Below are 57,554 nucleotides of genomic sequence, written 5' to 3'. Positions count from 1 at the left end.
TCGCGAGCGAGGAGAACATGACGTCGAACAGGAGCCGCTTGCCCTTGAACTCGTACTTGGCGAAGCCGAATCCGGCCAGCGAGCACAGGAGCACGGTGGCGACGGTGCTGATGAGCGCGACGGAGGTGCTCATGAGCATCCACCGCCAGAACGGCTGCTCGGCGAGGAGCGTCGCGTAGTTGAAGAGCGTGGCGGGGTCGGGCCACAGCTGCGGCGGGAAAGCGAAGATCTCGCTGCGGTCCTTGAAGGACGAGGACACGGCCCAGGCCAGGGGCGCGAGGTAGACGAGCGCCAGCAGGACGAGAGTGGCGTACAGGCCCGCGCGGGCGGGACGGAGCCGGCGTCGGCGGGGGGTCGTGGCGTTCATCGGGTCCTCCCCACGCCGAGGGCGCTGGAGCCGATGCGGCCGAGCGCGAAGACGATGGCGAACATGACCACGCCAGCGGCGGCGGCGTAGCCGAGCTCCTGGCGTTGGAATGCGGCCCGGTAGACGAACATCGACACCGACAGGGTCGATTCGCCGGGTCCGCCCTGGGTGAGCAGGAACGGCTCCTCGAAGATCTGCGCGGTGTTGACGAGCATGGTCACGGCGATGAACGCGGTGACCGGCCGCAGCTGCGGCAGCGTGACGGAGAAGAACCGGCGCACGGGGCCGGCGCCGTCGACCTCGGCGGCCTCGTGGAGTTCGCGCGGGATGGCCTGCATTCCGGCGAGGAAGAAGATGGTGAGGTAGCCGGTCCAGCGCCACAGCACCAGGACGACCACGACGATCCTGGCCCACCACGGGTCGGTGAGCCATGAGACGCCGCCGAAGCCGAACAGCGCCTCCATGACCGCGTTGACGAGTCCGTACTCGCCGTCGAAGATCAGTCCGAAGATGAGCGCGATGATGATGGGCGACAGGACGACCGGCAGGAAGTAGACGAGCCGGAACAGGTCGCGCAGCTTGAGGCCGCGGGCGTCGAGCGCCTGGGCGATCAGCAGCGAGGCGGGCAGGACGACGGCGAGCGCGAACGCGGTGTAGAACGCGGTGTTCGCCAGGGAGGCGCCGAAGCTCTGGTCGCCGAAGAGGCGCACGTAGTTGTCGAGGCCGATGTACTCGGGCGAGCCGAGCCCGGCCCACCTGGTGAGGCTCAGGTAGACGCCCGCGCCGATGGGCACGACCATGAAGCAGGTGAAGAGGATGAAGAACGGGGAGATGAACAGGTAAGGGGCCCATCGCCGTTGGCGGATCTGCGCGCGGTGGCGCCGCGTCGCGGCGGTGTCGGTGGTGGCGGTCATGGGGACACCTGCCTTTCGTAGGCGTCGACGCCTTCGCGGAGCGCGTCCTCGGCGCCGGTCTGGCCGTTGAGGGCGCGCAGGATCGGCCCGCCGAGGCTGTCGCGCAGGACCGCGAGGTCAGCGGCCTGGTAGAAGACGGGCAGTTCGGCGGCGGCGGCGCCGTAGACCTCGAAGATCCGCTGGTCGCCGAGGTAGGGGTCGGTGAGGTTCTGGAAGTCGGGGGTGTCGTAGAGGTCGGCGAGGGTCGGCAGGTAGGCGCCCGCGGCGTAGCGGGCGAGCTGGCCTTCGGGGGTGAGGTAGCAGCGCTGGAGGAAGTCCAGTGCGGCGTCGGTGAGGACCTGGTCCTTGACGACGCCGAACGCGGTGCCGCCCAGGGTGGAGGCGATGCCGCCGCCGTTCGCGTAGCGCGGGATGGTGCGTGCGCGCCACAGTCCGGCCTGGTCGGGGACGTTGGCTTCGAGGCCGTAGACCTTGTACCAGTTCGGCATGACGGTGGCGATGAGCCGGCTCTCCTTGAGGGCGGCGGCGGTGGCGCTGCCGTAGGGGTCGGCGAGGGGCAGCAGCGCGCCGGTGCTGACGCCTCGGGCCATGAGTTCGAGGACTTCGATGTTCTCCTCGGAGAGGACGATGAGGTCGCCGTCGGCGTCGTAGAGGCCGCCGCCGCGCTGGAACAGCGCCTGCATGTAACCCTGGACGATCTCGGTGTTGCCGCCGTTGGAGACCATGCCGATGGCCTGGCCGGTGTCGGCGGCGACCTGCGCGCCGATGTCGAGCAGTTCTTCCCAGGTCGCGACGTCGGCGGGGATGCCGAGCCGCTCGAACTCGTCGGCGCGGTAGAACAGGACCGAGACCGAGTTGTCGGATTCGAGCGCGTAGACCTTGCCGTCGACGGTGTACGGCTGGGTCTTGAGCAGGCCGTCGCCGAGGGCGTCGGTCAGGGGCGTGAGGTCGGCGAGGAGGTTCTCGGCGATGCCGTCGCGCATCATGCGCGGGAACTGGCCGAGTTCGAGTCCGGCCATGTTCGGCAGCGGTCGCTGGGCGACGGCCTGGTTGATCAGGCGCGAGATGATGTCCGGCGGCGCGACCGAGGTGACGGCGACCGAGTAGGTCCAGGCGCTGTCGCCGACGAGCCCGGCGTCGGCCGCGGCGTCGGTGAAGAACGTCGCGTAGCCGGGGTCGTGCGTCCACAGTGTCAGGTCGGCCCGGCCGGAGCGGAGCGGTTCGCCCGCGGTGGGCGAGGAGCACGCTGCGAGCGCGCCGAGCCCGGCGGCACCGATTCCCGTGGCACCGGCGAGCAGGCCTCTGCGGTTGAGGGTCATGACGGGTCCTCCTCGGCGTGGAGCCGGACGCGGCCGACGCGGACGAGTGTCGCCGCGTCGAGGGTGGTGCCGTCGGCGACGTCGCGGACGGCGGGGTCGACCCACACGCCGGTCTCGCGCCGCCACGGCAGCAGTTCGAGGCGCACGCCGTGCTCGGCGACCGCGTCGCGGTGCGGCGTGAGGTCGACGTCCCAGACCCGGCCGTGCCAGAAGTGGTCGCCGATGAGGCGGTCGCCGGCGTACGCGCGGCCGGTGTCGCCGGTCCAGGCGAGGCGCAGGAGCGCCCGGTCGGCGCCGCCGAAGTCGGGGACGTCGATGCGGATCTCGGCGGCGCTGCTGTAGTCGTCGGGGGCGGACAGGCGGTCCATCGGGCCGCCGCGGCGCGGCTCGGGCGCGGGGCCGCCCGGTTTCAGTTCGGCGGAGAGCGGGACCGGGCCGGTGTCGTGTGCGGTGAGGGTCCAAGTGCGCCATGGGCTCTCGTCGCGGGGCGGTTCGAGGTCGGCGCCTTCGGCGACGAAGGCGGGCGGCGCGGGCAGGACCGCGACGGTCACGCGTGCGGTCTCGGGGTGGACGACGAGGTCGCCGCGGTCGGCGTGGACGGGGGCGTCGGCGAGGACGAGGCGTTCGCGCCCGGCCAGGTCGAGCTGGTAGAGGCGGTTCGCGCTCGCTTCGTCGAGGACGAGGAGGCGCACGCCGGGGAGGTCCGCGATGCAGTTCGGGCCGGGCGGCGAGGGCAGGTGGACCGGCGTGCCGTCGCCGAGGACCAGTTCGGCGGGGATGCCGTCGGTGGCCGCGAAGACGACGAGGTCGTCCAGGCGGGTCAGGAGCTGCGCGGTGGCGCTGCGGAGGGTCAGGTCGGGCGTGAGCGGATAGCGCAGGGGCCAGACCAGGGAGTGCCCGGCGGGGACGTCGACCGGTTCGCTCGGGACGGTGACCGGGCCGTCGTCGAAGTGGACGGTGAACTGGACGCCGGGCTGGGAGGCCAAGGGCCGCTTGGGCGGCTGGTAGGTGGTGAGGAACAGGTAGCCGCTGCGCCCGTCGGAGCGGACGGACCAGCGCAGTTCCTCGGGGTCCTCGCCGCCGCCGCCGATCTGGACGCCCATCGCGGCGATCCGGTGCCCGTCCTCGCGCAGCCACAGGTGCTGGCGGCGCAGAAAGTGGTGGTGGGGCCGGATCTGGCCGTGCTCGCCGATCGGCGCGTTGAAGTCGTAGGTCAGCGCCGGGACGTCGTTGGGGTAGCCGCTCTCGTGCGATTCCTGTTCGGGGCCTTGGGATCCGGAGCGCTGGGTGCCGCCGGCGTACATGTAGTAGCCCTGCCAGGCCGAGCCGCTGCCGATCTTGGCGAGGGCCAGCGCGGCGACGTCTTCGCCGGTGACGAGGGGTCGGCGGTGGTAGGCGACGTGCATGCCGCCGCCGAGTTCGCAGGTGGCGAAGGGGGTGGCGGGAGCGGCGGTCGCGTCCTCGGGGTTCGCGGCGGCGACGCCGTCGAGGGCTTCGCGGAGGTCGGCGCCGACGCTGAGGTCGTCGCGGACCTCGCTGTAGCGGAAGTGGATCGGCGCGAACGCGGGCCATTCGACGTCCGCGTCCTCCCAGAAGCCCTCGGCGTAGGCGCCGTAGACGGGCAGGAGGGTGTCGGGGACCTGCGCGCCGCCCCAGCCGGTGGCGGTCCAGATCGGGACGCGCAGGCCCAGCTCCTCGGCGAGGGCGCGGAGCGTGGCGAGGTGGCCGGGCTGGTCGTAAAGCTCGTTGTCGACCTGGGCGGCGATGACGGGGCCGCCTTCGGCGTGGGTGAGGCCGCGCAGCTGCGCGACGGCGGCGGCGTAGAGCGGGCGCACGAGCGCGAGGTAGTCGGGGTCGTCGGTGCGGGCCTTCAGGTCCCGTGCGACGAGCCAGTCGGGGAATCCGCCGTGGCGGGCCTCGCCGTGGGCCCAGGGGCCGAGGCGGACGACGACGTCGAGGCCGTGTTCGGCGGCGAGCCGGACGAACGCGCGCAGGTCGAGGTCGCCGCTCCAGTCGAAGCGGCCGGGTTCGGGTTCGTGCGCGCGCCAGAACACGTAGGTGGCGATGGAGTCGAGGCCGCCGGCGCGGGCGTGGCCGAGGACGTCGTTCCAGCGGTTCCGGGGGATGCGGGAGTAGTGGATCTCGCCGGTGGTCGGGAACCAGGGGCGGCCCGCGCGTTCGATCCAGCGGGCGTTGACGTCGATGCGGTCGGGCGCGCCTTCGGGTTCGCCGAGCGGGAGGTGGCCGCGTCGCGGCCCCGGCGGTGCGGTGGCCCGCAGTTCGCGCGGGGCGGGGTTCGGGTCGTTCATGTCTCTCCTTTGAGCACGATGGCGTGGAGGTTCATCCGGGTGCGATGCAGTTGCGGGCGAAGCTGTTGAGCGGGTCGCGGGCGAGGGCGGCGCGGGCGAGTTCGGCGGCCTGGTCGGGGTCGCCGTCGAGGTGCGCGAGCTGGGCGCGCAGGACGAGGACGCGGGTGTCGTGGGCGGCTTGGACGTCGGCGGTGAACAGGAGCATCGTCGGCAGTGACGTCGCGAAGTAGTCGATGCGGGCGCGGGCCTGTGCCTGGTCGGCGCTGTAGCGGGCGAGGCCGTCGCGAAGCGCTCGGGCCGCTTCGGTGTCGCCGAGCCGGCGCAGGGCGGTGACGGCGGCGGCGGTGTGCTCGGAGTGGGCGCGCAGCTCCATGGACTGGAAGTCGCCCTGCTGTGTGGCGGCGGTCTCCCAGGCGGCGCGGGCGTTCTCGTGGTCGCCCGCGGCGGCGAGGGCGTCGCCGAGCGCGAGGTGCAGGTCGGCGGTGTTGGCGAGGAGGTGGCGGGCCTCGCCGAGGCTCGGGACGGGTGCGAGCGCGGCGGCGGCGTGGTCGACCGCGCGGTGCGGGTCCCCTGCGGCGAGGGCCCGGGCCGACAGGGCGAGGTGGGCGTCCTCCCAGGCGGCGAGCACGCGGCCCTCGCCGCCTTCCCAGGGCTGGAACGCGCGGGAGGCGAGGAGGCCGAGCGCTTCGCCGGGGCGGCCGGTGGCGGTGAGGAGTTCGGCGAACTGGACGGCGAGGTCGTCGCGGGTCTCGACCAGGTCGCGATGTGCTTCGAGGACGGCGAGTCGGGCGGCGGGGTCGACGCCGCGGCGCCCGTCGAGCTGGTCGGCTTCGAACAGGAGCCGGGCGTCGTCGGGTGCGGCCTTGCGGGCGCGGCGGTAGTGCTCGGCGGCGGCCTCGGGGTCGCCTTGGACGTTGTGGGCGGCGACGCCGAGGTTGCGCAGGACCACCGGGTCGCCGGTGGCGGCGGCGACGGTCCACGCGGCGATCGCCTCGTCGCGTCGGCCCGCGGCGTAGAGCCAGTGCCCGGCGAGGCCCGCGAGGACGGGGTCGTCCGGTCGGCGTTCCCGAAGGCGCGCCAGGGCGTCGTTGTCGGCGGCGGAGGGGAAGCACCAGGTGCGGTCGAGATCGCGGGCTCGGCGCAGGCAGGCGGCGACGGCGTCCTCGTCGCCGCGTTCGCGTTCGAGGTCGGCGCGGTGGATCCATGCGAGCGGGGCGGTGTTGACCTGGCCGGGCGCCGGAGGGAGTCGGGCGGCGGCCTGGAAGCAGTCGAGTGCGGCCCCGTCCTCGCGGATCGCGCGGTATTCGAGGGCGACGTCGAGCGCGATCGTGGGGTCGGCGGTGGGGTCGGCGTCGAGGTCGAGTCGCCCGGCGAGGTCGCGGGCCCAGGCGTCGAGCGGGTTGCCGCGCAGGGTGCCTCGGACGATCGCGGCCGCGCGGTCCCGGTCGCCGCACCGGAGCGCGGCGACGGCGCGGAGGTTGCGGGCCTGCGTGTGGTGCGGGTCGCGCTCCAGGAGCGCGTCGAGTTCGGCGGTCGCGTCGTCGTCGCGTCCGGCGGCGAGGTCGATGCGGGCGGCGGCGAGGGCGGCGGCGTCGGCCCAGGCCGCGTCCCAGGACGCGGTGCCGAAGGCGGCCTTGGCTTCCGCGTCGCGGCCCTGCCGGGCGAGGACGAGGCCGAGCCGGTAGTGGGCCTCGCCGTCGCGCGGGTTGGGGTTGCGGCTGGTCAGTCGGGCGACGGCGGCCCGCAGGTGGCGTTCGGCCTCGTCGAGGAGTCCGGACTGCTGGCGGCGGGCCGCGAGCGCGGTGTGGCAGCGGGCGTCGCCGGGGTCGCGGCGCAGGGCCTCTTCCCAGTACGGCTCGGGCGAGCGGGTCGCGTGCCGGTACTGGGCGAGGTGGAGGCCGGTGAGGTACAGCTCGTCGGCGGAGGCGATGTCGGCGGGAGCGGGCGGTTCGCTCGCGGGTTCGACCGGGGCCGGGGCGGGTTCGGCGCGGGGACGCCAGGTGACGAGGCGGTCGCCGCCGTGATCGACGGCGAGTTCGCAGGCGGTCGGGTCGACCGGGCCGGGGACGCGCAGTTCGTGGAGGTAGGGCGTGCCGGGTGCGAGGTCGGCGGCGGCCTCGTGGAGGACGCGCCCTTCGGCGCGCAGCACGATGCGGGCGCCCGGCCGCGGGGCCGTGACGACGGCGGCGATGCGGATGCGCGTCTCGCCTTGGGCCGCTTCGAGGTCGAGGCGCACGGCGGCCTCGCGGGTGGCCTGGTGGACCGGGCCGGTGTCCTGGATCGGATACCAGTACTGCGAGAACGTCTTGGTCTCACCGGGTCCGAGGAACGCGAAGTCGGGCTGGTTGTCGGTGAAGACCCCGGCCATGAGCTCCACATAGGGCCCGTTGTCGTCGGTGAGGTGCGCGTCCCAGGCCCACCCGAAGGGGGCGTTGCCCCAGGTCCACTGCTTCTTGCCGGGGGCGGTGCGGTGGTCGGCCCAGTGGACGAACCCGGCGCGGGCGCCGTGGTCGTAGCCGCCGAAGAAGTCGTCCTCGGAGCCCAGGCACATGTACGAGGTGGGGACGGGGATGTTGCGGTACCAGTCGAGGCGGTCGCCGTCAGGGCGGTCGGCGGTGCGGTTCGCGGGGTAGTCGACGCCGTAGTAGCGGCCTTGGGCCGCAGGGAAGGTGCTGGTGGCGCGCTTGGCGTGGTCGGCGACGGTGCGCACGTCGGTGGGAAAGAACGACTGGTAGTCCTCCCCCGCCTTCGCGGCGACGTTGGCCCACCACAGGAAGGTCTGCACGTCGTCGGTGCGGTTGACGAGGTGGCCGCGCAGCTCGACGAGGGCGCTGCCGGGACGCAGGCGGATGCCGTGCATGCCCTGCATGCGCGCGAACGGGTCGTGGTCGGAGCACCAGACGGTGACCGCGCCGTCGTCGTCGTGTTCGATCGCGGTCTCGGTCGGCAGGTGGGTCGCGGGCCGGTGGTGCTGGGGCCAGTTGAACTCGACGCCGCCGGAGACCCACGGCCCGGCGAGGCCGACGAGCGCGGGCTTGATGACGTCGTTGCGGTAGAAGAAGTCGTGACCGCGGGTCTTGTCGAGTCCGATGTGGATTCTGCCGCCGAGTTCGGGGAGGATCATCAGCCGCACGTACTCGTTGTCGAGGTGGATCGCGTCCCATTGCCGCGGGGCCTTCTCGCGGGCGACCGCGTCGATGAACGGCAGCGGGTACACCGCGCCCGAGGAGCCCTGGTAGACGCGCTGGTCCAGGTAGGCCGGGTACCGGTCGGGGGCGGCGGGCTCGTAGGCGTCGATCGCGACCGGTTCGCGCCAGGCCCGCACGGGCCGGTCGGCGAGCGCGTCAGGCACCTGCGGTAGGACGATCCTCGACTCATCACTGGACATGGTCTCGACCGTACGGCGCCTTGACGTCGCCTGTCGATGGGCGTTTCAATGGAGGACATGGACGAAACGACGGCCGAGCCGGATGCGGACGCGATCCGCGACGGCTTCGCGGGGCAGCGGATGCTCGTGGTGCCGCGCACCGACGTCGCCAGGGCCCTGCGGCACCCGGTCACCGGGAAGCTCCTCGTCACCGACGCCGGGTGCTTCCCGCACGCGGCCCGGCACGGACGCTCGCGCCCGCGCGGCGCCCGCGAGCACCTGCTGCTGGTGTGCACCGGCGGCGCCGGGTGGTGCCGCGTCGGCGACGTGCGCACGGCGGTGTCGCGCGGCGGCGCGGTCCTGCTCCCGGCCGACCGCGCCCACGCCTACGGTGCGGCCCAGGACGATCCGTGGACGGTGTGGTGGTTCCACTTCACCGGCGCGGACGCGGACGACCTCGCGAGGGCGGCACTCGACGCGGCGGGCGGTCCGGTGACCCACCTGCGCGATCCCGCGCCCGTGGCGAGCCTGGTCTCGCAGGTCATCGACGCCCTCGACTCCGGTCTCACGGTCGCGGGCTTCACGAGGGCGGCGGGCGCGGCGTGGCACGCGCTGGCGCAGGTGATCGCGACGGGCCGCCGCGGGCCCGGCCCGAGCCTGAGCCCGCTCGAACGGGCGGTCGAGCACCTGCGCGCGACCGCGCCCCAGCGCACGGCCGTGAGCGCGCTCGCGGCGATGTGCGGGCTCAGCGCGTCCCAGCTCAGCGCCCTGTTCCGCGAGCACCTGGGGGTCTCGCCGCTCCAGTTCCAGGTGCAGCTGCGGATGGCGCAGGCCCGGGAGCTGCTGGACGGGACCGCGATGCCGGTGGCGGCGGTCGCGCGCCGCATCGGCTACGAGGACCCGATGTACTTCTCGCGCCAGTTCACGCGCCGGCACGGCATGACGCCCTCGGCGTACCGCGGGCGCTGAGCGGGTCAGATGGCGCGGTCGGCCTCGGGGCGCCAGTTCCGCTCCCCCGTCAGCCGCACCGCCAGAGCGGTCGTGATGAGCACGAGCACGCCGATCACCGCGAGCGGCGGCGTCCACGGCGCGGCGACGGCCGCGGCGGCGAGGAGCAGCCCGCCGAAAGCCCTGGGGCGCCAGTCGGTGTCGGCCGTGAGCCGGAAGTAGACCGCCTGCGCGAGCAGGTACAGGGCCGGACCGCCCAGGAGGAGCACGCCGCCCACCCCCGCGCGGGACTCGGCGGCGTGCACGATGAGCAGCTCGCTGCCGGCGGCGAAGGCGATCAGTCCGGCGAGCACGACATACGTCATGTTGATGCCCAGGTGGACGGCCCGGATCGGGTCGTCGGTCGCCGCGGCGTGGCCCACCGCGATCCGCTCGCCGCGCCCGAAGTACGCGAACCACAGGCCGACCAGCGCGATGAACGTCCCGAGGGCGGCGATGAGCGTGACCGGCTCGTTCGGCTGCTCGGCGATCACCGAACCGAGCGACAGGACGGTCTCGCCCATCAGGATGATCAGGAACAGCCGCAGGCGTTCCAGGAAGTGGGCGGAGTCGAACGGCATCCGCTCGGAGTCCAGGGCGTCGCCCGGGAGCGGGTGCGCGGTCCACGCGCCGGTGACGTTGATCGCCGCCGCCGCCGCCCACAGCCACAGGCGCGGCTCCGAGGGCACGGCCGCGCCGATCAGCCACAGCGGCGCGCTGGCGGCGAGCCACAGGAGCTGGCGCACGAAGTGCTTGCGCATCGGCGCCGAGGGCCCGTGCAGTGCGGCGATGACCGCCGGTCCCGCGAGGGCGGCGAGCATGGCGGCGGTGAACAGCCACGAGCCGTCGCCGAAGGCGCTGCCGATCGCCGAGTTCATGAACAGGCTCAGGCCCATGGCCCCGACCGCGATGAGGCGGGTCCAGGAGGCCTGGATGTCCATGAGGGACACGTTGAAGCCGGTGGACGCCCAGACCCCGCACACGGCGACCGTGAGCACGAGGGTCTCGGCGGCGCCCCTCCAGGTCAGGTAGGCGACCAGGTGGTGGGTCAGCTGGGCCATGGCCAGCACGAACACGAGGTCGTAGAACAGTTCGAGCGGTGACACCCGGCGGTGGCCGTTCACGGAGGCCTCCGACTTCGAGTCCGCCAGGGGTGTTTCGGGTTCGCTGCGGTCGGCGCCGGTCGCCTCGGCGGGCATGGGGCCTCCTCGGAGGGCTCGTCTGCATTCGGCCCGTCGGGGTTACCCGGGGAACAGCCGTTTCAAGCACCTGCCTGGCGGTGTCAGCGGTCGCACCAGGCCTCGGAGGCGCGGCTCCACAGGAAAACGATGATCGCGAGCGAGACGGCGAGGCCCGCGGTGGCGCCGAACCACATGGTGATCTCGGCCGGGAGCGTGTGGTCGCCGAGCCGGGGACCGTCGTATCCGGGGCCGCCGTGCCAGGACAGGAGGCCGAGGGCGATGGCGGCGGCTTCGAGGAGCCCGGCGAGCGTGCGGGCGAGGCGGCTGCGCCGCATGATCATCGCGGCGAACGCGCCGCGGCAGAGCGCGAACGCCGCCGAACCGGCCGCGAAGCGGAACAGGGCCGCGCCGGCGCCGTCGGGCACGCCCGCGCCGGAGGCCCTGAGCTGGGCGAGGCCGATCATGCCGAAGGCGAGTGCGGAGGACCCGAGCAGGCCGAGGCCGCACAGTCCCGCGAGGGTGAGCACGGCGGCCCTGGTCGAGGCGGGGAGGTCGGCGAGGGCGGGCTCGTGAACGTCGTCGTTCATGGGGTCCTTCGGGCAGGCGTGAAGGGGCCCAGGGCGAGTCCCACTTCAGGTATAGCGCGCGAAAGGAACGTCAGGGAATGATCGAGTCGACGTAGCCGCCGTCGACGCGGACGGCCGCGCCCGTGGTGGCCGAGGCCAGCGGCGAGCTGAGGTAGGTCACGAGGTTCGCGATCTCCTCGGGCTCGATGAGGCGGTGCAGCAGCGACTGCGGCCGGTGCTCGCGCATGAACTCGCGCTGCGCCTCGTCCCACGGCAGGGAGCGGTCGACGAGCTGGTAGACGAACTCCTCGACGCCGCCGGTGTGGGTCGGTCCGGCGATCACGGCGTTGACGGTGACGCCGGTGCCGGCGGCCTGCTTGGCGAAGCCGCGCGAGACCGCCAGGAGCGCGGTCTTGCTGGTGCCGTAGTGGATCATCTCCTCGGGGATCACGATCGCCGAGTCGCTGGCGATGTTGAGGACCCGGCCCCAGCCCCGGTCGGTCATGCCCGGCAGGTGGCGGCGGATGAGGCGCACCGCGGCGAGGACGTTGACCTCGAAGTAGCGGCGCCACTGGTCGTCGGTGATCTCCAGGGCGGGCTGGGCGCCGAAGATCCCGAGGTTGTTGACGAGGATGTCGACGGCGGGGAGGGCCTCGGCCAGGCGCGCCTCGCCCTCCTCGGCGGCGAGGTCGCCGGGGGCGGCGAAGAACCGGTCCGCGCCGGTCTCGGCGGTGAACTGCGCGACGGCGGCGTCGACCTTGTCGGGGCTGCGGCCGTTGACGCCGACCCTGGCGCCCGCGAGCGCGAGCTGTCTGGCGATGGCGGCGCCGATCCCCTGGGTCGAGCCGGTGACGAGTGCGGTCCTGCCGTCGAGGTCGATCGCGATCATGGGTTCACGCTACCCGGGAGGTCCGGCTCATAGACCGAGATCGCGGCGGGGGTCGCCGACCATGGTGGCGGGGTCGACGATCCGGTCGAAGTCGGCGGCCTCGACGCCGAGGGCGATCGCGGCCTCCCTGAGGGTGGTGCCCTCGTGGTCGGCCTTGTGGGCGATCGCGGCGGCCCGGTCGTAGCCGATGTGCGGGCTGAGCGCGGTCACGAGCATGAGCGAGCGGTCCACGTGCGAGGCGATGCGGTCGCGGTCGAGCTCGATGCCCTCGACGCTGTGGACGCGCAGATGCCCGGCGGCGTCGCCGAGGAGCCGCGCGGAGTGGAGCACGTTGGCGATGACGATGGGCCGCATGGTGTTGAGCTGGAAGGTGCCCTGGGAGCCGGCGGCGGCCACGATCGCGTCCTCGCCGATGACCTGGAGGCAGACCATGACGGTCGCCTCCTGCTGGGTCGGGTTCACCTTGCCGGGCATGATCGAGGAGCCCGGCTCGTTCTCGGGCAGGCGCAACTCGTGCAGGCCCGCGCGCGGACCGGAGGCGAGCCAGCGCATGTCGTTGGCGGCCTTCATGAGCGCCACGGCGACGCCGCGGAGGCCGGCGCTGACGGCGACCATGCCGTCGAGCGAGCCGAGTGCGGCGAACTTGTTGGGGGCGCTGATGAGCGCCGTCCCGGTGAGTTCGGTGAGCTTGAGGGCGACGGCGTCGCCGAAGCCGTCGGGGGCGTTGATGCCGGTGCCGACGGCGGTGCCGCCCACGGCGAGCGCGCCGACGGCCTGGAGGGACTGGTCGAGCCGGGCGAGGGCGTCGCGGAGCTGGGACTCCCAGCCGGACCATTCCTGGCCGACGGTGAGCGGGGTGGCGTCCTGGAGGTGGGTGCGGCCGATCTTGACCACGTCGACCCATTCGCGGGCCTTGCGGCCGATGGTGTCGGCGAGGGCTTCGACCTGCGGGACGGTGCGCTCGCGGACGGCGAGGAGGGTCGCGAGGTGCATGGCGGTGGGGAAGCCGTCGTTGGTGGACTGGCCGAGGTTGACGTGGTCGTTGGGGTGGACGAGGCGGCCGGTGCCGAGTTCGCCGCCGAGGAGCTGGCTGGCGCGGTTGGCGATGACCTCATTGACGTTCATGTTGGACTGGGTGCCCGAGCCGGACTGCCAGACGTGGAGCGGGAATTCGGCGTCGAGGGCGCCCGAGGCGACTTCGTCGGCGGCCCGGACGACGGCGTCGGCCAGGTCGGGCTCGAGGCGTCCGGCCTCGGCGTTGACGAGCGCGGCGGCCTTCTTGACCAGGCCGTAGGCGTGGTAGAGGGCGCGCGGCATGAGGTCGTCGCCGATGTCGAAGTGGACGATGGAGCGCTGGGTCTGGGCGCCCCAGTAGTGATCGGCGGGGACGTCGATCGCGCCGATCGCGTCGGTCTCGGTCCGCGTCCCGGTCGCTCCGGTGCCGATCGGGATGTCCTTGTGCCCCAATGCCGTCTCCGCCCGTTGCGCGGCCCTGGGGTCGCTGGTCGATCACCGCCCGGGGGCGGCCTGCCGTCCGCGCGGGCCGGTCCGCGCGCGGTGACGATCGTATCTCGCGGGGCCCGAACTCGGCATTGCGTATCGATATTGGTCAATGTATTCTGTTGACTACCCTCACGGAAGTTTCATTGGAAGTTTCGGCATGAGTGGTCTCAACGTTGACGCCGGCCCCGCCGGGACTTCCCGAGCGGGCGCCGCCCCACACCGTCGATGATGGACTCACCTGGTCAGACAAGGAATCTGCCATGGCATCATCCATCGCGCCCGAACCCGCCTCCGGGCGCTCCCGACATCGTCATCGACTGCGGTTCGCACTCGTCGCCCTCGCGTCGGTGGCCGTCGCCGCGGCGCTGGCGCTCTCGCCCCGGATCCACAGCGCCGAGGCGCAGGTCCAGGCGTCCTCGGAGTGGGACGGCGCGGACTGCAATGTCACCGTCCCCGGGAGCTGGGCCTCGAGTTCGCTGCTCCCCGACCCGTTCACGAAGATCAACGGCTCCCGCATCACCACGCAGGACGAGTGGGAGTGCCGGCGCTCGGAGATCAAGGAGCTGGCCGAGCGGACCGTCTACGGCGACAAGCCCGGTGCGCCCACGAGCGTCTCGGGCACCGTGACCTCCTCGCGGATCACGGTGAACGTCTCGGCGAACGGGCGCTCCACGAGCTTCTCCGCGACGGTGCAGCTCCCGAGCGGCAGCGGGCCGTTCCCGGCCGTGATCGTCTACGGCGGCTTCGGCGCCGACACGAGCACGATCCTGGGCACCGGCACCGCGGTCATCAACTACGACCCGGGCGCGGTCGGCGCCGAGGGCACGGGGCGCGGCAACAAGCAGGGGGCGTTCTACACCCTCTACGGCGCGACCAGCACGACCGGCATCCTCATGGCCCAGGCCTGGGGCGTCAGCCGCATCATCGACGTCATCGAGCAGTCGGGCGGCAGCGTCCTGAACAACTCGACCGGCGTCACCGGGTGCTCCCGGTACGGCAAGGGCGCCTTCGTCGCGGGCGCGTTCGACCAGCGCGTCGACCTGACGATGCCGATCGAATCGGGCACGGGCGGTGCCCCGGCACTCCGCTCGATCGCGCAGGAGAGCGGTTCCCAGCCGCTGAGCAGCGCTTACGGCGAGCAGCCGTGGCTGGGCGACGCGTTCAGCGCGTACACCTCGAACCCGGCCGGACTGCCGGTCGACACCCACGAGATGGTCGGGATGGTCGCGCCGCGCGGCCTGTTCATCATGGAGAACCCGCACGTCGAATGGCTCGGCGCGCGCTCGGGCGCGGTCGCGGCGCTCGGCGGCGCGGAGGTCTACAAGGCGCTCGGTGCGGCAGGCAACATCTCGTATCACTCGAACGTGTCCGACGGGACGCACTGCGCCACCCGCAGCGAATGGCGGACGCCGCTCCAGCAGAGCATCAACACGTTCCTGAAGGGCAGCGGCAACCCGCCCGCCGTGATCAGCATGCACCCGAACAAGTCGGCGAACCTGTCGCAGTGGCGCAACTGGACGACGCCGGTGCTCGGCGCGGGCGAGCCGGAGGAGACCACCACGCCGCCGGAGGAGACCACCGATCCGGAGGAGACGACCTCGCCGCCGCCGGGCGGCTCGGGCTGCACGGCCCGGGTCGAGGCGGTGAGCACCTGGAACGGCGGCTGGCAGGGGAACGTGCACGTCACCGCCGGCAGCGCCGCGATCAGCGGCTGGCGGCTCACCTGGACGTGGTCGGGCAGTCAGCGGATCACCAGTTCCTGGAACGCCGCGGTGACGAGTTCGGGCGCGTCGGTGACCGCCGACGACGTGGGCTGGAACGGGGCCGTCGCCTCGGGCGAGACCAGGAGCGCCTGGGGCTTCGTCGCCAGCGGCAGCAGCACGGCACCGACGGTGACCTGCACGGTTACTTAACACCCGCGCGGCGGCGGGCCGGTTCGGAGCCCCGGCCCACCGCCGCGCACCCGCATTTGCACTCGCCTCGCCTCGCCGAAACCGTCGCACCCGCCGGGCATCATCGAATCGGGGGCGCTTCGCCGCGTCCGTTTTGCCGGGAACCGCCGTGACACGCCCGATGCCGGACACCACGGGCCACGGGCCACGGGCCACGGGCCACGGGCCACGGGCCACGGGCCACGGGCCACGGGCCACGGGCCACGGGCCACGACAGAGGCTACTGACCGGGCGGCCGGTCGAATCGGTCACATCCGACTCCCGCGATGTGAGCGGTTCTCCCCACTCCTTGGTACGTTCGCGATCGTGCCCGACAGTGCCGCCTCGACCCCAGCTGCATCGAACCCCGCCTCCTCGATCAGACTGCGCCGCCTGGCCCTGCCGATCTACGGCCCCACCGTCCTGATCTCCATCGGCATGGGCGCGGTCGTGCCGCTCATCGCCCTCTCCGCGCTGGACCTCGGCGCCACCGTCACCCAGGCCGCGATCATCGTGGGCCTCATCGGCTTCGGCCAGCTCTGCGGCGACCTGCCCGCCGGCGCGCTCACGCAGCGCTTCGGCGAGAAGCGCGTGCTCCTGGCCGCGTGCGTGGTCGAGGCGGCCGCGCTCATCGTCGCCTCCCAGACCTCGTCGCTCGCCGTGCTCGCGGCCTCGGTCTTCTCGATCGGGCTCTCCTCGGCGGTGTTCGGCCTCGCCCGGCACGCCTACCTGTCCGAGGCCGTCGCCTTCGGCTTCCGCGCCCGGGCGCTGTCGACGCTCGGCGGGACCTTCCGGATCGGCTCGTTCATCGGCCCGTTCGTGGGCGCTCTGCTCATCGAGCAGCACTCGTTCGGCGCCACGTATGCGTTCGCGGCCGGGACGAGCCTGGCAGGCGGCCTGCTCAGCCTGGCCCTGCCCGATCTCCCCCGGACCGCGCGAGTCGACGCCCCGGCCCCGGAGAAGCGGAGCCTGTGGGCGGTCCTGGCCGAGCACAAGAAGGTCTTCGCCACGGCCGGGACCGGCGTCTTCCTCATCATGATCGCCCGCGCCTCGCGCCAGGCGATCATCCCGCTGTGGGCGGCGCTCCAAGGGCTCGACGCGACCACCACGAGCATCATCTTCGGCCTCGCGGCCGGGGTCGACATGCTGCTGTTCTATCCGGGCGGGGCCATCATGGACCGCTTCGGCCGCATGTGGGTCGCCCTGCCCGCGATGATCGTGATGGGCGCGGGGTTCCTGCTGCTGCCGCTGTCGGGCACGGCCCTGACCATCGGCCTGGTCGCCTGCTTCATGGGCCTGGGCAACGGGATCTCCTCGGGGATCGTGCTCACCATCGGCTCCGACGTGGCGCCCGACGAGGGCCGGCGCCAGTTCCTCGGCGGCTGGCGGCTGTGCGCGGACTTGGGCAACGTCGCCGGGCCGGGGCTCATCAGCCTCGTGTCCCTGGCGTTCCCGCTCGGGGCGGCGGCGATCGCGCTCGGCCTCATCACGTGGTTCGGCGCGGGCTGGCTCGCGAAATGGGTGCCGGTGTACGACCCCGCGCGCCGGGTGAAGGCGTCCGCGTAACGCCGACCGGTCCTCGGTCCAGTCGGCGATGCCGTGCTCGGTGAGGACGGCGTCGAACGCGGCCTCGGTCGCGCCGAGCATCGGGGCGTCGCGGTCGAGGACCGAGGGCACCAGCGGAGGCGGGTCCTCGCGGCGGAAGGCCATCGTGCCCGCCTCGTACGCCGCCGCGAAGGCCTCGGGCGCGGCGCGGCGCAGTTCCGGCGCCAGGCCGCCGAGGCTCACGATCTCGGGGTCGAAGACGTTGACGAGCCCGGCGGTGCCGCGCCCGAGGATCGAGGCGCAGGCGGCGACGGCCGCGCGGGCGTCGGGGTCCACCAGGGACTCGATGAGGTAGGAGCGCGGGTCGTCGGGCTCGCTCTCGCCGCGCAGGCGGGCCACGGCCCGGCCGTCCACCGCCACGTCCCAGCATCCGCTTGCGCCGCAAGGACACTCGACGGACGGGTCGCCGAAGGGCGCGTGCCCGAACTCGCCGCCCGCGCCGGTCGCGCCGGTGACCGCCCGGCCGCCGTCCACGAAGATGCCGCCGATGCCGACCTCCACGGTGAGGAACAGGACGGCCTTGCCGGGGTGGGTCAGGCGGGCCTCGGCGAGCCCGGCGAGGGTCGCGTCGTTGCCGAGCGCCTGCGGGACGCCGGGAAGCAGCGGATCGACCTCCACGTCCCGCCAGCTCAGGACGCTCGCCTGCACGATCGTGTTGCGCCGCACCGTGCCCGCGGTCGAGACCGACACGGCCCGCACGCGGCCGCCGTAGCGGTCGGCGAGACCCGCGACGGCCTCGCGGACGGTGTCCAGCACCCGGTCGGGGCGCTTGGAGGTGTGGCGGCGGGTCGCGGTGTCGGTGAGGTTGCCTTCGAGGTCGGCGACGGCGATGCGCCAGTCCGACTGGCGGATGTCGACGATCGCGGCCAGGGGCCCTTCGGGGTGGGCGTGCAGCGTGGAGGTCGGTCGGCCGCGGCCCGAGGGCGGCGCGGGGCGCTCGGAGATCAGGTCGAGCGCGCGCAGGCGCGAGCAGATCTCGGTGGCGGTGCCGCTGCCGACGCCGAGGGCGCGGGCGGCTTCGGCGCGGGTGATGCCCGGCTGCGTGCGCACGAGCTTGAGCAGGTCGAGCGCGCCGCTCCAGCGGGCGGCCTCGGCGCGGCCCACTCTCGCGCGGCCGTCCGCCGCGTCCTCCGCGGGAACGTGGGCTCCGGCTTGCGTCACGTGACCTCCACCAATTATCCTCCGACTACGAGTTTATTGATCCCCGGAGGGCTTCATGCGAAGCTACAGCACCCCTGATGCAGTTCTGCTCGACATGGACGGCACCCTGGTCGATTCCGACGGCGCGGTGGAGAGGGCCTGGGTCGCCTGGGCCCTGGAGTTCGGCGTCGATCCGGCCGTGGCGCTCGCCAACGCGCACGGCAATCCGGCCGCGACCACCGTCGCCAGGCTGCGGCCCGACCTGGACGGGGCCGGCGTGGAGGCCGCGGCCGCGCGCGATCTGGAGCTCCAGTACGAGGACCTGGCCGACGTGGTCCCGACCACCGGTGCCCTGCGGCTACTGGCCGTACTCGACCGCATCGGCCTGCCTTGGGCCGTGGTCACCAGCGCCGACGACCGCCTCGCGAAGGCGCGACTGGACGCCGCGGGCATCCGGCCGCCGCTCCTGTTCACCATCGGGGACGTCGAGCACGGCAAGCCCGACCCCGAGGGATACCTCAAGGCCGCCAAGGCGCTCGGCGTCGCACCGGCCGGGTGCCTCGTGGTCGAGGACTCCGAGCCGGGCCTGGCGGCGGGCCGTGCGGCCGGGGCGATGACCGCGTCCCTGCGCGGCCTCGCGGCCGACGTGCGGCTCCCCGACCTCGGACGGCTCGCGGACCTGCTGGACCCTCAGGCGCCCGACGGTGATTGAGGAGGCGCCGGCCCTCGCGCCGAGCCGCGACGTGAACCGGGTCGTGTTCTTCGCGCAGGCCGGACTGGGCTTCCTCGTCTCGGCGTTCGGGCCGTACCTCGCGGGGATCTCGTCCGAACTGGACCGGCCGCGCGGGGAGCTCGTGTGGCTCACCATGACGTTCGGCGCGGGACTGGTCCTGGCCGCGCTCACGGGCCCGACGGTGCTGCGCGCGGGTGCGGGCGTGGTGCTGCGGTTCGCGTGCGCGGGGATAGCGGTCGGCGCGTTCACGATGGCGCTGTCGCCGCAGCTCCTCCTGGCCGGGACCGGGTCGGTGCTGGTCGGCTGCGGCTGCGCGGCCATCGCCTTGGCGACGCCGTCGCTGCTGCGCGGGCCGGGTGCGGCGAGGCGGATCGTGGTGGCCGTCGGGCTCTCCAGCGCCTGCGGGGTGTGCGCGCCACTGGCGTTCGGGGCCTTGGAGACCGCGGGTCTGCCGGGCCGCTGGGCGATCCTCGTCGCGGTCCCGATGGTGCTCGCGGCGGCCCTGCACCCGACGGTGCGGGGACCGCAGGACGGTCCGCTGATCCGGGCGCGGGTGCCGGTCGGACCGGCCTCGCTCGGGTGGGCGCGGGTGGTCCTGAGCGTCGCGTCGGAGTTCTGCTTCGTGGTGTGGGGCGTCGCGCGCCTGATGGACACGGGGATCGCGCTCGGTACGGCCTCGGCGCTCGGGGCGGTCTTCGGCGTCGGAATGGCGGTGGGGCGCCTGCTGGGTCCGCGGTTCGTGGACCGGTCGTGGGCGGTGCCCGCCGCAGTGGCGACCACGGCGGTCGGCACGCTGCTGGTCTACCTGGGGCAGGACCCGTACACGGTGACGGCGGGGATCGCGGTGGCCAGTCTCGGCATCGCGCCGCTGTATCCGATCATGTTGGGGCGCTTGGTGGCCGTACCGGGATTGTCGGACCGGCACTCGGCGTCGATCGGGTCGCTGGGCTCGGGGACGGCGATCCTGGCCGCGCCCGCGGCGCTGGGCTGGCTCGACGCGCAGATCGGCCTGCGCGAGGCGTTCCTGCTGCCGATCCCGCTCCTGATCCTCCTGCTGGTGCTGAGCCGCGGGCGTTGACGCGCAAGGGCCCCGAGACCTGGTCTCGGGGCCCTTGCGACGTGTCTTTACTAAGCGTCGTCTTCCTGCTTCTTGGTGGCCCTGAGGGAACCGGGGTGGGCCTTCTCCTCGGGGTTGGTGCGGGTCCGGATGAGGCTCGCGACGACGACCACGAGGAGGATGCCGAGGACGACGACGAGGCTGAGCGGGGTCGGGATCTCGGGGATCGACTCGTTGACGTCGACGTGGGCCCAGTGCAGCATGAGCTTGAAGCCGATGAAGAGCAGGATGAGCGACAGGCCGGTCGAGAGGTAGACGAGCCGGTCGAGCAGGCCCTTCACGAGGAAGAACAGGGCCCGCAGGCCCAGCAGCGCGAAGGCGTTGGCGGTGAAGACGATGTACGCCTCCTGCGTGACGCCGAAGACCGCCGGGATCGAGTCGAGCGCGAACAGCAGGTCGACGCTGCCGATGGCGATGAGGACGATGAACAGCGGCGTGAAGAGCCGCTTGCCGTCGACCTTGGTGACGAGCTTGCCGTCGACGTAGTCGGCGGTGACGGGCAGGAAGCGCCGCGCGCCGCGCACCATCAGGTTGGTCTCGATGTCCGGATCTTCGTCGCGGTGCCGGAACAGCTGGATCGCGGTGTAGACCAGCAGGAGACCGAACAGCAGGAACATGAACGAGAACGAGTTGATGAGCGCCGCGCCGAGCGCGATGAAGATGGCGCGCATGATGAGCGCGAGCACGATGCCGAACGTCAGCACCTTGTGCTGGTGGTGGTCGGGGACCGCGAACGTCGTCATGATGATGACGAACACGAACAGGTTGTCGACCGACAGGCTCTTCTCGATGATGTAGCCGGCGAAGTACTCGGTGCCGGCCGCATTGCCGTACTGCATGCCGAACCAGACGCCGAAACCGATCGCGACGGCGATGTAGAACACCGACCAGGCCGTCGCCTCCTTGAACCCGACGTGGTGCGGCCGCACCGCTGCCAAGATCAGGTCCACCGCCAGCAGCGCGACGATGAAACCGATGGTGACCGCCCAAGTGAGTGGGCTGATATCGAGCACAATACCTCCGTCAGATTGCCATCACTACGACTGCGGGCTGACATCACCCCCAAGTTCCCCGCATCCTAACGGCACCTGGAACCGTCAGTCACGACAACCCCTCAAACCAGAGATCTCGACCAAAGCACAGGCCGGCCGCCGTGTCGCGCGAATACGGGTTTCCGTTCGGCCGCGAACGAATCGGGACGTTTCAGGCTCCGGTCCGGAACTGGTCGAGCGCGGCGGTCTGCTCGGCCGAGAGGCGCAGCAGGGGCTTGACGGCGCGCGGGTGGATCTCCGCCTGGCGCCACTGCTCGACGCGGAGGCTCGTGGCCACGCCGATGCGCCGCATGTGGTCGAGGAGGTCCGCGTACAGCTCCTGCGCGTCGAAGAGGTAGACGTGGTCGATGCTCCAGTGCCGGTGCGCCCCGGCGGATCCGGCCGCGGCACCTCGGGGACCGGTCATGACGAGGTAGTAGTCGAGCTCCTCGGCGTCGGTCATGTCGAGCAGGCCCTGGTTGCGGGTGTAGTGCTTGACGTTGACGGTGCGCCCGGCCAGCGGGCCGCTGCGGAAGCGCCCGTCGACGGCCTTGTTGGCGCCCGGTTCGAGCTCGATGTCGAAGATCGCGGCGGCGATCCAGTCGGAGAGGTGGCCGGAGGCGACCGGGCGGCCCACGATGTCGGCGATGCGCGCGTCGATGTCGTTGCGATGCCGCAGCAGTATGGCGATCGACATGAGTTCGTCGGGGATCATCGGCGCTCCTGGGGTTCGGACCCTCGCTTCATCGTAGCGACGCCGCGCGGGGTGGCGGGGAATGCAGTTGGACCGCCACCGTTGCCACGCCGGACCGGTCGTGCCAGGCTGAGGCGATGTCGCCCCGACTCCCCTCCTCATCGGACCCGGATCTGAACCGACCGCGATCGGACGGTTCGCAACTCCGCTCGCACGCGCACTCCCCGTTCGGTCTCAGGTCCGCCGGGCCGAAGGTCAGGCTCATGCTCTCGCCCGAGCTGCAGGACAAGATCGGCGGCCTCGTCGAAGCGCTCGGCGCGCTGATGGTCCCGAGCGCGCCCGCCGCGGGACTCCACGAGCATCTCGACCTGTTCGACCGGGTGGCGGGCGAGGTCGCCGAGGTCGCCGCGAAGGCGGACGTGGTCGCCGGAAGCGTCGGCGTGATCGCCACGGCGGGCTTCGCCGCGCTCGGGGCGCCGCCGCTGTTCGCACAGATCGCCGGGTACTGCGCCGACCGCGGCACGCGCTCGCTGACCGGTGACCTGGTCGCCGACGCGGACCGCACCCGGGAGCTGGTCATCGACAGCCTCGCGACCGCGTTCCTGCTGGGCGACACGCTCTACTGCGCGAGGCGCAACCAGCTCTCGCTGTGCGACTCGATGGACCTGCTCCTGAGGAAGCACTCCGACGAGGAGCTCGGGACCCTGCTCGATCAGCTCGTCCCCGAGAAGCCGCCGGTGGTCGAGGCTCCTTCGCCGGACGCGGAGGCGACGGCACCTCGGCCCGCGACCGGCGCGACGCGGGCCGGTGCCGCATGGACCCCGTTCCAGCCCAAGGCGGACGCGCCCCTGTTCTTCGCCGACCACGTGGAGTCGCACGCGGGGAATCCCGCGCCCGGGTGCCTCGACCAGTGGTGGCCCTCCCCCATCCTCGTCAACGGCCGCCGCTTCCCGACCGCCGAGCACTTCATGATGTGGTCCAAGGCGATGCTGTTCGGCGACGAGGCGACCGCGAAGGCCGTCCTGCTGACCGACAGCCCCGAGCAGGCCCGGCAGCTCGGGCGCCTGGTGTCCGGTTTCGACGGCGAGGTCTGGGACCGCGAGAAGTTCAGGATCGTGGTGGCGGGCAACATCGCCAAGTTCAGCCAGCACGACGAACTCGGCGACTTCCTGCTCTACACCGGCGATCGCCTGCTGGTGGAGGCGAGCCCGATCGACTCGACGTGGGCCATCGGCCTCGCCGAGGACGATCCGCAGACGGACGATCCGCGCACGTGGAGGGGTTCGAACCTGCTGGGGTTCGCGCTCATGACGGTGCGGGACCACCTCCGCAAGGCCCGCGGTCGACAACGGCGCCAACGGTATTCGGAGCACTGAGGCCTCGGACCGGCGGCTCGCCACGGCGTCCGGTCGCTAGACGGCGTTCCAGCCGCCGTCGCTGGCGAGGACCACGCCGTTGGTGTTGCCGGCGTCGTCGCTCAAAAGCCAGGTGATCGCGGCGGCGAGCTGTTCCGGTTCGGCCGGCTTGCCCGCGTTGACGAAGTACGGCTGGAGCCGCTCGATGCCCAGCTGCGACTTCGGGGCCGCGTCGATGTTGGTCGCCACCCCGCCGGGCGCGACCGCGTTGGAGCGGACGCCGTCCTGCTTGTAGGCCACGGCGACGCTGCGGGTCAGGCCGATGATCGCGTGCTTCGAGGCGGTGTAGGCGGCGCCGGCGGCCGAGCCGCGCAGGCCCGCCTCGGAGGAGACGTTCACGATGGAGCCCGAGCCGGCCGCGACCATGACCGGGAGCACGGCGCGGATGAGGCGCATCGGGGCGGTCACGTTGACGCCCATGACGCGGTCCCAGGTGGCGTCGTCGACCTCGCTCGCGGGCAGGAAGCCGTCCATGATGCCCGCGACGTTGGCGAGGCCGTCGATGCGGCCGTCGGCGGCGGCGACGATCCGCTCGATCACGTCGGCGGCCGTCAGGTCCCCGACGACCGGTCGGATCGCGATCTCGGCGCCGAGCCCGTCCAGGGCCTCCTGGTTCACGTCGACCGCCACGACCGCGGCGCCCTCGTCGGCCAGGCGGTGCGCGGTGGCGCGGCCGATGCCCGACCCGGCGCCGGTGACGATGACGGTCTTGCCGGAGAAGCGTGCTGCGGATGTCATTGGTTCCCCCTCGATCGCGGTCGCCCTTCACGGCGGCCCGTTTCGCAGTATCGTCCGGGGCCCCGCCCCGGAGTGGCGATTCACTCGATCCCTTGAATTAAGTCAATCACGTGACTTAATGTAAGACACTCGCGGTCGGCGCCGACAGCGTCGTCGACTCCTCGAAGGAGGACGTCGCCGCGCGGCCGACCGAACTGCACGGCGCGGGGGCTACGGCCTTCGGCCGCGCGGGCACCGACGTGTACCTGGACGCCCCGGGCGCGGCCGACAAGGTCGTGGTGGCCTTCGGTTAATCCTTGGCCTGCATGGGGATCTGGCGCTGCGCCCCTTCGAGGGTGGCGGTGAGGATCTCGCCGACCGCGAGCAGGCGGTCGGCCATCGCCTCGGGATCGAGCACCTCGTCGCACGAGGACACCCACGCGTGGACCAGGGCGGCGCCGCCGCCGGTGATGAACACCCCGAGGTCGTCGGCGAGCTGCGGCGGGAGCACCGAGCCGAAGCGGACCTTGAGCGAGACGCTGCGCAGCGGGGCGAGCAGGGCGCTGACGATCCGGTTGAGGGCGTAGGCGCTCGCGGACTCGAACATCGCTCGGTAGAAGCCGCGGTGCTCGGCGAAGTGCCGCGTCACCGCCAGCGCCCGTTCGCGGCCGATCGCCTCGCCGGGGGCTCCTCCCCAGGGCTCGGCCAGTTCGCGGCGCGCGAGGTCGAGGGCGGCCTCGAAGAGCAGGGTGTCGCGGTCGCCGAAGTGGAGGTAGACGAGCTGGCGGCTCACCCCCGCGGCGTCGGCGATGTCGGAGACGGGCACGTTCGCGGTGCCGCGCGCGCTCACGAGGGCTATCGCGGCGCCCAGGAGGGCGGCGCGGGTTCGTCGCACCCGGCGGTCTTTGGCGGGTGGCGGAGGGTCGAAACTCACCTCGACGAGGTTAGACAGCTGTTAATTAATCGACAAGTATTCGATGAATTGGACGGAAAGTTTGTAGTTTGTAGCCGCCCATTATCGACGGAAATGCCATTTATGGCGTGAAATCAAGGGCGTCCACGTAGTACCAGTCGGGGCCGATGCGTTCGAAGGTGCTGCGCTCGGTCTGCGAGCCCGGGCCCTCGGCGTCGGTGTAGGTCGCGCGGAAGCGGACGGTGCCGGCGGTGTGGAGCGGCGAGCCGCCGTCGGCCTCGATGATCTCCAGGCCCGTCCACTGCCGCGGGTCGTCGCCGAGGCCGATGCGCTCGGGCCGGGTCAGGGGGTGCCAGGTGCGCAGGAGGTAGGCCTCGTCGCCGGCGGCGAAGGCGCTGTAGCGCGAGCGCATGAGCGCTGTCGCGGTGGGCGCCTTGGCTTTGCCTGCGTGAAACGGTCCGCAGCATTCGGCGTAGGGCAGGCCGGTCCCGCACGGGCAGGCGGTCGGGCGGGTCTTGCGGGCGCGTCGGGACATGCCGGGATTCTCCCCCGGGCGCGGCTCCGGCCCGCGGGAGGTCCCGCGGGCCGGAGCGTTCACTGGTGTCGTGTCAGCAGCGTTCGAGGTAGGGGGTCACGACTTCGGCGTACGCGGCCTGGCCGGCGGCGTTCGCGTGGAAGGACTCGATGGTCCCGACGTAGCCGAGGATCCACGGGTCGGCGGTGCAGACCTCGTGGCCGGCGAAGGCGTCGCGGACGTCCGCGAAGTCGAAGCCGTGGTCGGCCGCGACGGCCGCGGTGGTGTCGGCCAGCAGGTCGGCCGTCTCGTTGAGAAGGGCCTGCTCGTCGGGCGTGATCGCCAGCGTGCCGGAGCACGAGGTGCCGCTGAACAGGCGCGGGTTGCCGACGATGGTGACGTCGGCGCGCGGCGCCAGGTCCTCGACCTGGGTGTAGAGGTCGTCGAGTTCGGCCGGGAGCGAGGTCGTGATCACGGACTGCGCGTTGGCGATGGCGCCTTGGCACAGTGCCGTGTCGGTCCCGGCGCAGGCGCCGAGCACGCTCGAGAAGCCCGCGTCGTTGCCGCCCACGCCGATGGTGACTTCCTTGGTGCGGCGGCTGAGGTTGCCGAGCTGTTCGGCGACCACGTCTTCGACGCGGGCGCCCGAGCAGGCGTCGAACGAGAGCTCCGCGCCGACCTCTTCGGCGGCGAGCACCGGGTAGGCGTTGGCGGAGCGGTAGCAGCCGTCGTCGGCGAGGTAGTCGCCGGCGCCGACACCGGACACGTACGAGTCGCCGAGCGCCACGTACTTCGGCTCCCACCAGTCGGCCGAGGCGGTGCCGCTGAGTGCGGCGCCGCCGACGGCCGCGGCGGCGGCCACGGCGAGGGTGCGTACCAGCAGACCGCGCTTGCGCGGCCTGTCGGAGGAATCGGTCATGTGGTCTCCTTGTCGTCTCGGGGCCGGGAGGGCCCGGTCCCCGGAGGGTGTCGACATTCTATGCAGCGCAGTCCACTGTGCGCCGAAAGCGCTCGAAGCGGACCGGCCCGCAGGGAGTCCCCCCGCGGGCCGGTCCGGTACTGCGATCAGTAGTCGAGCAGCGGGAGGACGACCTCGGTGTAGGCGTCCTGGCCGGCGGCGTTCGGGTGGAACGACTCCAGCGTGCCGACGTAGCCGAGGATCCACGGGTCGGCGGAGCAGACCCCGTGGCCGTCGAAGGCGTCGCGGACGTCCGCGAAGTCGAAGCCGTGGTCGGCCGCGACGGCCGCGGTGGTCTCGGCGAGGAGGTCGGCGGCGTCGTTCAGCAGCGCCTGCTCGGCCGGGGTGATCGCGAGCGATCCGGCGCAGGTGGTGCCACTGAACAGGCGCGGGTTGCCCACGACCACGATGTCGGCGGTGGTGGCCTTGGCTTCGACCCGGGTGTAGAGGTCGTCGAGCTCGGCCGGGAGTGAGGTGGTGATGATGTTCCGCGCGTTGGCGATCGCGGCCTCGCACAGGGCCGTGTCGGTCCCGGCGCAGGCGCCGAGGACAGTCGAGAAGCCCGCGTCGTTGCCGCCCACGCCGATCGTGACGTGCTCGGTGGTGACCGGGTAGAGGTGGTTCAGCTGGTTCGCGACCACATCCTCGATCTTCGCGCCCGAACAGGCCTCGAACCACAGGCGTTCGCCGAGTTCGGGGTTGATCTGGCTCGGGTAGGCGTTGGCGGAGCGGTAGCAGCCGTCGTCGGCGAGGTAGTCGCCGGCGCCGACGCCGGAGGCGTACGAGTCGCCGAGCGCCGCGTACTGCTGGATCGTCACGTCGGCCGAAGCGGAGCCGGCCAGGCCGGCGATGCCGAGGCCGGCGGCCGCGGCGACCGCGGCCACGCGGGCGAGGACGCGGCGCGGCTTGCCTTCCTTGAAGGACACAGGGTCTCCTTGCTGTCGTCAGGGCCGGCGGGCGGGGCTTCGGGTGAGAAGCGGCCCCCACCGGAGGACCGCGTCATTATATGCAGGCAAGTCCATTGTGTCGCAATAGGAACGGTGCGCCATGTTCCATCACCGGGCCTGGGTCGCGGTGCGCGGTCGCACGGCTTCGAGGCCCGGTGAGGCGAGGAAAGAGTTTCCGGCGGTCGACGAGCGCGCCGGTCCCGCGATGCGGCGACACGCCAGTCGGGTCCTGGCGCTGCGCCTTCGCCGAGGAAAGTGAAGCATTCACGGACTCGCCTGGAAACTGTTTCCGGCCGTGGCTAGAATGGCGGCACCCGTCCTGAAGAGGTGCTGCGAATGAGCAAGCCGGCCCGTCCCCGCGCGACGCTGACCGAGGTGGCCGAGCGCGCCGGGGTCTCGAAGGCCACGGCGTCGAAGGTGCTCAACGGCAGGCCGGGCGTGGCCGAGGAGACGCGGCGCGTGGTGCGCGAGGCGATCGCCGACCTCGAGTACGTGCCGTCCACCGGCCCCCGGGAGACGACCGCGCCCCAGTCGATCCACGTCGTGTTCGACACGATCCTCAACATGTACGCCGTCTACGTGCTCGACGGCCTCATCAGCGGCGGCCGCGAGCTCGGGGTCGAGGTGGTGGTCAGCGCGCTCGATTCGGCGGTCACGGCCCAGAACCATCCGATCGGGCTCGACCGGATCAAGGAGATCGCCGCGAGCGGCGCGGCGGGACTGGTCGTGGTGACCGCCGAGCTGACCGGCGAGGAGATGACCGCGTGCGAGCAGCTGGGCCTGCCGCTGGTCGTGATCGACCCGGCCAACCCCCTCGACGAACGCGTGACGAGCCTGGGCGCGACGAACTGGGCGGGCGGCGTGCAGGCCACGAGGCACCTGATCGACTTGGGGCACCGCAGAATCGGCTTCGCTGGCGGACCCGAGCGGTCGGTGCCGGCGCGCGAGCGCCTGCACGGCTACCGGGAGGCGCTGGAGGCCGCGGGCATCGAGGTCGACCCGGCGCTGGTGCGGTCGGGCACGTTCAGCCCGGGCTCCGGCGAGTCCAGCGCGGAGGCGCTGCTGGATCTGAAGGACCCTCCGACGGCGATCTTCGCCGCGAGCGACAGCGTCGCGGTGGGCGTGGTGCGCAGCGCGCGGCGCCGGGGCATGCTGGTCCCCGCCGACCTCAGCGTGGTGGGCTTCGACGACACGTACAACGCGATGTGGGTCGAGCCGCCGCTGACGACGGTGCGCCAGCCCCTGCGGCAGATGGGCAAGGTGGCGGCGCGGACCGCGCTCGACCTGGCGGCGGGCAAGGTCCCCGACTCCCACCACGTCCAGCTGGCGACGAGCCTCATCGTGCGCGGATCGACCGTCGGGCCGCGCTGAACGCGGACCCGGCCGGTCACCGGGCGGCGGAGTCCAGCGCCCGCTCGTAGGCGAGGAGCGTGTCGACGAAGACGCGGCGCTGCTCGGCGGTCAAGGGCGCCAAGGCCGTGCGCCAGGCGGCGGCGCTCCCGGCGAGCCATTCCTCGATCTCGGGGCGCATCGCCTCGGTGATGCTGACGATGCGGCGGCGCCGGTCGTGCTCGTCCTCGCGGCGCTCCAGGACGCCCTTGCGGCTCAGGTCGCCGACCATGAGGCTCACGGTGGTGGGGGCGACTTCGAGGCGGGCGGCGAGCTCGTTGACGGTGGCGGGACCGTCGAAGAGCAGGAGCGCCAGGAGCGAGAGGTGGCGCGGGCTCAGTTCGAGCGAGCGCACGCTCTCGGGCACGGGCAGCCGCTTGGCCCGGCCGACCATGCGCGGCATGAGCAGCAGCAGTTCCCGAATCGCGTCATCCTGGGTTGACACGGCCGCGCCTCCCGATTACCTTTGTCATTAAATACTGTTTGCTTGCAAAGCAAATAGGTTCCATGGTCATGCTACCCGAGGGCGCCTCCCGCGCCCTGCGGTCGCATGCCCGAATCCAGCGCAGACCAGGAGTGACACCCATGACCGTCCTCGTCACCGGCGCCCGCGGCAACATCGGCTCGCGCCTCGTCGAACACCTCGCACGCACCGGCCGGCAGGTCCGGGCCTCGGCACGCGACGTCACCGGACTCGACGTCCCCGACGGGGTCGAGCGCGTCGCGCTCGACCTCACCGCCCCGGACGAGGCCGCCTTGGAGGGCGTGCGCACCGCGTTCCTCTACCCGACGTTCGGCGACATCGGCGGTTTTCTCGCTGCCGCAGTGAAAGCGGAGGTCGAGCACGTGGTCCTGCTGTCCTCCCCCGCCTCGTACGACCCCGTCGAGCACGCCGGGCCCATCGGCGCGGCGCATCAGGCAATCGAGGCCGCCGTCCGCGAATCGGGCCTCGGCCATACCGTGCTCTACCCGTCATGGCTGGCCACCAACACGATCCGCGACTGGGGCGGGCAGATCAAGGCCGGGACGGTCGCGATCGCGTTCCCCGACTGGCGGATCAACCCGATCCACCTTGACGACTACGTCGAGGTGGCCGCCGACCTGCTGGTGCGCGAACAGTTCCGGGGCCGCAGCGTCGTCCTCACCGGACCCGAGTCGCTGAGCCAGCGCGAGGTGGTCGCCACGGTGGCGGCGGTGCTCGGCAGGCCGATCGACGTCCGGGAGCAGACCCGTGAGGAGGCCGTCGCGGCCCTGCCGGAGTGGTTCCCCGCGCCGGTCTTCGCGTCGCTGCTCGACGTGGCGGCGAACGCCGCGGACGTGCCGGCCACGGTGAACAACAACGTCGAGCGCATCACCGGCCACCCGGCCCGGACCTTCGCGCAGTGGATGCGCGACAACGCCTCCGCATACTGACACGGGGCGGGCCCTCGCGGGCCCGCCCGCTCTGGTCAGGGCCGTTTCAGGAAGATCCCGAGGACCACCGCGGCCACGGGCACGACGCAGAGGACGGTGAAGACGCCTTCGGGCCCATGGGCTTCGGCGATGAGGCCGTACGCGGGGGCGAACAGGCCGCCCGCGCTCATCGCCAGGCCGAGCGTCACGCCCGCGGCGGTGCCGGGCCGGGTCGGCAGGTAGTCCTGGGCGAGCTTCACCAGGACCGCGAACGGGATGTTGATCGCGATCCCCACGGCCAGGGCCAGCGCCAGTGGCGCCCACTCCCCCGGTGCGACGCGCAGCAGGATCAGCAGCGGGATGATCGCGACGCCGCCGATCCGGGTGGTGCGGACGGCGCCGAACCGGTCGGCCAGGCGCCCGCCCAGGAGCGTGCCGATCACCGAGCCGAGCATGAAGCCCGCCAGGGCGATCCCGGCGACCGCGTGCCCCGAGCCGAGGTGGCGGATCCAGTACAGCTCGATGAAGGTGATGATCCCGACCCACAGGAGCGACCGGACCACCTCGATGCCGGTGAGCACCGCGAACGGGCCCCAGCGGTCGGTCCCGGTGCGGGCCTTCGCCGGTCCGGCGGCGGTGCGGGTGCGCTTGCGGAGCATGACGAACGCGACGAGCACGGCCGGCGGGATGAACAGCGCCGTCGCGCCGACGCCCATCGCCATGAGCGCCGGTGTGGCCAGTACCGGGGCGAGGAAGAACCCGACGCTGCCGCCCGCGGCGAAGACGCTCATCGCTGCGGCGCTGTCGCCCGCGGTCTCGCGAGCGCCCTTCCCTGCGGCGGGGTGGAACATCGCCACGCCCAGACCCGACAGGAGGATCAGGGCCAGGACCAGCGGGTACGGTCCCGCGAGGCCCGCCAGGCCGAGGCCGATCCCGGCGAGGGCCACACCGGCGGGGGCGAACCAGTCGAGGCGGCGGCGGTCGACGGCCATGCCGATGAAGGGCTGCGGGATCGAGCTGCCGATGGCGGCGGCGAGCGTGAGGCCCGTGGCCGCGACGTACCCGTAGCCGCGGTCGAGCACGAAGTAGGGCACGCAGGCGGGCACGAGGCCCTGGTACATGTCGTCGACGGCGTGGGCGGTCGCCCACAGGCGCATGCGCTTGAAGGGCGAGCCGGGAGCGTCCCGGGGCCGGGCCTGGGTCGCGTCCGGTGGTGTGTGCGCTCCTTTCGTCGGTGCGGGCGGCGGGTTCGGCGCTCGGCGCGCTCCCTTCGCCGGTACCTGCGGCCGGTCCGGTCCTGCGTGTGCTCCCTTCGCCGGTACGGCCTGGTTGTTCGGCGGCTCGGCAACGGTAGCCGCGTGAACCTGAAGGGGAGCTGAAGAAGGCTGCGGCGGCTCGGTCTGGGTCATTTGGGTGCTCCTTGTCCGTTCTGGACCAAGGATTCCGACTGGCACCGGGCTCCGGCTAACGGTATTCTGCCGAGTTATGTCGATTGACGGCCAGATCATTCCGAGCCGCCCGATCCGGCTGCTCTCGGACCGCGAGCACATCGACTGGCACCGCCACGACGGACACCAGCTCGTCTACCCGCGCCGGGGCGTCCTGCGGGTCTTCACCGCCACCGGCGTGTGGGTCGTGCCGCCGTCGCAGGGAGCGTGGATGCCCGCGGGCACGGCCCACTCCCATCGAGCGTCCGGTGCGACGGAGATGCGGGCGATCCTGTTCGCGACCGCCGGGGACGGGCCGTTCATCGAGCGGCCCGCGGTGCTGGCGTTCACGCCGCTGCTGCGCGAGGCCGTCACCGCCCTCACCGACGGCGCGCTCGACGAGCCGGTGCGCGGGCGCCTGAAGCAGGTCGTGCTCGACCTCCTGCACGGCTTGCGCACCGCCGATGCGCCCCAACGGTTCCTGCCGGCGCCGTCCGACCCGCGGCTGCGGGAGCTGGTGGCGCTGTTGGAGGAGCGTCCCGGGGACCGGCGGACGCTGGCGCAGCTCGGCGCGGTCGTCGGGTCCTCGGAGCGGACGCTGAGCAGGCTGTTCCGCGAGGAGGCGGGGACGACCTTCGCGCGGTGGCGCGGGCAGTTCCGGGTGCACCACGCGCTGGTGCTCCTGGCCGAGGGGCACCAGGTCACGCGGATCGCCGGGGCCTGCGGCTACGCGAGCCCGAGCGCGTTCATCGGGGCGTTCCGGGCCTCGTTCGGCATGACGCCGGGCGAGTACCTGCGGCGAGAGCCCGATCTGCGAACCTGATCGGACGGACCCATTGCCAGGAAGGCGCTCTCCGGCTATTCTGGGATCGCTTCATTATATCGATTCAATTCAATATTTCAATGTTACTGGAACCAGTCGACCGCGGTCCCCCGGCACGCCGCGCCGCCTGTCACCTTCCCCTGTTCCATTGCGCGACCCATACGCGGTCCCCCGGCAGCGCCGGTGCGTTCGCGGTCGGGTCTCCCCCTCTCCATCGGATACGGAGTGAACATGAACGAGAAGACCACTCGACGGGCCAGACGCCTGCGAGCCCCGGCCTCGGCGGTGATCGGCCTGGTCGCCGTCGCGACGGCGACACTGGTGGCGATGCACACCGCCGACGCCGCCACCGTCCGCTACGAGGCAGAGAGCGCCCCGGCCGTCTGCGACGGCGCCGTCGAATCGAACCACGCGGGCTACTCCGGCAGCGGGTTCTGCAACTCCGGCAACGCCGTCGGCGCCTCGGCGCAGTTCACCGTGAACGCCGCCGGCGCCGGGAACGCCAGCCTCGCGATCCGGTACGCCAACGGCGCCACCGACACCCGGGCGGCGAACCTCCTGGTCAACGGTGCGACCGTGCAGTCCGCGAGCGCGTTCGGCGCGACCGGCGGGTGGACCGCCTGGTCGACCAGGACCGTCACCGTTCCCTTGAACGCCGGCAGCAACACCATCCGCCTGGAGGCGTCCACCAGCTCGGGCCTGGCGAACATCGACTACGTCGAAATCACCGACGGGACCCCGTCCCAGACCGGCGTGGTCATGGAGGACCTCGGGCGCGGCGTCACCGTCGTCCCGGCCAGCGGGGGCAACCTCGTCAGCTGGCGCCTGCTCGGCACCGACGCGCAGAACACCGCGTTCAACGTGTACCGCAACGGGACCCTGCTCAACAGCTCCCCGATCACCGGCGCCACCAACTACCTCGACTCCGGCGGCAGCGGCACGTACTCGGTCGCGGCGGTGAACGGCGGGACCGTCGGCTCCCAGTCCACGGCCGAAGCCGTCTTCAACTCCAGCGGCTACCGGGACATCCCGATCTCGGCGCCCGCGGGCGGCACCACGCCCTCAGGGGAGTCGTACACCTACGTCGCCAACGACATGAGCGTCGGCGACCTCGACGGCGACGGGCAGTACGAGTACCTCGTCAAGTGGGACCCGACCAACGCTAAGGACAACTCGCAGTCCGGCTACACCGGGAACGTCTTCATCGACGCGTACGAGCTCGACGGCACCCGGCTGTGGCGCATCGACCTGGGCCGCAACATCAGGGCCGGCGCGCACTACACGCAGTTCCAGGTGTACGACTACGACTCCGACGGCGACGCGGAGATCGCGATGAAGACCGCCGACGGCACGCGCTCGGGCACCGGGCAGGTCGTCGGCTCCTCCAGCGCCGACCACCGCAACTCCGGCGGCTACATCCTCGCCGGCCCCGAGTACCTGACGATCTTCAACGGCGCCAACGGGGCTATCCTCGACACGATCGACTACCAGCCCGCGCGCGGCACCGTCTCCAACTGGGGCGACAACTACGGCAACCGCGTGGACCGGTTCCTCGCCGGAACGGCCTATCTGGACGGTCAGCACCCGAGCATGGTCTTCGCGCGCGGCTACTACACGCGCTCGGTGATCTGGACGGTCGACTTCAACGGCACGGACCTCGTCTCGCGCTGGGTCTTCGACTCCAACTCGGCGGGCAGCCAGTACACCGGTCAAGGCGCGCACAGCCTCTCGATCGCCGACCTCAACAGTGACGGCAGACAGGACATCGTCTACGGCGCCATGGCGGTCGGCTCGAACGGGCAGGCGCTGTGGAACACCGGATTCGGGCACGGCGACGCGTTGCACGTCTCCGACTTCGTGCCCGGCCGTGCGGGCCAGGAGGTGTTCATGGTCCACGAGGACGCCAGCAAGCCGTCCTCGCACCTGAACGGCTCCAACGGCTCGATCCTGTTCCAGACCGGCGCGAGCGGCGACAACGGACGCGGCGTGGCCGCGAACGTCCTGGCGAGCAACCCCGGCGCCGAGTACTGGTCCTCCAACGTCTCAGGCCTGCTCAACGCCTCGGGCTCCAACATCGGGGCCAAGCCCGGATCGGCGAACTTCCTGTCCTGGTGGGACGGCGACGGCGAGCGCGAACTGCTCGACGGCACCCAGATCACCAACTACCCGTCCGGGACACTGCTGTCCGGCTCGGGCGTCGCCTCCAACAACGGCACGAAATCCACGCCGGGCCTGTCGGCCGACCTGTTCGGCGACTGGCGCGAAGAAGTCGTCTGGCGCACCAGCAACAACACCGCCCTGCGGATCTACGCGACCAACTCGACCACGAGCCTGCGCATCCCGACCCTGATGCACGACGCGCAGTACCGCGTGGCGATCGCGTGGCAGAACACGGCTTACAACCAGCCGCCGCACCCGAGCTTCTACATCGGCTCAGACGTCACCAACTACCCGATCCCGGCCATCACCACGCCTTAGTCCACCTCCCCCGCCGGGGCCGGAGCGCACACCCGCTCCGGCCCCGGCCTGTGCGCGCCGTCTCCCTTTTTCGGGCTTGCGGCTGACGTAACGTCAGCCGATAACGTCGGATTCGCACGACAGGAAAGGAGTGCCGATGCGCATGTGGCAGACGTCGGAAGTGGTGAAGCTGACCGGCGTCTCGGCGCGCGCCCTGCGCCACTACGACGCGATCGGGCTGCTGGAGCCGGCCGAGGTCGGCCGCGGCGGCATCCGCCGCTACGGCCGCGCCGAGCTGCTGCGCCTCCAGCAGATCCTGCTGTTCAAGCGGCTGGGGCTGCGCCTCGACGTGATCGCCGAGATCCTCGAAGGGGAACTCGCCGAAGTCGTGGCGCTCGAGCGCCACGCCGAGCAGCTCGCGGGCGAGCGCGAGCGCCTGGACCGCCTCGCCGCGACCGTCGACGCGACGATCCGACAACTCGAAGGAGACCAGAAGATGACACCCGAGACGTGGTTCGAGGGACTGAACGACGAGTACGAGGCCGAGGCCCGGCGCCGCTGGGGCGACGCCGCGGTGGACGCGAGCGACACGGCGGTCAAGGCGATGACCGACGAAGAGCGCCGGGCGATCCCCGCCAGGTTCGAAGCGCTGCACCGCAGGCTCGCCGAACTCAAGGAGGCCGGAAAGGCCGCCGACACCGAAGAGGTCCAGACGGTGGTCGCCGACCACTACGCGTTCATGGCGAGCATCTGGGGAACGGCGCCGACCGCCGAGGCGTACAAGGGCCTGGGGGCCCTGTACACCGAGGACCCGGCGTTCACGGCGACGTTCGACGACGTGGCGACGGGCTTGGCGGTCTACCTCCGCGAGGGCATGGACGCCTACGCGGACGCGAACCTCTGAGGGCGCTCAGCGGTAGGGGGCGAATCCGGAGACGGGTGCCTTCGCTTCGCGGTAGACCATGAAGATCCGCTTCTCCTGGGATTGGACGAAGGCGCGCTTGGCGTCCATCTCGTCGGTCAGGGGCAGCCGTCCGAGGCTGTCGGCCAGCTTGAAGAAGCCCTCGCCGGGCAGCCCCGTCTCGCCGTTGCGGACCAGGACCGAGATCATGAGCTGGAGGCCCGAGGCGCTGGAATGGCGGGCGTTGATGTCGTCGCAGAGCTTGCCGATCTGGCCGGGGAAGTTCCCGCCGGCCTTGTACGGCTCGCCGAGTTCGCGGTTCATGTCGCCGTAGGAGAGCGTTTCGCCGCGTGCGGCATAGCGTTTGAGGACTTGCAGGCCGGCTTCGATCAGAACTGAGTCGTCGTGCGGCATTGCGGGCCTTCTTCATGGGAGAAGCGGGTCGAAATCGGATGGGTTGAACTTCGACCGTAACACGGTCGCCGCCTCGGGCCGCCTGTTCGCGAGGCCTGCACCGCGATGTGGCATCCGGAGGCCGGCCACCGATGAATCCGGTCGCCCCGCATCGTCTCGACCGGTGACACTTCCGGATCGAGGGGCGGCAGCATGACCGATTTCAAGAGCACTACCGACCTGGTGGCGGGCCTGATCGCAGGCGTGGACGAGGCGCAGTTGTCCGGCCCCACGCCCTGCGAGGAGTACACGGTCGGGCACCTGGTCAACCACATGCTCGGCCTGACCTTGGCGTTCACCGCCGCGGCCCGGGGCGAGCGCGGACCGCACAATGACGCACCGCCGGAAACACCCCCGGCGGTGCCGCCGTCGGATTGGCGCCCTCTGCTGGAGGAACGCCTCCAGATCCTGGCCGACGCCTGGGCCGCCCCAGGGGCTTGGGAGGGTGACGCCACCGCGGGCGGCGTCACCTTCCCGGCCGCGATCATGGGCCTGGTGGGCCTCAACGAGGTGGCGATCCACGGCTGGGACCTCGCGAGGGCGACCGGCCAGGACTACCGGCTCGATGCGGCGACACTCGAGGCTCTGGTCGCGTTCGTAGGCCAGGACGCCGACGACCAGGCGGCCCGGGAGGGCATCTACGGACCGGCACTGCAAGTCGCAGCAGACGCCGACGCCCAAGACCGCCTGATCGCCCTCACCGGCCGCGACCCCGTTTGGCGCCCATAGCGATCGCAGAGAATCGGCAGTGCGGGCATGGGCCCGCTCTGCCGCTCGGTGTTCACCCGTCGGCGGAGGCCGGCGGTCGATCACACCACGGCGGTCACCTGGACGTCCACGATCGGGCCGTCCCAGCCGCTGTGTGAGGAGGTCAGCGGTTGGTCGGGGTACTCGATCTCGTTCTCGATTCGCGTGAGCGTCTTCTGCCATTCTTCTTTTGACCCTGAGATCCTTACCGGTCCCATGGGAATCGTGATGTCGTCATCCCCGGCGGACACCGCCACACGCGTTCCGGAGAGCATCAGCTCCGAGTTCAGGCCCAGTGACGCGTCTTGAAGCACCGAGTAGATCTCGGTCATTTCGCAGACGCCCTCCCACTGCTGGCCGCCGACCTGCACCTCGACATGCAGTTGGTCTTCGCCGCCTTCGGGAACGGCATAGGTGAAGTCGACGACGAGGCCGTCCATGGGGTCTCCGGTGTCACCACCACGGACCAGCCACTGAGGACGGAGTCTGTCGAGAATGGCGTTCATTGCCCCCGACAGCAGTTCTCTGCGGCGAGCGAGGAAGGCCCGGTACCGGTTCTCCTCCCACAGCGAGCGGTCGTCCGGAATCGAGTGCGCGAGCAGCTCGTCGTCGGAAATCGCCATACCGGCCAGGTACTCGTTGGGGCGCTTCGCGCCGATGCCTCGGTTCGCCCGGCCCGCGATGAAGACGAGGTTCGCGAGGTCGTTGATCTCGGTTCTGGTGTACTCGCCGCTGCGGCGAAGCAGCGCCTGCGGGAACACATGGTGGTACTCGAGCTTGTGGCCCCCTTCGGCGCCGACCGAAACGGCCGCGCCGGACCACCAGTCGTGCGCGCCCTGCGACTTGGCCGCGAGGAAGCTCATCATGAAATACGGACTGCCGCTACTGCGGTCGACCAGGTCTCGCGGGGTGACCTCGAGTCGGCCGTCGGGCAGGCCCAGACGGTCGAGGAGGCGGTTGACGCCGTCGGGTTTACGGGCGTCGGGGATGTCCTGGCCGAGTTTGGTGTCAGTCGAACCGCTGTAGCGGTTGCGCAGCGTCGCGGCGAGGAACCAGTACAGGATCGCGTCGGCGGTCTCGGATTCCATCGGTTCGTCGGATCGCTCTCCGAGTAGCACGACCAGCGGGAGCAGCACCACCACCGATTTGAGCAGGCTGCTGTGCGTGACGCCGAGGTTCTCCTTGAGCAGCGGCACGAGGTGCCGGAGGCCGCGCTGCACCGTCCGCCATCCGGCGTCGAGTTCCGCGTCGGACTTGGCGAGCAGTTGCTTGTTGGAGGCGGGAGTGAGGCCCCGTCCGAGGACCGCGGCGGTCAGCGCACGCGCCAGAAACGTCAGATCGAGGTCGCCCCAGCCGCGCTCGGCCCAGTGGGCGGCCTCGGATTCGAGCTGCGCCAACGTGCCCGGACGCCGCGCAGAGAGTGTCGCCAGCGCGAGGTCCATGCGCTTGAGCGGGCGGCCGCTGTTGACCCGGATGAAGATCTCCGACACCTCCTCGTACTCGAACTCGCCGAGGATTTCGAGGTAGACGGTGCGCTCCTTGGTCTTCTCGAGCCGGGCGAGCCGCTTGTGGATGTCGTTGCGGTCGAGCTCGGGAATGCGTTCGGAGAGTTTGAAGGTCAGCTCGAACAGGTCGATCCGTCCGTCGACGATGTCGAACACCTTGACCCAGCGGACGTCGTTGACCGTGGACGAGCTCTGGTTCTGGAACCGCTCGGTCTCGACGTTGAAGACGATCTGCGCCTGGTCGTGATCGTTGAACACCCGGTGCAACGAGGTCAGGCGCTGCTGGCCGTCGAGCAGGTAGAGCGGCGCACCGCTCTCGCCCGGGACGGCGTCGATGTCGGCCTCTCTGGTGAGCGGTTGGACGTCCGAGCGCCAGAACAGGAGCGATCCGATCGGGTAGCCGCGGTACAGCGAGTCGACGAACGAGGCCACCTGTATCGGCTTCCAGACGTATCCGCGCTGCACCTCGGGCAGCCTGACCGCTCCTGTCGAGATCTGCGAGACCAGTTGCGAGAGTTGCCAGTTGGTCGATTCGAGTCGCACTGGGCTGTTCCTTTCCTGAGAATTAACCGCCGAGCCGCAGCAGCGGGCTCGGATCGCCGGACCGGGTGAAGACGGCCTCGTCCCGGGCACGCGTGACGGCGACGAACAGCAGGTTGCGGGCTTTGGCGGTCTCCAGCTCGTACCGATGGGGTCGGTGTCGGCGAGCTTGCGGATGTAGTGGAAGGGGAAGTGCTCCGCTCCGCGGAATCCGATGATGACACACCGGAACTCCAGTCCTTTGAGGCGGTGCTTGGTGCCGATATGGACGGCGTCGGGATCGGGCCCGCCATCGGCCGACATGGGTGGCGCAGGATCAGCTCGCTGGCGACCAGTCCGGCTTCGACGGTCTTGCCGAGGCCGACGTCGTCGGCGAGGAGCTGGTTCACCCGGAGAGCGATGAGTGAGCGTCACACGGGTTCGAACTGGTAGGTCTGGACGTCCGCGCCGGAGCGGAACAGGGCCTGGAATTCACGCGTGTCGAGGCGGACCAGGGCCGATCACAGCATCGCGTCGAGGAAGGCGGCGGCTTGTCCGGGCGGGTCGAAGCCCTCGCGGGCGATCTCCGGCAGCCCGGAGGCGGAGAGCAGGCGGCGGGCCGGGTTCGAGCTCCCAGACCAGGCGGAGGGGCTCCCGGAAGCCGTCGTCGGAGAGACTGGCGAGCTCGACGAGCGTGTCGGTCCCGGAAGTGTCGACGCCGGCAACGGTCCACCGGGAGTCCCGCACCTCGACCCTGTCCCCCACGGCGGGCAGCCCGACGGTGGCCTCTGCGGCGGATGGGGTCATGGGGTTCCCTCTCCAGATCGGGTGTCCGGCCCGTCGCACCGGGCGCATGAACCGTTTCACGAGGCTATCAGGCTTGACCTCGATGAACGATCCCACTTAGGAGCCGGTGGGACCACCCGGCGACCGGCGTTCATCGTCTCGGAACCACCGAGCTGAGGATCTCCCGGAACTCCTGGAGCACGTCCCGCTGTTTGTCGGAGAGCGGGTCCGACGAGAAGTGCATGATCGAGTTCCGTACTGCGATGACCGACTGGAGCTGGTCCAGGAACATGGTTTGGGAGATGCCCCATCCGAGGCGCGACCAGTACTTCTCCTCTTTCAGGATGTAGCCGTAGTCACCCATGAAGAGATCGGCCGCGCTGTTCACATCGCTGCTCTTCCGCCGGGTGTTCTTGCGGATTTCCTGGAGGGTCAGGGCCTCGTCGACCGCTCGACGGAGGCGATTCTCGATCTCCTCAAGGATTGTCAGCGGCTGCATGAACGCGCCGAAGCGCTTGGTCAAGTCGGCGGCGGTGAGGATCCCGTCGATGGACTTCCGGTCCTGGGAGTGAACGAAAATGAATCCGTGCTCAAAGATCAAATCGAGCTTCGACAGCAGATAGTCCTCGCGGTGCGCGGTCGGGATCTGGTCGTCCATGACATCGCTCAAGACCGGGTCTCCCGGAGTGAGATGCGCCCGGATGATCCGGTCGGCGGTGACTGCACCCTGGTAGGTGCCCTCATGGTCCACCACTGCGAGCTGCGAGAACTTCTTGGACACCATCCGATGGCGGGCCTCTTCGAACGTGGTCTAGGTCGTGATCGGCTTGGTCGGGAACGGGAAGTTCCCGATTCGAAGCGCGATCGAATCGGTCTCGACCAGATTCTCGGTTCCGTCAGTGATCGGGGATTCGTCGCCTGACTCGTCTTCGCCCTCTCCCGCAGGTTTCGAAACGGGGATTCCGACCAGCTTCACCACGCGTTCGAGGTTGCCCTCGGTGAACGGGGGGACGGTGGTGAGACCCGATTGCAGCAGATCCCGTTTAACGTCCGTGATCGCAGTGTCGCTCCGCTGCTGGTAGCCCCAGTGGGCCAACAGTTCGCGGACCGGCATTTCGAGCGGCTTCGGCGGGTCCAGTGCCGCGGCTGCCATCGCCTCGCCGAGCGTCCTCGCCAGCTCGGCCCGTGTGCTCGGCTCTTCTGGCCCGGGGTCGGTGCCGTGCTTCGCGAGATGCGCGATGCGATCGGCGGCGTTGTTGTCGACGAGCTCGCGAACCGAGACGAGCGACCCCAGGCCTGCCCGGAGATCAGGGCGGACGGCTGAGCGGTCGATACCGATCCGGTCCCACGCGATGGACAGCCTGTGCCGAAGAGATGGCGGGTTCCCCGGGTGGTACTGATACCTCTCTTGCACCCTGCCCACTGCTAGCAAGTCCCCGTCGCTGTCTTCGGGGATCACAACAAGATCGCCGACACCGATCTCATGCGCAAAGCTCCAGAACTGGATGGCGGAGTTCATCGCAGTGTTGGAACGCTTCTGTCCGTAATACGACAGCAGTTGCTGGTATAGATCCGCCTTGGTGGCGTACTTCCACAAGTCACCCGTGGGATCGGCGCGGTCGAGGTACAGAGGGGCCACCGCACCCCGCCAAAGATCGGCGACAAAGCCGGCCCGATTGGGGTGGATCGCCCAGGCACGCGGCGACCGTGCCGCCGTTGTCTTCTCCATCGCAACAGAATACGAGGATGTCATGCATTCCGCCGCGCGGGTTGACCGACAGCGATCGTCTCGCTACGATCCACTCCATGCCTCCCAATCTGCAAAAGACGCAACGGGATCGAGCTCGCCCGCGAACGCTCGTACCGTTCCTGCGGTGGGCGGGCGGCAAACGCTGGTTTGTCAGGGACCATGCCGGTCTCATTCCAACCCGTTTCAGGACTTACATAGAGCCGTTCCTCGGCAGTGGCGTGGTGTTCTTCCACCTCAGACCGGAGCGGGCGCTTCTCACCGACGCGAATAGCGATCTCGTCACCGCATTCCGCGGAATCCGCGACCAGCCCACCGAAGTCATGCGGCACCTCCTTCTGCACGAGGAATCCCATGGCACCGAGCACTATCGGCTCACCCGGGAAGCCAATCCGCCCTTACTCGCGGAACGGGCCGCGCGGATCATCTACCTCAACCGAGCCTGCTTCAACGGCATCTATCGGGTCAACCGCCAGGGCCGATTCAACGTTCCGATGGGCGACCGCAAGACGATCATCTACGACACCGACGACTTCCAGGTCCTCTCCGAAGCGCTTCAAGGCGCCGCGATCGGCTCATCCGACTTCGAGATAGCCATCGACCGCGCCGCGTCCGGCGACCTCGTCTTCGCCGACCCGCCGTATACCGTGCGCCATAACAACAACGGCTTCATCAAGTACAACGAAACCCTCTTCTCCTGGGACGACCAGGAACGCCTCGCCAAGACGCTCGCCCGTGCCGTCGACCGCGGAGCCAAGGTCTTGGCGACCAACGCCGCTCATGACAGCGTCCGCGATCTCTATGCCGGCCACGGCTTCCGCCTCACCGAGGTCTCACGCTTCAGTGCCATCGCCGCCTCGGGCAAGAACCGCAGGCAGTACACCGAGATCGTCATCTCCAGTCCCTGAGGAGCAGCGATGAACGCCCCACCCCATCCATTCGATGTGCTCACCGACTTCCTAGAGCGCGAGCACGCCAACACGGCGGCCAGTGTCACCGAACCGGGATTGGAGAAGACGCTGCGGTTCGTCGGTTATGTGCTCGACCTCGGCTATGACAACGCCCGCATCATCACTTGTGACCCACTCAAGAACACCGTGGGCGGTATCCCACGCTCCTCGTTCCTGATCCTGGCACCACGCAAACCGAACGGCATTCCGCCGCACTTCAGTGTGCTGCGCGTCCGCGACATCGCACCCACACCGCTGTCAGAGCAGGTCCAGCAGACCTACTTCGAACTGCATAAGAAGTCCATGCCCGAACTGGACATCTGGACCACCAATGAGCTTCAGTGGGGTGCCCTGAACTGCGACATGCTCGGGATGATGTACCCGGACCCGGACCAGCCGTTGAAGGTGGCGTTCGCCGGAGACCAGACCAACATCCGCAGCCCGCACCACTACCTGGTGTACTCGCCGCCCGACGAGGTCCTGGACCTCATTGTCAACGGCCTGGTGCCCACCGAACCCCGGCACTCCTGGACCCTCGGAGACCTGCGGCCTACCGAGACCCAGTTCCACCACCTCCTCAACGGGTCCGAGAAGACAGCACCCATCCCAGTCCGACTCGCCAGCGCCGACTTCATCGCAACGCGCACCGCCATGTTCGGCAAGACCCGCCTCGGCAAGTCGAACGTCGTCAAACTCATCGCCGAAGGCGTCATCACGAACCCGCCACCGGGCACCACTGTCGGACAGGTCATCTTCGACGTCAACGGCGAGTATGCCAACGACAACGCTCAAGACGGCACGGGAGATGAAGGCGGTTCCCTGTTCAAAGCGCACCAGGACGAGTGCGTCGTCTACGCGCTCAAGAAACGCGGCAACACCCCGTCCCATGAGCTGCGGTTGAACTTCTATGAGAACGCCCCCGACGGCATGACCGCGCTCCGCGGGTTCCTCGAGACCAGCGGCAGAGGCTCGATGTACATCACGAACTTCGCCACCACCGAAGTCCCCGAACCCAGCGAAGTCGCGAACCATCAGCCCTACAACGAGCGCACACGCCTCATCCGAAAGGTGCTGGCCTACTGGGCGGTCCTCCACAAGGCCGGATATCCGGCCAACGAATCCCGACTCGGGGACTTGCGGATGACCGTCGGCAAGGGCAAGTTCAATCCGGGATTCGACAGGGATCTCAGAGCAGAGGCCTATTCGGGCAAGACGCCGCCCGAGCGGATCGCCACGCTCGACGAACTCCTGCGCGAACTTGAACTCTTCACCAAATTCGCCAAGTCGAAGGACTGGGACCTGGCCACCGATTCGGGCAAACCGCTGTTCGACGCGGGAGACCAGGCCCTGCTCAAATTCCTGGTGCCCGATGCCGGGAAGGGTCCGCAGATGCTTGGCGAGTACGCGGAGTACCACTCACCGGACGCCTCTGCGGTCACCAAGGAGATTATCCTGCATATCAGGGCGGGCAAGACGGTGATACTCGACCTCGGCAGCGCCACCGACACGATGCGCCAGTACTTCTCGGACATCATCTCCAACGAGCTCTTCGTCCACCAGGAATGGGCCTTCACCCACGAGAAGCTCAAAAATCACTACGTGCAGCTCTACTTCGAGGAGGCCCACAACCTCTTTCCGCCGGGCGGCAGTCAGGACATGAAGGGCATCTACGCACGCTTTGCCAAGGAGGGCGCCAAGTTCCACATCGGCATGGTGTACTCCACTCAGTCCCCCTCGACCATCAATGGAGAGCTGCTCACCCAGACCGAGAACTTCTTCGTCGGGCATCTGTCCTCAGAGTACGAAGTGAAAGCGCTGTCGAGACTGCAGACCGCGTTCAGTGGCGTCGAGCAGGACATCCTCCGGACCAAGCAGCCCGGTTACATGCGCATGCTGACCCGTTCGCACCGGTTCGTGATCCCCGTCCAGGCGCGCATGTTCCAGGGCCGGAAGTAGGCATGCGATGCCGTATCAAGGAGGCGAGCATCTTCCCGGTCAAGCCGCCAGCAAGACGAGCCACATCGACGTCATCGAGAGCCCGCTCATGCGCGACCTCGTCACCCGCTTCGAGCGCAGAGAGTTCGAAGACGACCAGCGGCTCGCGCCATGGTTTCACCTCGATGTCTCCGGTGTGGCGCCGCTCGGGAACACGGTGGCATCGGACGGGTCTCTGCACAAGGTGACATCGGAGGACGGCTTCAGAGAGCTCTGCTTCGTCAAAACGGCGCGGTTCCACCTGCGCACGAGCGACGCCGCCGAAGTAGACCCGCAGTTTCCCCACCCGCTCCAGATCCAGCGGTTGATGAAGGACGCGGCGATCCACTGCAACGCCGTCTTCCCGCTTCGGAACATGGCACTCCGCCGGTCCGCGAACGTCCGGAACTCGGTTCGGGAACTGATTCGTGAGATCATCACCTACGAGCACGGCGGGATCGTCTATAAGGCCATGAAATGGCTGATGTACCAGGGTTGGGGTCCTGAGTCCGAGAGCCCAGACCTCGGATGTCCTCATTGTCATGAACCAGCCGGGCCATTTCCATACGACGCCGACGAGAGCCGGTGCCGAAGGTGCACTGAGCCCATCCACATCACCGATGTGCTCGGGCTCCATCTCGACATCGGCGAGGACTCCGCAACCGAGACCGTTGCGAGCGCCTACATGGCGATCCACGAGGTGCTGCTCCTGGTCGCGCACCTTTACCGACTCTGGCGTGCGGGCAATCTCGACGCGATCGACGACACGTTGTTCGTCAAGGACGGGCCCCTCATGTTCCCGCGTCAATACGCGACCTTGACAAGGCGAATGCGGGAGATGCTCGCGTACTTCAAGGATGAGGAAGGTCGGAATATATACCTGGTCGGGCAGGAGAAGTCCGGGATGCTCTTCGACCACCTTCAATCCCAGGTCCGCCATCTCCGCCAGCATCCCGATCCGGACTGGCCCCAAGTCGCGATCCTCTCCCACGCCTACATGCGCGACCGGGTGCAGCGGATGCCGAAGGCGCAGCATACGTACGGGTCGCGCACGAACTACGGGGAGAAGATTCTGGTGCGTCTCGACGCAAGCTTCGCTCTCGCGCTGAACGTCCCGACCGGCGTGTTCATGAAAGCTGAATCCGCGCCTAGCTCCCCCCAAGACTTCATCGGGCTCGAACGGATCATCGCCACGCTCCCGGAGCTGGTCAGCTATCTGCACGAAGGGTCGCTCGTGCCGATCAACCTGGCTCACGGCATCGCCTCCCTGTCCTACTACCCGTCCGGGACCGCCCTGCAACGGTTCTCCGGTGTCGACGACACCGCTCTCCCTCCCGGAGTTCGGCTCCCGAAGCACCCGCTAGACCCGTGAGGTCGGTGCCATCCGGGCCAGCACCGTGTCCAGGGAGTCGACGCCGATCACCGGGATGCCGTACTGCCTGGCCTTCACCGCCTTGCCCGACAGTGAGTCGGGGTCGGCGGCCACCACGAGCGACGTCTTCTTGGTGACGTTCGGCGACACGCTCAGACCCGCTGACTCGAGCCGCTTCGCCCAGAACGACTTCGACTCTGCGAAAGCACCGGTGAGGACCGCGACGTCTCCTCCTTTGAGGCGGTACTCCGGCCTGGCTCGCACCGGGGCCGGCCCGTTGGCACCCGCGGCCAGCGCTTCGTCGACCGCGCCCAGCGACAGCGACAGGAGGCCGGCGACCCGGTTCAGGTCATCGCGCTCGGAGGCGGAGACGACGCCGTCCGACAGGGCCGCGGCGGCCAGCGACCGCAGGTAGCCGCGGTGGAGTTCGATGGCGGCGGCGCGTCCGATGCCGAGGTCTGCCGCCAGCGTCACCAGCAGGTCCGCCTCGGTCGCCGAGATGTGCCGGTCCACGAGCGCGCGGTCGAGCAGGGCGAGGTAGGTGTCCGCCTGCGGCGGGTCCGGGACGCGAGGGATGTGGTCGACGAGCCGTGTGAGGAACGCGCCGCCGTCGGCCGCGCCCGCGCCGCGGCGCACCGGCTCGGTCGACCATGCGGGGATCGAGGGCCACACCGGCGCATCGGGGTCCAGCCCGCGGTCTTCCCACAGTGGAGCGGGGCCCATGCTGTTCAGGTACAGGGCGAGGAGTTCCGCGGTGGCGAGTACGTCGGACATGGCCTCGTGGGGTCGCTCGTTGGCGATGCCGCCGGCGAGGCAGCAGTCGGCGAGGCTGCGTCCCGCGTCCGGGAGGAAGTGGTCCGCCCACTGCATGGTGCAGACGCCGAAGCGGCCGAGGTTCGGGATCTCGCAGCCCAGTCGGAGGTATTCGTGTGCGAGCAGGCGGCTGTCGAAGGCGAGGTTGTGCGCGACCGGGACGCGGTCCCGGAGCAGCTCGATCACGTCCCCGGCGATCTGGTCGAACGTCGGCGCCCGGCGGACGTCGGCGGCGCGGACCCCGTGCAGCTCCTGGGGGCCGAGGTCGCGCCGGGGGTTGACGAGCGTCTCCCAGGCGGCGGTCACCCGGCCGTGCTCGTCGAGCTGCGCGACGGCGATCTCGACGATCCGGTCCTTGTTGAACAGACCGGTCGTCTCCACATCGATGACCACGTACACGGCGCCTCCTGATCGGTCACGACCCAGAGACTCAATGTAGTCGTCGGCGGTTCGGTGCGGCTCCTCCGAACAGGCGGGAACGCCGGGCCTGTGGGGCGGAAGGTTCCGCCCCACAGGCTGACGGCTAGGAGGGCGTGGCTCCGGTGATGGTGAGTTCGTAAGGGAACGGGTCCCCCACGCCGGTCTGCCACATCGTGTAGTTGCGGTGCTGCGACGGCGTGGCCGCGACGACGAGCATCATGTGGGTCTCCCCGCTCTGGAGCGAGAAGTTCGCGGTCTGCCCTGGCGAGAACAGGCTGCTGTAGCGGACCGAGAAGTCGGCCTTGACCGCCACGAGCCGGAAGCGCCAGTCCGCGCCCGACAGGCTCGAGGCGCCGGTGAGCTGGACGCTCACGTTGCTCGTGGTCGGGTTCAGCCGGATCATGTTGTGGCCGTACTGGTGCGGCGCGTCGGTGGTGGCGATCCGGTAGCGGTTGCTACCCAGACTCGTGAGCGGGTCGGTGTGGAGCGGGCGGTACGAGCCGCCGTTCCGCCACAGGTCGGTGCGCATCGCGGCGCCCTGGTCGAAGTCGTAGACGACCTGGCGCGAGGTCATCTCCCCGATGAGCGTGGCGAATTCGGCCTGGTCGAGTTGGAGGACCCGTTTGATGGTGTTGATCGGGTGCTCGCCCTGCTGGGCCTCGAACCAGAGCCGGTCCACGGCTTCGGCGCCGTAGAGTTCGGCGATCGTGTCGAACATCAGCCAGTCGCCGTAGTAGGTCTCCTGGGCGAGCCAGCGGAAGTGCTGGCGCTCGAGGTAGTAGCCCGAGCCGAGGACGACTTCGGGGCGCTGCATGCGGGCCATGTAGTTCGCGTGCGCCTCCCAGACCGGTCCGGCGACGGGGTTGCCGTGGCCCCAGCCGCCGCCGTTCCCGTTGTCGTCGTTGATGTCGCTCGCGTACGACTGGAGGATGTGGTTGAACTCGTGCGACTCGACCCAGTCGTCCCAGATCTTGTCGTACGGCATGCAGATGTGGCCCACGCCGATCTCGTCGGGCCCGGCCCAGTTCGCGGGCGGCAGGAAGCCGTTGGACCAGGTGCCGCACAGGTAGAGGTTGATGCGGTACTGGGAGCCGGTGCCGTGGTCGGCGGGGTCGACGAAGCCGACCTCGTCAACGTAGTAGTCGTAGATCTCCTCCATGTGGTCGGCGACCCATTGTGGATAGCTGCTGTAGCCGTGCTGCTGTCCCCAGGCGACGGCGTTGACGGCGTCGCCCCAGCGGACGGTGAAGTTCTCGGACTCGACGAAGTTGTCGGTCTCGGCGCCGGCCTCGGTGAGGAACGCGGGCGTGCGGGTCTGCTTCTGCTGGCTCGGTTCGCCGGTGGGGTCGTCGGTGGGCTCGCCCGTGGTGGGCGGCGTGGTCGGGTTGCCGGTGTCGCCGCAGGCGACTCCGTTGACCTTGAACGTGGTCGGCGTGGTGCCCGTGCCGGTGACGGTCAGGCCGAAGACCTCTCTGGTCTGTCCTGCGCTGATCTGGGCGTTCCACCCGACGTCTTCGCCGCGGAACTGCCGGCCGGTCTGGGTGTAGTCGACGTTCCATGCGTTCTGGACGGTCGAGCCGGTCGGAAGGTCGAACTCGACGCTCCAGCCGTTGAGGGACTCCGAGCCGGCCTTGATGGACACCGCGGCGTTGTGCCCGGTCCCCCACTGCGAGGTGATCGAGTACTGGACGGCATCGCATGCGGCGGCAGATGCCGGGACTGCCGCCACCACTGCGACGGAGGAGGCGACGAGCGCCCCCACCGCCAACCCGACTGCTCCGAGCCGCCTCCGGCGGCTCCGCGTGACTTCCATGGATGAGCTCCTTCGGTCCGGCGCGCCGAAAAGGACACGCCCGCGGCCGCAACCGAGACCCCGCGCGATCGCCCGACCAGGGCCTGCGGTCGAAACCGCACTTAATATTTACGGACGTAAATATTAGATCGCGCGCGGAAGCCGCGGATCAAGAGCGGGAGCTTTCGGAAAACCCCACCCCACTCGGACCTGTGGCGGAGAACGCGGCCCGCGTCATTCCACTTCGGCGACCGCCTCCAGGAAGCGCTCGGTGAAGCCCTTGGTCCGGGCGAGGTCGTGCAGGCGCTGCTTGGAGGCCTCCGTCTCGAGGAGCTTCTCCAGATGCGGGATCATCAGGCAGACCAGCCGTTCGACCTCGTCTCGGTTCCAGATCTGCTTCAGCAGCATCTCGCAGTGCCGCTCGGCGAAGCGCGGGCTCTGCGGCAGATCGAGGCCCTTGGCGAACCGGCGGACCGCGGCGGCCATCAGCATGAACCGCGCGGGCTTCCACTTGCGATCGAGGTGGTTGTTGCGCAGCAGCCAGTCGACCTGGTACCAGATCGCGGCCGCGGTGTAGTAGGCGATCGGGTGGCTGTCGGCGTGGAAGATGCGCAGCGCGGGGTCGCTGCGCAGCTTCGCCGTTCGGGACGCCTCGTGGACGTGGCCGCGGAACACCGAAGCGTAGGCCTGGATCAGCTGGCTCTGCTTGATGACGCGCGTCATCGTCACCGACCTGGCGTCGTACTGGCCGCTGCGGCGCTCGTAGTAGAGGTCCCGCGGCTGCCGCTGGATGAGGAAGTACTCCTCGATGTCGCGGTGGATCTTCTGGTCGGCGCGCAGGTCGTCGGAGGCGATCTCGGTCTGCCGGTTGGTGGCGATCGTGATGTCGGCGGCGATGCCCTCGCTCTCGGGCTCGATCACGGTCAGCTTCACGTGCACGTCGTCGGTCAGCTTGTCGCGGTTCTCGAAGAGCACATGCCCTGTCTGGCAGCCGTTGACGATCTGGAAGCGGCTCATGTGGCATTCGTTGCCGGAGGTGTCGAAGCTCGTCGCGATCACGGTGATGCCGTTGTTGAGGACCGCGAAGCGCTTGCGCTTCACGGGATCGGCGAGCGTCTGCGCGATGCCGTCGTTGACCTCGTTGGACTGGCCGAGGAACTCGCGGAGGTTGTCCTCGAACAGGAACTTGCGGATGCTGCCGCCCTCGTCGACCAGCAGCCGCTCGACGAACTCCGAGGCGGGAATGGTGCCCACCCAGGCCTCCTTGACGCCCTCCATCGCCGGGATCGCCGATCGGTTCGGCCAGTCGAACTTCGCCTTGACCTTGCGGTTGGTCAGCTTGTAGAGGCGGTCGAGCTCCCTCCAGCCGACGGCGGCGAACCTGACGGACTGGAAGCGCCCGATCTCGTCGATGGCGGACTCGGCCGACCGGCACTTCTCGAGGAGGTCGACGTTGGCCTCCTGTCCGCAGTGGACGTATCGCACTTCGAGTCGCGGGCTGTGCTCGGTGAGGCGGTGCTGGTGGTCGTAGATGAGCCCGAGCGCCTCGTGCAGCTCCATCACCTCGGGAGAGGCGGTGTAGGAGATCGGCGAGCGGGCGCAGATCTGACGCAGGTTGTCGGCGAGGTCGGCGACCACCTTGCCTTCGGCCGAGGCGCTCGTCTTGGCCTGCAACGCGATCACGACGACGTTCATCTCGCGGTTGGCCTCGACGGCCTGCCTGACGCCCGCCAGGTCGTGGTGCAGGTCGCCGTTGATCACGATCCCCCAGGCGTCGACCCCGAGGTCGTTGCCGCCTCCGGTCCGGTGGAGTTCCGGCTCGAATCGCTCTTCGTGGAACTGGTGGAGCACGCAGTAGGCGGCGAAGGTCTCGAAGAGCTTGGCGTCGTCCAGTTCCGGCAGTTCATGACCGGCCCGGAAGGCGGCCAGCCGCTCGCGGATGATCTCGTTCATGCGTCCGGGTCCTCCCCTGATCGACGCACTGAGGCCAGGATCTCCTCGGCGGTGGGCGCGGTGGGCGGGTGGTGGGTGAGGCACATCGGGACGTCGACTCGCTCAGTCGCACGGCCTTCGGCGGCGAGGTAGAACTCTCCGGAGGACAGGTGCGCGAGATCCACTGGCGATCCTCCCTTGTTCTGTGCCACTTCAGTGGCGGCGGCGATCTGCGAGGGCGCGTTGATGCGGCCGTACCAATGGGTGCCGCAGTTGCCGACGATGCGGTTGTGGATGCCCTTGGGCGACTGGGTCGCGAACAGCATGCCGAGTCCGTACTTACGGGCCTGCGAGGCCAGCGCGAGGGTGGAGTCGAGGCAGACGGTCGATCCGGTTGAGGGCGCCAGCGTCTGCGCCTCGTCGAGCACGAACAGCCCCGAAAGCGGCTTGCCGTTCGCTGGATTGCGCTTGGCCCACGAGAACAGCGCCAGCTCGAGCTGGTTGACGAAGCCCTGACGCTGCTCCTCGGTCGGCAATCCGAGAAAGTTGACGACTGAGACGCGTGCCCGCTTCCCGGGTTTCGGGGTCAGGAGCACGCCCGGGTCGAGGGGCTTTCCGGCTCCGGCGAAGATGCGGTCGTTGATCATGGCGGCGCGGAGCGTCGATGCGATCTGCACGGCGATGTCGGCGCCCTTCGGGATTGAGCTGGCCGTGTCGGGCAGTTCCTCCAAGAAATCCAGGAAGCCGGTGAAGTCCGAGCTGCCGTCGCGGGCGTAGGTCGCCAGCGCTTCGCGGAGGACGGCCCGCGAGTGATCGTCCTTGGGGGTGGCTTTGCCGATCCGTGCACGCGGTACCAGGGAGGCCACTGCGGTGTCGACCGCGGTGTCGAACTCGTCGGGGTCTCCCGCGACCGCGGCGAAATCCGGCAGCGGCCGAAAGCTGAGCGGCCGTCCGCTGCTGCGGCCCGGAGTCCAGACGATCACCTCGACATCGTCGCGGTATGCCGCCGCCGCCTCGGTGTCCCCGTCCATCCACGAGCCGGGCGGCTGGGGCCATGGGTTCCCAAGCCGGGACAGGTCGTTGTTGGGGTCGAGCACGATCGAGGACACGCCTTGCAGCGCCGCCGACTCGATGATGCGTCGCAACAGGACGGTCTTCCCTGAGCCCGATCCCGCGAAGCACCCGGTGTGTCTTGCCATCAGGGCGAGGTCGAGGTGGACCAGTGCGCCCGAGGAACGTCGCCCAACCGGCAGCGTCGAGTTCGCAGGCTCGGTGCCGGGGTCGTCTACGGCGTCCATGGCGACCCGGCCGATCGCCGATTCCCCGAGGGCTCCGACGCTGCTGCTCGCGCCGTCGCCCAGTGCGCCGACGAGAACACTGCCGCCCTTTGCGGTCGCGTGTGCGGTGGCACCGCGACCCAAGGGGATCGTGAGGAACGTGCGCTCGCCGCCCGGCCCGTCCACCATGGTCCTGCCCTCCGCTACGACCGGCGTCCGACCTTGCAGCTCGGACTTGCGATCATCAGGGGACACCGGAGAGTCGGGATTTCCGGCGTCCGTCGATCCGTCCGGCGGTGAGCCGAAGACCGCCTGGAGAAGGTAGGTACGCGAGGCCGGCCGCCTCAGCCGAAGCCAGAGCTCGTATCCGGGAACACGCTCGGATTCCATGCGGTGCAGGGCGCTGAAGGTTCTCAGGTCCTGTTCCGACGCCATGACTTCGAGTCCGTCACGGTGGAACTTGTCGGCCCATTCCCAGACCAGGGCGCCGGGCGTCCACTTGCGCCAGCGTGTCCTCGGGGCTGCCACCCAGAGCACCGCGTGGTCGTCCTCGACGGGGTTCTCCACGCCGAGCTTGGCCCAGCTGTGGAGCGCCCGCACGCGGTTGAGGACGGCCTTGCCGTTGGTCGTCGCGATCGCCTTGAACACCCAGCGCTGCGTGCGTTCGCCACCGCGGTCGCGGACTTCGACGTGGAATCCCTGGTTCTGGCCGGCCGACAAGGTGACTTTGAAGGACTCGATGCTGCGACCGTTCTCCATCCGGTAGGCCTGCAACCCCGAGCCGAGATGGGGCCGCAGCTGAAGATACTCCGTGTCCGAGTTCGGCTCGTCATTGACGAGCGCTTCGGAGCGATATCGGTCGAACAGGTCGTCGAGCCCGTCCACGGCTCGGGCGGGCTCCGGATCCGGCGCTGGGTGCGGCAGCGAGGTCGATTGCAGCTGCACTGCCTCGGTAATGACGCCCGCCGCCATGCAGGAGCGCAAGTGCTCTCCAGCGGCGCGCAGGAGTTGCCTCGGGCTGAAGTTGACGGCGTCCGACAGGCTCTCTGGAGGGAACGGGTAGCTCGGGTATCTGGGTTCGTACCCGTTCTCGCGGTACACGGGTGCGAGGACGGCAGCGAGGAGTGCCGCTGCGACGTCCTTGTTCGGGAGCGAATCGTCGAGGTAGACCGGCGGTTCGAACCGCTGCGCGATGGTGTTCGCGGTGTAGTCGGTGAACTCCTTCCAAGTGTTCCGGACACAGGCGATGAGCACGGTCGTACGCCTGGTGGCGTCGCGGACATCGACGAGGTTCACGCCCAGCAGGTCGAGGAGTTGCCCTGCGCTCTGGCGGCGCTTCTCAGTCGTGTCCGCGCTTGAGGCGCGGACAATGTCGTCGACCTGGTCGACGGCAACCGCCGTAGCCCCGCACAGAGACATGAGCTGTGAGAGGTCACGGACGATCTCCTTGGGAGGTGCGGGGGCAGGGCGGGGGAAGCCGGGCGCCGCCTCGGGGTCGATCTCGCCGCCGTTGAGGTAGACGTCTCCGGCAGCCGCCATGTACTCGTTCCGAGAATGCAGGAGCATCAGCGCGCGGAGCGTGTTGCGGGTGCCGCCCAGCGTGGGATCGAGCCCGCGGACCGCTTCGATGAACTGCGCCGCGGATTCGGGGTCGGGTTGGCGCTCGTCGATGATGCGTTTCCTCGCCCCGGAGGGAACGTCGGCCCGTTCGGCGAGTGTTTCGAGCAAGTGCGCCAGCCCCGTCTGGGCGAGCCGGTGCGGCATGTCAAGTGCGTAAAGGTAACTGCCGACGAGGTTCGACCAGAAGTGGTCGAGGTGGAGGATGTTGAGACGGACGAAGAACCCGCCGCGTTCTTGGATGCGGATGCGCGTCTGACAGAGCAGATGGCTCTTCCCACGTCCACCCTCGCCGATGATCGGGAGTCCGTAGACACTGGATCGGGTACTGCGCTCTGCCATGCCGATCTGCGCTTCGATGGCTCGCAGCGCCGGCTCGTTGATGCCGGGGACGTGCGGGCGGGCGTGCTCGTCCCAGATGTCGTCGGGGGTGACGGCGAAATCGCTCGGAGCTCTCCGCAGTGCTTCGAGTGCGCCGTTCATCGCACCTCAATCCCTATGAGGTGCCGGTATTCGCCGCCGAGCCAGATCGCCGCGTCCCGGTCGGCATCGGTGAGGGTCTTCTGGTTCGACTCCGGGATGAGCTGGATCGTGCGATCGGCATGGAGGTCGGTGAGCGCCTTGTCAACGGTGGCCCGGTCCGTCTCGTCGAGCCGGTCCCGCAAGGTCCGCAGCTTCACCCAGTCGGCGGGGTCGCCGGCCAGCTCCCGGTAGGTCAGAAGGATCTGGTCGGCCGCCGAGGGTTCGGGACGTGGAGGGTAGAGGTCCGCCAGCTCGGTGCCGGTGCGGGACATGTGGGCGGAGAAGTCGCCGATGATCGCCCACAGGATTCGCGCGGTCTGGTTGCTGACCTTGGCCGGGGACGGAGCGGACAGGAGCTTCCTCGCCGTCAACCATCCGGCGTCGGTGAGTTCGTACACGTACGGTCGGACGGCGGTGTCGACGGAGATCAGCTCACGCTCGAGGAGCGGCTTCTTCGCTTCGGGCCTGACGTCCTTGATGTCGAAGGCGGCCTTGAAGTCTGCCGTGGTGCCGCTGCCGCGCAGGTGCACCAGGGCCAGAAGGAGGTTGAACGGGGGGACGGCGAACTCGGCGTCGGCCATGGGGAGTTCCGTTTCATCGCGGCGATCAGGGGAAGGATCGGATTCCGGCACCATACAACGTGGATCGCGCGCTGTCTGTCCCCTGTGCGCTCTGCGTCTACGACACGAGTGTCCTCTTGTGACACGCTGTTCGGGTGGTTCGCGAAGTTCACTCGTTCGGGTGAGTATGCGGCCTGCCCGGTGCGCGCCGTGGTCCCGGACCGGGAACCGGTATCTTCGACTTGAAAACAACTGGGGCGCGGCGCTGAACAGGCTCGGCGCCGACCGATCCGAAGGCGCACCGCGATGTCCACGCCCGATCCGAACGTCCGCATCTCCAATGCCGAACGTGACGCCGTCCTGCAGCGTCTCCAGGCCGCCACCGAGGAGGGGCGCCTCGATCTCGACGAGTTCGCCGAGCGCTCACAGCGGGTCTACGAGGCCAAGACCTACGCCGAAGTCGAGCGGCTGCTCACCGACCTCCCCGAGAACGCCGGCACGGTGGCGAAGCGGTCCAGGGCGAACGGCCCGGTTCCGGATCTGCACCTGTCTCCCAAGCACGCCAAGGTCACCCGAGAGGGCGCCTGGAACGTCCCGGCCCGCATCACGGTCAGGCCCATGCACTCGCGCATCGTGCTCGACTTCCGCCATGCCGTCTTCACCAGCCCTGAGGTGGCGATCGAGGCCCATTTGACGCACGCGGGGCTCACGATCATCCTTCCGAAAGACGCGTCCGCGATCGACGACGGCATCGACTTCCAGGGCGGGAGGCTGAAGAACGAGTGCGTGGCTCAGGGGGACGGGCCGACCATTCGCCTGACCGGAAGCACGGTCTTCTCCGCGATCAAGGTTCGCCGCGAGCGCCGTTTTCTGCGGTGGCGCTGGTAGATCCGAGACCTCGGCCGGGTGGGCGCTCCCGGCCTGCACCGGCTCGATGACCGCACCGGTCGTTCGGCCCGGCCCCGCGAGCCGTCGGCGCTCGCTGGACCGGGCCTCACGGTTCAGGACTGGAGACACGCCGCGAGGCGCGATGGGGTCAGGCGATTCTGTCGGGGTGGGTGTAGAGGTTCATCGTGTCGCCTCTGACGAAGCCGGCGAGGGTGAGGCCCTGTTCTTCGGCGAGGTCGGCGGCCAGCGAGGACGGGGCCGAGACCGCGGCGAGCGCCGGGACGCCGGCCATCACCGCCTTCTGGACGAGTTCGAAAGAGGCCCTTCCGGAGACGGCGAGGACGGTGCCGCGCAGCGGCACCAGGTTTTCGCGCAGGGCCCAGCCGAGGACCTTGTCGACGGCGTTGTGGCGGCCCACGTCCTCCTTGGCGGCGAGGAGTTCGCCTTCGGCGGTGAACAGGCCCGCGGCGTGGAGGCCGCCGGTCTTGTCGAAGACCTTCTGGGTCTCGCGGAGCCGTTCGGGGAGCGAGGAGATGACGTCGGCGCCGATGACCGTGGCGTCCTCGCCGAGGTTCCATGCGGCCTTGGTGCGGACGTCGGCGAGGCTGTCCTTGCCGCAGACGCCGCAGGCCGAGGTGACGGTGAAGTTCCGCTTCGCGGCCTTCGAGGGCGGTTCGATCCCGGGGGCGAGAGTGAGGTCGAGGAGGTTGTAGGTCTGCTCGCCGTTCTCGTCGACGCCTGCGCAGTAGCGCATGTTGAGGAGGTCGCCCGGCTTGGTGATGACACCTTCGGCGAGGAGGAAACCGGTGGCGAGGTCGAAGTCGTCGCCCGGGGTGCGCATGGTGACCTGGAGGGATTCGCCGCCGACGCGCAGCTCGAGGGGTTCCTCGACGGCGAGGGTGTCGATGCGCTCGGTGCGGTGCTCGCCGTTGAGGCGGGTGGTCTTGCGGCGGACGGTGACGCGGCCCATAGCGCTTCAGGTTCCCTTCAGGTGGCTTAAGCGTGGCTTCAGGTTCGTGGTGCTCTACTTGCCTGGATAGCGCGGCCGGGGGCCGGATCGCAAGGGCCGTTGTCAGAGGTCACGATGCGAGTCCGGTCAGGTGGCGGCCGGGGCGCTGTCGGGTTCGAAGCGGATCACGATCGATTTGGAAGTGGGGGTGTTGCTGATTTCGGCCACGGAGTCGAGCGGAACGAGGATGTTCGTCTCGGGGTAATAGGCGGCCGCGCAGCCGCGGGCCGTCGGGTAGTGGACGATCTTGAAGTGCGTGGCACGGCGGTCGCCGTCGGACCATTCGCTGACGAGGTCGCAGTAGGCGCCGTCGACGAGGCCGAGTTCGCGGGCGTCTTCGGGGTTGACGAGCACGACGCGGCGGCCGTCGTGAATGCCGCGGTAGCGGTCGTTGAGCCCGTAGATGGTGGTGTTGAACTGGTCGTGGCTGCGCAGGGTCTGGAGCAGCAGGCGGCCGGGCCCGGCCTCGGGTGAGGTCACCGGGTTGACGGTGAAGTTGGCCTTGCCGGTGGCCGTGGGGAAGACGCGGGCGTCGCGGGGCGCGTGCGGCAGCGCGAAGCCGCCGGGCACGCGGGCGCGGGCGTTGTAGTCCTCGAAGCCGGGCACGACCCGTTCGATGCGGTCGCGGATGAGGTCGTAATCGGCGGCGAAGGCTTCCCACGGAACGGTGTCGCCGGGGCCGAACACGGTCCGGGCGAGGCCGGTCACGATGGCGACCTCGGAGCGCATGTCGGGGCTCAGCGGCGCGACGCGGCCCCGGGAGGCGTGGACGATGCCCATCGAGTCCTCGACGGTCACGAACTGAGCGCCGGCGGGATGCGGCTTCGGTCCGGGCGCGTCGGCGGGGGCCGCATGAGCTGAAGGCGCATGGGCGGGTGAGGGGTGAGAGGAGGACGGGCGGGTCACCGCGGACTCGCCGGAAGGCTGGTGATGGCTGTGGGGATCGATGCCGGCCTCAGCGGCAGCAGTTGCCTCGTCGGGACGTCGGTGGTCACTCGAGGTGTCGCCGATGGGGACGTCGGCGCCGTTCAGCGCGGCCGCAGTGGCTTCGCCGGGGCGCTTGTCGCCGCTCAGGGTGGCGGCGAAGCCGGTGGTGCCTTCACCGGATCGGTCGGTGTCACCCGGGATGCCGCCGGCCGCGGGGGCGGGGGCGGGGGCGGGGGCG

General features: G+C 70.0%; 44 protein-coding genes and 2 pseudogenes (1 of these 46 running past the window's edge). 16 read left to right on the top strand and 30 right to left on the bottom strand.

The window, feature by feature from the left end; translation table 11 throughout:
• The 5 genes in view from BLQ63_RS18585 to BLQ63_RS18565 are tightly spaced (at most 31 nt apart) and all read right to left on the bottom strand, a layout consistent with a single transcriptional unit that may run on beyond the window.
• Window positions 1–367: the start of a carbohydrate ABC transporter permease gene (locus BLQ63_RS18585; RefSeq protein WP_091038583.1), read on the bottom strand. 482 nt of this gene lie to the left of the window's left edge; 367 of the gene's 849 nt are visible here — the first part of the coding sequence; it begins with the start codon at window positions 365–367; its stop codon lies off the left edge, out of view.
• Window positions 364–1,281 (bottom strand): carbohydrate ABC transporter permease, encoded by a 918-nt coding sequence (locus BLQ63_RS18580; RefSeq protein ID WP_091038581.1) that lies wholly within the window; start codon window positions 1,279–1,281, stop codon window positions 364–366. Before BLQ63_RS18580 ends, BLQ63_RS18585 begins: the two co-directional genes overlap by 4 nt.
• Complete coding sequence (locus tag BLQ63_RS18575) at window positions 1,278–2,600, bottom strand: ABC transporter substrate-binding protein (protein ID WP_091038579.1); 1,323 nt, start codon at window positions 2,598–2,600, stop codon at window positions 1,278–1,280. Before BLQ63_RS18575 ends, BLQ63_RS18580 begins: the two co-directional genes overlap by 4 nt.
• Window positions 2,597–4,909 carry a beta-galactosidase gene (locus tag BLQ63_RS18570; protein ID WP_091038576.1) on the bottom strand — a complete coding sequence of 771 codons (2,313 nt, stop codon included), beginning with the start codon at window positions 4,907–4,909 and terminating at the stop codon, window positions 2,597–2,599. The genes BLQ63_RS18575 and BLQ63_RS18570 overlap by 4 nt, the downstream gene beginning before the upstream one ends.
• 31 nt (window positions 4,910–4,940) lie before the next feature.
• Window positions 4,941–8,297 carry a DUF5107 domain-containing protein gene (locus BLQ63_RS18565; RefSeq protein ID WP_091038574.1) on the bottom strand — a complete coding sequence of 1,119 codons (3,357 nt, stop codon included), beginning with the start codon at window positions 8,295–8,297 and terminating at the stop codon, window positions 4,941–4,943.
• Window positions 8,298–8,354: 57 nt separating this feature from the next.
• On the opposite strand from BLQ63_RS18565, the gene BLQ63_RS18560 reads away from it, so the two are divergent.
• Entirely contained in the window at window positions 8,355–9,245 is an 891-nt protein-coding gene (locus BLQ63_RS18560; protein ID WP_091038849.1) for an AraC family transcriptional regulator, read from the top strand.
• A 5-nt stretch (window positions 9,246–9,250) separates the two neighbouring features.
• On the opposite strand, the gene BLQ63_RS18555 is transcribed toward BLQ63_RS18560, so the two are convergent.
• The 4 genes from BLQ63_RS18555 to BLQ63_RS18540 form a co-directional block, all read right to left on the bottom strand.
• Window positions 9,251–10,462: a low temperature requirement protein A gene (locus BLQ63_RS18555; RefSeq protein WP_091038571.1), complete on the bottom strand. Its 1,212-nt coding sequence runs from the start codon at window positions 10,460–10,462 to the stop codon at window positions 9,251–9,253.
• Between the two features lie 83 nt (window positions 10,463–10,545).
• Complete coding sequence (locus tag BLQ63_RS18550) at window positions 10,546–11,031, bottom strand: hypothetical protein (protein ID WP_091038569.1); 486 nt, start codon at window positions 11,029–11,031, stop codon at window positions 10,546–10,548.
• Window positions 11,032–11,101: 70 nt separating this feature from the next.
• Window positions 11,102–11,896, bottom strand: coding sequence for an SDR family oxidoreductase (locus BLQ63_RS18545; protein WP_091038847.1), 795 nt, complete (start codon window positions 11,894–11,896; stop codon window positions 11,102–11,104).
• Window positions 11,897–11,926: 30 nt separating this feature from the next.
• The gene (locus BLQ63_RS18540; RefSeq protein ID WP_091038567.1) at window positions 11,927–13,366 is read right to left on the bottom strand and encodes a class II fumarate hydratase; all 1,440 of its coding nucleotides are present in this window, start codon (window positions 13,364–13,366) and stop codon (window positions 11,927–11,929) included.
• Window positions 13,367–13,662: 296 nt separating this feature from the next.
• On the opposite strand from BLQ63_RS18540, the gene BLQ63_RS18535 reads away from it, so the two are divergent.
• Both BLQ63_RS18535 and BLQ63_RS18530 read left to right on the top strand, forming a co-directional pair.
• Entirely contained in the window at window positions 13,663–15,315 is a 1,653-nt protein-coding gene (locus BLQ63_RS18535) for a glucuronyl esterase domain-containing protein (protein ID WP_091038564.1), read from the top strand.
• 345 nt (window positions 15,316–15,660) lie between these two features.
• Window positions 15,661–16,899: an MFS transporter gene (locus BLQ63_RS18530; protein WP_218125349.1), complete on the top strand. Its 1,239-nt coding sequence runs from the start codon at window positions 15,661–15,663 to the stop codon at window positions 16,897–16,899.
• A 126-nt stretch (window positions 16,900–17,025) separates the two neighbouring features.
• Here the strand turns inward: BLQ63_RS18530 and BLQ63_RS29985 are convergent.
• A pseudogene (locus BLQ63_RS29985) lies at window positions 17,026–17,988 on the bottom strand (ROK family transcriptional regulator); the annotation flags it as partial.
• 166 nt (window positions 17,989–18,154) lie between these two features.
• Here BLQ63_RS29985 and BLQ63_RS18520 point away from each other — a divergent pair.
• Both BLQ63_RS18520 and BLQ63_RS18515 read left to right on the top strand, forming a co-directional pair.
• Entirely contained in the window at window positions 18,155–18,790 is a 636-nt protein-coding gene (locus BLQ63_RS18520) for an HAD-IA family hydrolase (RefSeq protein WP_091038560.1), read from the top strand.
• Complete coding sequence (locus BLQ63_RS18515; RefSeq protein ID WP_091038558.1) at window positions 18,783–19,889, top strand: MFS transporter; 1,107 nt, start codon at window positions 18,783–18,785, stop codon at window positions 19,887–19,889. Before BLQ63_RS18520 ends, BLQ63_RS18515 begins: the two co-directional genes overlap by 8 nt.
• Before the next feature lie 50 nt (window positions 19,890–19,939).
• On the opposite strand, the gene BLQ63_RS18510 is transcribed toward BLQ63_RS18515, so the two are convergent.
• Both BLQ63_RS18510 and BLQ63_RS18505 read right to left on the bottom strand, forming a co-directional pair.
• Window positions 19,940–20,941, bottom strand: coding sequence for a TerC/Alx family metal homeostasis membrane protein (locus BLQ63_RS18510; RefSeq protein ID WP_091038555.1), 1,002 nt, complete (start codon window positions 20,939–20,941; stop codon window positions 19,940–19,942).
• Window positions 20,942–21,131: 190 nt separating this feature from the next.
• Window positions 21,132–21,674 (bottom strand): hypothetical protein, encoded by a 543-nt coding sequence (locus BLQ63_RS18505; protein WP_091038552.1) that lies wholly within the window; start codon window positions 21,672–21,674, stop codon window positions 21,132–21,134.
• A gap of 242 nt (window positions 21,675–21,916) precedes the next feature.
• Between BLQ63_RS18505 and BLQ63_RS28915 the strand changes: the two genes are divergently transcribed.
• Window positions 21,917–23,029 carry a riboflavin biosynthesis intermediates N-glycosidase gene (locus tag BLQ63_RS28915; protein WP_218125348.1) on the top strand — a complete coding sequence of 371 codons (1,113 nt, stop codon included), beginning with the start codon at window positions 21,917–21,919 and terminating at the stop codon, window positions 23,027–23,029.
• Between the two features lie 36 nt (window positions 23,030–23,065).
• Here BLQ63_RS28915 and BLQ63_RS18495 read toward each other — a convergent pair whose 3' ends face one another.
• The 5 genes from BLQ63_RS18495 to BLQ63_RS18475 form a co-directional block, all read right to left on the bottom strand.
• Entirely contained in the window at window positions 23,066–23,806 is a 741-nt protein-coding gene (locus tag BLQ63_RS18495; protein WP_091038550.1) for an SDR family NAD(P)-dependent oxidoreductase, read from the bottom strand.
• A 289-nt stretch (window positions 23,807–24,095) separates the two neighbouring features.
• The gene (locus tag BLQ63_RS18490) at window positions 24,096–24,680 is read right to left on the bottom strand and encodes a TetR/AcrR family transcriptional regulator (RefSeq protein ID WP_218125347.1); all 585 of its coding nucleotides are present in this window, start codon (window positions 24,678–24,680) and stop codon (window positions 24,096–24,098) included.
• A gap of 139 nt (window positions 24,681–24,819) precedes the next feature.
• Window positions 24,820–25,233, bottom strand: coding sequence for a YchJ family protein (locus BLQ63_RS18485; RefSeq protein ID WP_091038544.1), 414 nt, complete (start codon window positions 25,231–25,233; stop codon window positions 24,820–24,822).
• A gap of 73 nt (window positions 25,234–25,306) precedes the next feature.
• The gene (locus BLQ63_RS18480; protein ID WP_177155009.1) at window positions 25,307–26,131 is read right to left on the bottom strand and encodes an SGNH/GDSL hydrolase family protein; all 825 of its coding nucleotides are present in this window, start codon (window positions 26,129–26,131) and stop codon (window positions 25,307–25,309) included.
• Window positions 26,132–26,277: 146 nt separating this feature from the next.
• Complete coding sequence (locus tag BLQ63_RS18475; protein WP_091038537.1) at window positions 26,278–27,096, bottom strand: SGNH/GDSL hydrolase family protein; 819 nt, start codon at window positions 27,094–27,096, stop codon at window positions 26,278–26,280.
• 357 nt (window positions 27,097–27,453) lie between these two features.
• On the opposite strand from BLQ63_RS18475, the gene BLQ63_RS18470 reads away from it, so the two are divergent.
• On the top strand, window positions 27,454–28,488 hold the full coding sequence (locus BLQ63_RS18470; protein WP_091038535.1) for a LacI family DNA-binding transcriptional regulator: 1,035 nt from the start codon (window positions 27,454–27,456) through the stop codon (window positions 28,486–28,488).
• Window positions 28,489–28,504: 16 nt separating this feature from the next.
• On the opposite strand, the gene BLQ63_RS18465 is transcribed toward BLQ63_RS18470, so the two are convergent.
• On the bottom strand, window positions 28,505–28,909 hold the full coding sequence (locus BLQ63_RS18465; protein WP_091038842.1) for a MarR family transcriptional regulator: 405 nt from the start codon (window positions 28,907–28,909) through the stop codon (window positions 28,505–28,507).
• 182 nt (window positions 28,910–29,091) lie between these two features.
• Between BLQ63_RS18465 and BLQ63_RS18460 the strand changes: the two genes are divergently transcribed.
• Window positions 29,092–29,919 carry an NAD(P)H-binding protein gene (locus tag BLQ63_RS18460; protein ID WP_091038532.1) on the top strand — a complete coding sequence of 276 codons (828 nt, stop codon included), beginning with the start codon at window positions 29,092–29,094 and terminating at the stop codon, window positions 29,917–29,919.
• Between the two features lie 35 nt (window positions 29,920–29,954).
• Here BLQ63_RS18460 and BLQ63_RS18455 read toward each other — a convergent pair whose 3' ends face one another.
• Window positions 29,955–31,055 (bottom strand): MFS transporter, encoded by a 1,101-nt coding sequence (locus BLQ63_RS18455; protein WP_091038529.1) that lies wholly within the window; start codon window positions 31,053–31,055, stop codon window positions 29,955–29,957.
• 328 nt (window positions 31,056–31,383) lie between these two features.
• Here BLQ63_RS18455 and BLQ63_RS18450 point away from each other — a divergent pair, with 328 nt between their 5' ends.
• The 3 genes from BLQ63_RS18450 to BLQ63_RS18440 all read left to right on the top strand — a co-directional run bounded on the left by BLQ63_RS18450 (window position 31,384) and on the right by BLQ63_RS18440 (window position 35,509).
• Window positions 31,384–32,148 (top strand): AraC family transcriptional regulator, encoded by a 765-nt coding sequence (locus BLQ63_RS18450; RefSeq protein ID WP_091038527.1) that lies wholly within the window; start codon window positions 31,384–31,386, stop codon window positions 32,146–32,148.
• Window positions 32,149–32,379: 231 nt separating this feature from the next.
• Window positions 32,380–34,626 carry a rhamnogalacturonan lyase family protein gene (locus tag BLQ63_RS18445; RefSeq protein ID WP_091038524.1) on the top strand — a complete coding sequence of 749 codons (2,247 nt, stop codon included), beginning with the start codon at window positions 32,380–32,382 and terminating at the stop codon, window positions 34,624–34,626.
• A gap of 142 nt (window positions 34,627–34,768) precedes the next feature.
• A complete protein-coding gene (locus BLQ63_RS18440) occupies window positions 34,769–35,509 on the top strand; it encodes a MerR family transcriptional regulator (RefSeq protein WP_218125346.1) in 741 nt (246 codons plus the stop codon).
• Between the two features lie 6 nt (window positions 35,510–35,515).
• On the opposite strand, the gene BLQ63_RS18435 is transcribed toward BLQ63_RS18440, so the two are convergent.
• Window positions 35,516–35,920, bottom strand: a complete 405-nt coding sequence (locus tag BLQ63_RS18435) for a hypothetical protein (protein ID WP_091038519.1) — start codon at window positions 35,918–35,920, stop codon at window positions 35,516–35,518.
• A gap of 192 nt (window positions 35,921–36,112) precedes the next feature.
• Between BLQ63_RS18435 and BLQ63_RS18430 the strand changes: the two genes are divergently transcribed.
• A complete protein-coding gene (locus BLQ63_RS18430) occupies window positions 36,113–36,688 on the top strand; it encodes a TIGR03086 family metal-binding protein (protein ID WP_091038516.1) in 576 nt (191 codons plus the stop codon).
• Window positions 36,689–36,768: 80 nt separating this feature from the next.
• Here the strand turns inward: BLQ63_RS18430 and BLQ63_RS18425 are convergent, their stop codons facing one another.
• The 3 genes and pseudogenes from BLQ63_RS18425 to BLQ63_RS18415 form a co-directional block, all read right to left on the bottom strand.
• A complete protein-coding gene (locus BLQ63_RS18425; RefSeq protein WP_177155008.1) occupies window positions 36,769–38,754 on the bottom strand; it encodes a GmrSD restriction endonuclease domain-containing protein in 1,986 nt (661 codons plus the stop codon).
• A gap of 913 nt (window positions 38,755–39,667) precedes the next feature.
• Window positions 39,668–40,315: pseudogene (locus BLQ63_RS18420) on the bottom strand (CBS domain-containing protein); the annotation flags it as partial.
• A gap of 12 nt (window positions 40,316–40,327) precedes the next feature.
• The gene (locus BLQ63_RS18415; RefSeq protein ID WP_143014986.1) at window positions 40,328–41,245 is read right to left on the bottom strand and encodes a hypothetical protein; all 918 of its coding nucleotides are present in this window, start codon (window positions 41,243–41,245) and stop codon (window positions 40,328–40,330) included.
• A 77-nt stretch (window positions 41,246–41,322) separates the two neighbouring features.
• Between BLQ63_RS18415 and BLQ63_RS18410 the strand changes: the two genes are divergently transcribed.
• From BLQ63_RS18410 to BLQ63_RS18400, 3 genes are read left to right on the top strand one after another with little or no spacing between them, the layout of a single operon-like run.
• The gene (locus BLQ63_RS18410; RefSeq protein ID WP_091038506.1) at window positions 41,323–42,171 is read left to right on the top strand and encodes a DNA adenine methylase; all 849 of its coding nucleotides are present in this window, start codon (window positions 41,323–41,325) and stop codon (window positions 42,169–42,171) included.
• Between the two features lie 9 nt (window positions 42,172–42,180).
• Window positions 42,181–44,169, top strand: coding sequence for a helicase HerA domain-containing protein (locus BLQ63_RS18405; RefSeq protein WP_091038504.1), 1,989 nt, complete (start codon window positions 42,181–42,183; stop codon window positions 44,167–44,169).
• Between the two features lie 7 nt (window positions 44,170–44,176).
• Window positions 44,177–45,559 carry a hypothetical protein gene (locus BLQ63_RS18400; RefSeq protein ID WP_091038502.1) on the top strand — a complete coding sequence of 461 codons (1,383 nt, stop codon included), beginning with the start codon at window positions 44,177–44,179 and terminating at the stop codon, window positions 45,557–45,559.
• Here the strand turns inward: BLQ63_RS18400 and BLQ63_RS18395 are convergent.
• The 5 genes from BLQ63_RS18395 to BLQ63_RS18375 all read right to left on the bottom strand — a co-directional run bounded on the left by BLQ63_RS18395 (window position 45,548) and on the right by BLQ63_RS18375 (window position 54,513).
• Entirely contained in the window at window positions 45,548–46,771 is a 1,224-nt protein-coding gene (locus tag BLQ63_RS18395; protein WP_177155006.1) for an exonuclease domain-containing protein, read from the bottom strand. The genes BLQ63_RS18400 and BLQ63_RS18395 overlap by 12 nt on opposite strands.
• A 124-nt stretch (window positions 46,772–46,895) precedes the next feature.
• Window positions 46,896–48,605, bottom strand: a complete 1,710-nt coding sequence (locus BLQ63_RS18390; protein ID WP_091038497.1) for a DUF6055 domain-containing protein — start codon at window positions 48,603–48,605, stop codon at window positions 46,896–46,898.
• A gap of 213 nt (window positions 48,606–48,818) precedes the next feature.
• On the bottom strand, window positions 48,819–50,537 hold the full coding sequence (locus tag BLQ63_RS18385) for an AIPR family protein (protein ID WP_091038495.1): 1,719 nt from the start codon (window positions 50,535–50,537) through the stop codon (window positions 48,819–48,821).
• Complete coding sequence (locus BLQ63_RS18380) at window positions 50,534–53,893, bottom strand: helicase HerA domain-containing protein (protein WP_091038492.1); 3,360 nt, start codon at window positions 53,891–53,893, stop codon at window positions 50,534–50,536. Before BLQ63_RS18380 ends, BLQ63_RS18385 begins: the two co-directional genes overlap by 4 nt.
• A complete protein-coding gene (locus tag BLQ63_RS18375; RefSeq protein WP_091038490.1) occupies window positions 53,890–54,513 on the bottom strand; it encodes a hypothetical protein in 624 nt (207 codons plus the stop codon). Before BLQ63_RS18375 ends, BLQ63_RS18380 begins: the two co-directional genes overlap by 4 nt.
• Window positions 54,514–54,798: 285 nt before the next feature.
• On the opposite strand from BLQ63_RS18375, the gene BLQ63_RS18370 reads away from it, so the two are divergent.
• Window positions 54,799–55,380 carry a DUF1707 SHOCT-like domain-containing protein gene (locus BLQ63_RS18370; RefSeq protein ID WP_091038488.1) on the top strand — a complete coding sequence of 194 codons (582 nt, stop codon included), beginning with the start codon at window positions 54,799–54,801 and terminating at the stop codon, window positions 55,378–55,380.
• A 148-nt stretch (window positions 55,381–55,528) separates the two neighbouring features.
• Here BLQ63_RS18370 and fdhD read toward each other — a convergent pair whose 3' ends face one another.
• Together fdhD and BLQ63_RS28910 are read right to left on the bottom strand one after the other, a co-directional pair.
• Window positions 55,529–56,350 (bottom strand): formate dehydrogenase accessory sulfurtransferase FdhD, encoded by an 822-nt coding sequence (gene fdhD / locus BLQ63_RS18365; RefSeq protein WP_091038481.1) that lies wholly within the window; start codon window positions 56,348–56,350, stop codon window positions 55,529–55,531.
• A gap of 126 nt (window positions 56,351–56,476) precedes the next feature.
• A partial coding sequence (locus BLQ63_RS28910; RefSeq protein WP_281187979.1) for a molybdopterin dinucleotide binding domain-containing protein occupies window positions 56,477–57,554 on the bottom strand: 1,078 nt, incomplete at its 5' end.

Source organism: Glycomyces harbinensis (genome assembly GCF_900101745.1).
Lineage (GTDB): Bacteria > Actinomycetota > Actinomycetes > Mycobacteriales > Micromonosporaceae > Glycomyces > Glycomyces harbinensis.
This window is presented reverse-complemented; position numbering and strand designations above follow the sequence as displayed.

Bases quoted from the DNA above. Each gene is read 5' to 3' on its own strand.
- BLQ63_RS18580 (WP_091038581.1), bottom strand. From the start codon at position 1,281: ATGACCGCCACCACCGACACCGCCGCGACGCGGCGCCACCGCGCGCAG.
- BLQ63_RS18575 (WP_091038579.1), bottom strand. From the start codon at position 2,600: ATGACCCTCAACCGCAGAGGCCTGCTCGCCGGTGCCACGGGAATCGGT.
- BLQ63_RS18570 (WP_091038576.1), bottom strand. From the start codon at position 4,909: ATGAACGACCCGAACCCCGCCCCGCGCGAACTGCGGGCCACCGCACCG.
- BLQ63_RS18565 (WP_091038574.1), bottom strand. From the start codon at position 8,297: ATGTCCAGTGATGAGTCGAGGATCGTCCTACCGCAGGTGCCTGACGCG.
- BLQ63_RS18560 (WP_091038849.1), top strand. From the start codon at position 8,355: ATGGACGAAACGACGGCCGAGCCGGATGCGGACGCGATCCGCGACGGC.
- BLQ63_RS18555 (WP_091038571.1), bottom strand. From the start codon at position 10,462: ATGCCCGCCGAGGCGACCGGCGCCGACCGCAGCGAACCCGAAACACCC.
- BLQ63_RS18550 (WP_091038569.1), bottom strand. From the start codon at position 11,031: ATGAACGACGACGTTCACGAGCCCGCCCTCGCCGACCTCCCCGCCTCG.
- BLQ63_RS18535 (WP_091038564.1), top strand. From the start codon at position 13,663: ATGGCATCATCCATCGCGCCCGAACCCGCCTCCGGGCGCTCCCGACAT.
- BLQ63_RS18520 (WP_091038560.1), top strand. From the start codon at position 18,155: ATGCGAAGCTACAGCACCCCTGATGCAGTTCTGCTCGACATGGACGGC.
- BLQ63_RS18505 (WP_091038552.1), bottom strand. From the start codon at position 21,674: ATGATCCCCGACGAACTCATGTCGATCGCCATACTGCTGCGGCATCGC.
- BLQ63_RS28915 (WP_218125348.1), top strand. From the start codon at position 21,917: ATGCTCTCGCCCGAGCTGCAGGACAAGATCGGCGGCCTCGTCGAAGCG.
- BLQ63_RS18495 (WP_091038550.1), bottom strand. From the start codon at position 23,806: ATGACATCCGCAGCACGCTTCTCCGGCAAGACCGTCATCGTCACCGGC.
- BLQ63_RS18485 (WP_091038544.1), bottom strand. From the start codon at position 25,233: ATGTCCCGACGCGCCCGCAAGACCCGCCCGACCGCCTGCCCGTGCGGG.
- BLQ63_RS18480 (WP_177155009.1), bottom strand. From the start codon at position 26,131: ATGACCGATTCCTCCGACAGGCCGCGCAAGCGCGGTCTGCTGGTACGC.
- BLQ63_RS18470 (WP_091038535.1), top strand. From the start codon at position 27,454: ATGAGCAAGCCGGCCCGTCCCCGCGCGACGCTGACCGAGGTGGCCGAG.
- BLQ63_RS18465 (WP_091038842.1), bottom strand. From the start codon at position 28,909: ATGCCGCGCATGGTCGGCCGGGCCAAGCGGCTGCCCGTGCCCGAGAGC.
- BLQ63_RS18460 (WP_091038532.1), top strand. From the start codon at position 29,092: ATGACCGTCCTCGTCACCGGCGCCCGCGGCAACATCGGCTCGCGCCTC.
- BLQ63_RS18455 (WP_091038529.1), bottom strand. From the start codon at position 31,055: ATGCGCCTGTGGGCGACCGCCCACGCCGTCGACGACATGTACCAGGGC.
- BLQ63_RS18450 (WP_091038527.1), top strand. From the start codon at position 31,384: ATGTCGATTGACGGCCAGATCATTCCGAGCCGCCCGATCCGGCTGCTC.
- BLQ63_RS18445 (WP_091038524.1), top strand. From the start codon at position 32,380: ATGAACGAGAAGACCACTCGACGGGCCAGACGCCTGCGAGCCCCGGCC.
- BLQ63_RS18440 (WP_218125346.1), top strand. From the start codon at position 34,769: ATGTGGCAGACGTCGGAAGTGGTGAAGCTGACCGGCGTCTCGGCGCGC.
- BLQ63_RS18435 (WP_091038519.1), bottom strand. From the start codon at position 35,920: ATGCCGCACGACGACTCAGTTCTGATCGAAGCCGGCCTGCAAGTCCTC.
- BLQ63_RS18430 (WP_091038516.1), top strand. From the start codon at position 36,113: ATGACCGATTTCAAGAGCACTACCGACCTGGTGGCGGGCCTGATCGCA.
- BLQ63_RS18415 (WP_143014986.1), bottom strand. From the start codon at position 41,245: ATGGAGAAGACAACGGCGGCACGGTCGCCGCGTGCCTGGGCGATCCAC.
- BLQ63_RS18410 (WP_091038506.1), top strand. From the start codon at position 41,323: ATGCCTCCCAATCTGCAAAAGACGCAACGGGATCGAGCTCGCCCGCGA.
- BLQ63_RS18405 (WP_091038504.1), top strand. From the start codon at position 42,181: ATGAACGCCCCACCCCATCCATTCGATGTGCTCACCGACTTCCTAGAG.
- BLQ63_RS18400 (WP_091038502.1), top strand. From the start codon at position 44,177: ATGCCGTATCAAGGAGGCGAGCATCTTCCCGGTCAAGCCGCCAGCAAG.
- BLQ63_RS18390 (WP_091038497.1), bottom strand. From the start codon at position 48,605: ATGGAAGTCACGCGGAGCCGCCGGAGGCGGCTCGGAGCAGTCGGGTTG.
- BLQ63_RS18385 (WP_091038495.1), bottom strand. From the start codon at position 50,537: ATGAACGAGATCATCCGCGAGCGGCTGGCCGCCTTCCGGGCCGGTCAT.
- BLQ63_RS18380 (WP_091038492.1), bottom strand. From the start codon at position 53,893: ATGAACGGCGCACTCGAAGCACTGCGGAGAGCTCCGAGCGATTTCGCC.
- BLQ63_RS18375 (WP_091038490.1), bottom strand. From the start codon at position 54,513: ATGGCCGACGCCGAGTTCGCCGTCCCCCCGTTCAACCTCCTTCTGGCC.
- BLQ63_RS18370 (WP_091038488.1), top strand. From the start codon at position 54,799: ATGTCCACGCCCGATCCGAACGTCCGCATCTCCAATGCCGAACGTGAC.
- fdhD (WP_091038481.1), bottom strand. From the start codon at position 56,350: ATGGGCCGCGTCACCGTCCGCCGCAAGACCACCCGCCTCAACGGCGAG.